This is a genomic window from Novosphingobium sp. B 225 (assembly GCF_002198665.1).
Taxonomy (GTDB): domain Bacteria; phylum Pseudomonadota; class Alphaproteobacteria; order Sphingomonadales; family Sphingomonadaceae; genus Novosphingobium.
On sequence record NZ_MWLM01000034.1, the window covers coordinates 3,188 to 55,951 of the forward strand.

At 64.1% G+C, this 52,764-nt stretch carries 59 protein-coding genes, 1 tRNA gene and 2 pseudogenes (1 of these 62 running past the window's edge); 30 read left to right on the forward strand and 32 right to left on the reverse strand.

The genetic code is table 11. From position 1 onward, the window contains the following. Positions 1 to 121 precede the first annotated feature (121 nt). The 7 genes from MNBBLIKP_RS18395 to MNBBLIKP_RS04935 all read right to left on the reverse strand — a co-directional run bounded on the left by MNBBLIKP_RS18395 (position 122) and on the right by MNBBLIKP_RS04935 (position 4,761). Entirely contained in the window at positions 122 to 766 is a 645-nt protein-coding gene (locus MNBBLIKP_RS18395) for a DUF1971 domain-containing protein (RefSeq protein WP_088308298.1), read from the reverse strand. A 1-nt stretch (position 767) separates the two neighbouring features. After that, entirely contained in the window at positions 768 to 1,400 is a 633-nt protein-coding gene (yihA, locus tag MNBBLIKP_RS04910) for a ribosome biogenesis GTP-binding protein YihA/YsxC (RefSeq protein ID WP_088308069.1), read from the reverse strand. A gap of 1 nt (position 1,401) precedes the next feature. Next, positions 1,402 to 3,186, reverse strand: a complete 1,785-nt coding sequence (gene yidC, locus MNBBLIKP_RS04915) for a membrane protein insertase YidC (protein ID WP_254912915.1) — start codon at positions 3,184 to 3,186, stop codon at positions 1,402 to 1,404. 74 nt (positions 3,187 to 3,260) lie between these two features. Then, positions 3,261 to 3,470, reverse strand: a complete 210-nt coding sequence (yidD, locus tag MNBBLIKP_RS04920) for a membrane protein insertion efficiency factor YidD (RefSeq protein ID WP_088308073.1) — start codon at positions 3,468 to 3,470, stop codon at positions 3,261 to 3,263. Then, a complete protein-coding gene (gene rnpA / locus MNBBLIKP_RS04925; protein WP_088308075.1) occupies positions 3,467 to 3,820 on the reverse strand; it encodes a ribonuclease P protein component in 354 nt (117 codons plus the stop codon). The genes yidD and rnpA overlap by 4 nt, the downstream gene beginning before the upstream one ends. A 14-nt stretch (positions 3,821 to 3,834) precedes the next feature. Next, on the reverse strand, positions 3,835 to 3,969 hold the full coding sequence (gene rpmH, locus MNBBLIKP_RS04930) for a 50S ribosomal protein L34 (RefSeq protein ID WP_088308077.1): 135 nt from the start codon (positions 3,967 to 3,969) through the stop codon (positions 3,835 to 3,837). 117 nt (positions 3,970 to 4,086) lie between these two features. Beyond that, the gene (locus MNBBLIKP_RS04935) at positions 4,087 to 4,761 is read right to left on the reverse strand and encodes an alpha/beta hydrolase (protein WP_088308079.1); all 675 of its coding nucleotides are present in this window, start codon (positions 4,759 to 4,761) and stop codon (positions 4,087 to 4,089) included. A gap of 207 nt (positions 4,762 to 4,968) precedes the next feature. Between MNBBLIKP_RS04935 and MNBBLIKP_RS04940 the strand changes: the two are divergent. Both MNBBLIKP_RS04940 and MNBBLIKP_RS04945 read left to right on the forward strand, forming a co-directional pair. Next, positions 4,969 to 5,700, forward strand: a pseudogene (locus MNBBLIKP_RS04940) (magnesium chelatase domain-containing protein); the annotation flags it as partial. Between the two features lie 61 nt (positions 5,701 to 5,761). Beyond that, positions 5,762 to 6,196 carry a hypothetical protein gene (locus tag MNBBLIKP_RS04945; protein WP_088308081.1) on the forward strand — a complete coding sequence of 145 codons (435 nt, stop codon included), beginning with the start codon at positions 5,762 to 5,764 and terminating at the stop codon, positions 6,194 to 6,196. 44 nt (positions 6,197 to 6,240) lie between these two features. Here the strand turns inward: MNBBLIKP_RS04945 and MNBBLIKP_RS17720 are convergent, their stop codons facing one another. Both MNBBLIKP_RS17720 and MNBBLIKP_RS04955 read right to left on the reverse strand, forming a co-directional pair. Beyond that, positions 6,241 to 6,534, reverse strand: coding sequence for a hypothetical protein (locus MNBBLIKP_RS17720; RefSeq protein WP_140420526.1), 294 nt, complete (start codon positions 6,532 to 6,534; stop codon positions 6,241 to 6,243). A 504-nt stretch (positions 6,535 to 7,038) separates the two neighbouring features. Continuing rightward, positions 7,039 to 7,995, reverse strand: coding sequence for an IS1595 family transposase (locus MNBBLIKP_RS04955; RefSeq protein ID WP_088308085.1), 957 nt, complete (start codon positions 7,993 to 7,995; stop codon positions 7,039 to 7,041). A 104-nt stretch (positions 7,996 to 8,099) separates the two neighbouring features. Here MNBBLIKP_RS04955 and MNBBLIKP_RS04960 point away from each other — a divergent pair, with 104 nt between their 5' ends. The 4 genes and pseudogenes from MNBBLIKP_RS04960 to MNBBLIKP_RS04975 all read left to right on the forward strand — a co-directional run. Further along, a complete protein-coding gene (locus MNBBLIKP_RS04960) occupies positions 8,100 to 8,327 on the forward strand; it encodes a DUF6471 domain-containing protein (protein ID WP_088308087.1) in 228 nt (75 codons plus the stop codon). Positions 8,328 to 8,415: 88 nt separating this feature from the next. Beyond that, positions 8,416 to 8,934 carry a hypothetical protein gene (locus tag MNBBLIKP_RS04965; RefSeq protein ID WP_088308089.1) on the forward strand — a complete coding sequence of 173 codons (519 nt, stop codon included), beginning with the start codon at positions 8,416 to 8,418 and terminating at the stop codon, positions 8,932 to 8,934. 32 nt (positions 8,935 to 8,966) lie between these two features. Continuing rightward, a complete protein-coding gene (locus MNBBLIKP_RS17725) occupies positions 8,967 to 9,587 on the forward strand; it encodes a hypothetical protein (RefSeq protein ID WP_140420527.1) in 621 nt (206 codons plus the stop codon). A gap of 75 nt (positions 9,588 to 9,662) precedes the next feature. Further along, positions 9,663 to 10,457: pseudogene (locus tag MNBBLIKP_RS04975) on the forward strand (ATP-binding protein); the annotation flags it as partial. Positions 10,458 to 10,460: 3 nt separating this feature from the next. Here the strand turns inward: MNBBLIKP_RS04975 and MNBBLIKP_RS17970 are convergent. The 3 genes from MNBBLIKP_RS17970 to MNBBLIKP_RS04985 all read right to left on the reverse strand — a co-directional run bounded on the left by MNBBLIKP_RS17970 (position 10,461) and on the right by MNBBLIKP_RS04985 (position 11,637). Continuing rightward, a tRNA-OTHER gene (locus MNBBLIKP_RS17970) sits at positions 10,461 to 10,538 on the reverse strand. 207 nt (positions 10,539 to 10,745) lie between these two features. After that, complete coding sequence (locus MNBBLIKP_RS04980) at positions 10,746 to 11,060, reverse strand: hypothetical protein (RefSeq protein WP_088308093.1); 315 nt, start codon at positions 11,058 to 11,060, stop codon at positions 10,746 to 10,748. Between the two features lie 64 nt (positions 11,061 to 11,124). Next, entirely contained in the window at positions 11,125 to 11,637 is a 513-nt protein-coding gene (locus MNBBLIKP_RS04985; RefSeq protein ID WP_088308300.1) for a winged helix-turn-helix transcriptional regulator, read from the reverse strand. A gap of 195 nt (positions 11,638 to 11,832) precedes the next feature. On the opposite strand from MNBBLIKP_RS04985, the gene MNBBLIKP_RS04990 reads away from it, so the two are divergent. Next, on the forward strand, positions 11,833 to 12,177 hold the full coding sequence (locus MNBBLIKP_RS04990; protein WP_217896651.1) for a CC_3452 family protein: 345 nt from the start codon (positions 11,833 to 11,835) through the stop codon (positions 12,175 to 12,177). 138 nt (positions 12,178 to 12,315) lie between these two features. On the opposite strand, the gene MNBBLIKP_RS04995 is transcribed toward MNBBLIKP_RS04990, so the two are convergent. From MNBBLIKP_RS04995 to MNBBLIKP_RS05005, 3 genes are all read right to left on the reverse strand, one after another. Next, on the reverse strand, positions 12,316 to 12,918 hold the full coding sequence (locus tag MNBBLIKP_RS04995) for an HAD family hydrolase (protein WP_088308305.1): 603 nt from the start codon (positions 12,916 to 12,918) through the stop codon (positions 12,316 to 12,318). A 101-nt stretch (positions 12,919 to 13,019) separates the two neighbouring features. Further along, positions 13,020 to 13,145, reverse strand: coding sequence for a type B 50S ribosomal protein L36 (gene ykgO / locus MNBBLIKP_RS05000; RefSeq protein WP_004210176.1), 126 nt, complete (start codon positions 13,143 to 13,145; stop codon positions 13,020 to 13,022). Positions 13,146 to 13,321: 176 nt separating this feature from the next. After that, positions 13,322 to 14,830, reverse strand: a complete 1,509-nt coding sequence (locus MNBBLIKP_RS05005; RefSeq protein ID WP_088308095.1) for a replicative DNA helicase — start codon at positions 14,828 to 14,830, stop codon at positions 13,322 to 13,324. A 127-nt stretch (positions 14,831 to 14,957) separates the two neighbouring features. Between MNBBLIKP_RS05005 and MNBBLIKP_RS05010 the strand changes: the two genes are divergently transcribed. From MNBBLIKP_RS05010 to MNBBLIKP_RS05025, 4 genes are all read left to right on the forward strand, one after another. After that, entirely contained in the window at positions 14,958 to 15,440 is a 483-nt protein-coding gene (locus MNBBLIKP_RS05010) for a UPF0262 family protein (protein ID WP_088308097.1), read from the forward strand. 25 nt (positions 15,441 to 15,465) lie between these two features. Beyond that, on the forward strand, positions 15,466 to 16,164 hold the full coding sequence (locus tag MNBBLIKP_RS05015) for a glycoside hydrolase family 25 protein (RefSeq protein ID WP_088308099.1): 699 nt from the start codon (positions 15,466 to 15,468) through the stop codon (positions 16,162 to 16,164). A gap of 94 nt (positions 16,165 to 16,258) precedes the next feature. Further along, positions 16,259 to 16,681 (forward strand): cytidine deaminase, encoded by a 423-nt coding sequence (locus MNBBLIKP_RS05020; RefSeq protein WP_088308101.1) that lies wholly within the window; start codon positions 16,259 to 16,261, stop codon positions 16,679 to 16,681. Between the two features lie 607 nt (positions 16,682 to 17,288). Continuing rightward, positions 17,289 to 17,642, forward strand: a complete 354-nt coding sequence (locus tag MNBBLIKP_RS05025; RefSeq protein ID WP_088308103.1) for a hypothetical protein — start codon at positions 17,289 to 17,291, stop codon at positions 17,640 to 17,642. A gap of 108 nt (positions 17,643 to 17,750) precedes the next feature. Here the strand turns inward: MNBBLIKP_RS05025 and MNBBLIKP_RS05030 are convergent, their stop codons facing one another. The 3 genes from MNBBLIKP_RS05030 to MNBBLIKP_RS05040 all read right to left on the reverse strand — a co-directional run bounded on the left by MNBBLIKP_RS05030 (position 17,751) and on the right by MNBBLIKP_RS05040 (position 20,261). Continuing rightward, positions 17,751 to 18,881, reverse strand: a complete 1,131-nt coding sequence (locus tag MNBBLIKP_RS05030; protein ID WP_088308105.1) for a M14 family metallopeptidase — start codon at positions 18,879 to 18,881, stop codon at positions 17,751 to 17,753. Continuing rightward, positions 18,878 to 19,468 carry a DUF4136 domain-containing protein gene (locus tag MNBBLIKP_RS05035; RefSeq protein ID WP_088308107.1) on the reverse strand — a complete coding sequence of 197 codons (591 nt, stop codon included), beginning with the start codon at positions 19,466 to 19,468 and terminating at the stop codon, positions 18,878 to 18,880. Before MNBBLIKP_RS05035 ends, MNBBLIKP_RS05030 begins: the two co-directional genes overlap by 4 nt. 79 nt (positions 19,469 to 19,547) lie before the next feature. Next, entirely contained in the window at positions 19,548 to 20,261 is a 714-nt protein-coding gene (locus MNBBLIKP_RS05040) for a hypothetical protein (RefSeq protein WP_088308109.1), read from the reverse strand. Positions 20,262 to 20,410: 149 nt separating this feature from the next. Between MNBBLIKP_RS05040 and galE the strand changes: the two genes are divergently transcribed. Together galE and rpoZ are read left to right on the forward strand one after the other, a co-directional pair. Beyond that, a complete protein-coding gene (gene galE / locus MNBBLIKP_RS05045; protein ID WP_088308111.1) occupies positions 20,411 to 21,421 on the forward strand; it encodes a UDP-glucose 4-epimerase GalE in 1,011 nt (336 codons plus the stop codon). A 113-nt stretch (positions 21,422 to 21,534) separates the two neighbouring features. Beyond that, positions 21,535 to 21,879 carry a DNA-directed RNA polymerase subunit omega gene (rpoZ, locus tag MNBBLIKP_RS05050; protein ID WP_088308113.1) on the forward strand — a complete coding sequence of 115 codons (345 nt, stop codon included), beginning with the start codon at positions 21,535 to 21,537 and terminating at the stop codon, positions 21,877 to 21,879. A gap of 63 nt (positions 21,880 to 21,942) precedes the next feature. Here the strand turns inward: rpoZ and MNBBLIKP_RS05055 are convergent, their stop codons facing one another. Continuing rightward, a complete protein-coding gene (locus MNBBLIKP_RS05055; protein ID WP_088308115.1) occupies positions 21,943 to 22,314 on the reverse strand; it encodes a hypothetical protein in 372 nt (123 codons plus the stop codon). An 88-nt stretch (positions 22,315 to 22,402) separates the two neighbouring features. Here MNBBLIKP_RS05055 and MNBBLIKP_RS05060 point away from each other — a divergent pair, with 88 nt between their 5' ends. Continuing rightward, positions 22,403 to 23,455, forward strand: coding sequence for a DUF3667 domain-containing protein (locus MNBBLIKP_RS05060; protein WP_088308117.1), 1,053 nt, complete (start codon positions 22,403 to 22,405; stop codon positions 23,453 to 23,455). 19 nt (positions 23,456 to 23,474) lie between these two features. On the opposite strand, the gene ftsH is transcribed toward MNBBLIKP_RS05060, so the two are convergent. Beyond that, a complete protein-coding gene (gene ftsH / locus MNBBLIKP_RS05065) occupies positions 23,475 to 25,412 on the reverse strand; it encodes an ATP-dependent zinc metalloprotease FtsH (protein ID WP_088308119.1) in 1,938 nt (645 codons plus the stop codon). Positions 25,413 to 25,542: 130 nt separating this feature from the next. On the opposite strand from ftsH, the gene MNBBLIKP_RS05070 reads away from it, so the two are divergent. Next, entirely contained in the window at positions 25,543 to 26,658 is a 1,116-nt protein-coding gene (locus tag MNBBLIKP_RS05070; RefSeq protein WP_088308121.1) for a hypothetical protein, read from the forward strand. Between the two features lie 15 nt (positions 26,659 to 26,673). Here the strand turns inward: MNBBLIKP_RS05070 and MNBBLIKP_RS05075 are convergent, their stop codons facing one another. Next, positions 26,674 to 27,072: a DUF4345 family protein gene (locus MNBBLIKP_RS05075; protein WP_088308123.1), complete on the reverse strand. Its 399-nt coding sequence runs from the start codon at positions 27,070 to 27,072 to the stop codon at positions 26,674 to 26,676. A 107-nt stretch (positions 27,073 to 27,179) separates the two neighbouring features. Between MNBBLIKP_RS05075 and MNBBLIKP_RS05080 the strand changes: the two genes are divergently transcribed. Next, positions 27,180 to 28,781, forward strand: coding sequence for a bifunctional phosphopantothenoylcysteine decarboxylase/phosphopantothenate synthase (locus MNBBLIKP_RS05080; RefSeq protein WP_088308307.1), 1,602 nt, complete (start codon positions 27,180 to 27,182; stop codon positions 28,779 to 28,781). Next, positions 28,744 to 29,211: a dUTP diphosphatase gene (gene dut, locus MNBBLIKP_RS05085; protein ID WP_088308125.1), complete on the forward strand. Its 468-nt coding sequence runs from the start codon at positions 28,744 to 28,746 to the stop codon at positions 29,209 to 29,211. Before MNBBLIKP_RS05080 ends, dut begins: the two co-directional genes overlap by 38 nt. Before the next feature lie 273 nt (positions 29,212 to 29,484). Here dut and MNBBLIKP_RS05090 read toward each other — a convergent pair whose 3' ends face one another. From MNBBLIKP_RS05090 to secB, 4 genes are all read right to left on the reverse strand, one after another. After that, complete coding sequence (locus MNBBLIKP_RS05090) at positions 29,485 to 30,186, reverse strand: DUF4136 domain-containing protein (RefSeq protein WP_088308309.1); 702 nt, start codon at positions 30,184 to 30,186, stop codon at positions 29,485 to 29,487. 122 nt (positions 30,187 to 30,308) lie between these two features. Next, the gene (gene trpS / locus MNBBLIKP_RS05095; RefSeq protein ID WP_088308127.1) at positions 30,309 to 31,328 is read right to left on the reverse strand and encodes a tryptophan--tRNA ligase; all 1,020 of its coding nucleotides are present in this window, start codon (positions 31,326 to 31,328) and stop codon (positions 30,309 to 30,311) included. Between the two features lie 7 nt (positions 31,329 to 31,335). Continuing rightward, the gene (murJ, locus tag MNBBLIKP_RS05100) at positions 31,336 to 32,955 is read right to left on the reverse strand and encodes a murein biosynthesis integral membrane protein MurJ (RefSeq protein WP_088308129.1); all 1,620 of its coding nucleotides are present in this window, start codon (positions 32,953 to 32,955) and stop codon (positions 31,336 to 31,338) included. Positions 32,956 to 33,007: 52 nt separating this feature from the next. Next, on the reverse strand, positions 33,008 to 33,529 hold the full coding sequence (gene secB, locus MNBBLIKP_RS05105; protein ID WP_088308131.1) for a protein-export chaperone SecB: 522 nt from the start codon (positions 33,527 to 33,529) through the stop codon (positions 33,008 to 33,010). Between the two features lie 270 nt (positions 33,530 to 33,799). Between secB and MNBBLIKP_RS05110 the strand changes: the two genes are divergently transcribed. From MNBBLIKP_RS05110 to MNBBLIKP_RS05120, 3 genes are read left to right on the forward strand one after another with little or no spacing between them, the layout of a single operon-like run. Further along, a complete protein-coding gene (locus MNBBLIKP_RS05110; RefSeq protein ID WP_254912916.1) occupies positions 33,800 to 34,456 on the forward strand; it encodes a Tim44/TimA family putative adaptor protein in 657 nt (218 codons plus the stop codon). A 36-nt stretch (positions 34,457 to 34,492) separates the two neighbouring features. Further along, positions 34,493 to 35,659 (forward strand): murein transglycosylase A, encoded by a 1,167-nt coding sequence (mltA, locus tag MNBBLIKP_RS05115; protein ID WP_088308133.1) that lies wholly within the window; start codon positions 34,493 to 34,495, stop codon positions 35,657 to 35,659. Continuing rightward, positions 35,659 to 36,249: a Smr/MutS family protein gene (locus MNBBLIKP_RS05120; protein ID WP_088308135.1), complete on the forward strand. Its 591-nt coding sequence runs from the start codon at positions 35,659 to 35,661 to the stop codon at positions 36,247 to 36,249. The genes mltA and MNBBLIKP_RS05120 overlap by 1 nt, the downstream gene beginning before the upstream one ends. A 58-nt stretch (positions 36,250 to 36,307) precedes the next feature. On the opposite strand, the gene MNBBLIKP_RS05125 is transcribed toward MNBBLIKP_RS05120, so the two are convergent. Next, positions 36,308 to 38,635 carry a TonB-dependent receptor gene (locus MNBBLIKP_RS05125; protein WP_088308137.1) on the reverse strand — a complete coding sequence of 776 codons (2,328 nt, stop codon included), beginning with the start codon at positions 38,633 to 38,635 and terminating at the stop codon, positions 36,308 to 36,310. A 195-nt stretch (positions 38,636 to 38,830) separates the two neighbouring features. On the opposite strand from MNBBLIKP_RS05125, the gene MNBBLIKP_RS05130 reads away from it, so the two are divergent. From MNBBLIKP_RS05130 to MNBBLIKP_RS05160, 7 genes are all read left to right on the forward strand, one after another. Continuing rightward, a complete protein-coding gene (locus tag MNBBLIKP_RS05130) occupies positions 38,831 to 39,439 on the forward strand; it encodes a TetR/AcrR family transcriptional regulator (RefSeq protein ID WP_088308139.1) in 609 nt (202 codons plus the stop codon). Positions 39,440 to 39,954: 515 nt separating this feature from the next. Beyond that, entirely contained in the window at positions 39,955 to 41,475 is a 1,521-nt protein-coding gene (locus tag MNBBLIKP_RS05135) for a peptide chain release factor 3 (RefSeq protein ID WP_088308141.1), read from the forward strand. A 2-nt stretch (positions 41,476 to 41,477) separates the two neighbouring features. Beyond that, on the forward strand, positions 41,478 to 42,035 hold the full coding sequence (locus MNBBLIKP_RS05140; RefSeq protein WP_088308143.1) for a pyridoxamine 5'-phosphate oxidase family protein: 558 nt from the start codon (positions 41,478 to 41,480) through the stop codon (positions 42,033 to 42,035). Continuing rightward, positions 42,035 to 42,751: an endonuclease/exonuclease/phosphatase family protein gene (locus MNBBLIKP_RS05145; protein WP_088308145.1), complete on the forward strand. Its 717-nt coding sequence runs from the start codon at positions 42,035 to 42,037 to the stop codon at positions 42,749 to 42,751. The genes MNBBLIKP_RS05140 and MNBBLIKP_RS05145 overlap by 1 nt, the downstream gene beginning before the upstream one ends. 151 nt (positions 42,752 to 42,902) lie before the next feature. Continuing rightward, a complete protein-coding gene (locus tag MNBBLIKP_RS05150; protein ID WP_088308147.1) occupies positions 42,903 to 43,241 on the forward strand; it encodes a P-II family nitrogen regulator in 339 nt (112 codons plus the stop codon). Positions 43,242 to 43,267: 26 nt separating this feature from the next. Next, positions 43,268 to 44,692 carry an ammonium transporter gene (locus MNBBLIKP_RS05155; protein WP_088308149.1) on the forward strand — a complete coding sequence of 475 codons (1,425 nt, stop codon included), beginning with the start codon at positions 43,268 to 43,270 and terminating at the stop codon, positions 44,690 to 44,692. Positions 44,693 to 44,885: 193 nt separating this feature from the next. Further along, entirely contained in the window at positions 44,886 to 45,335 is a 450-nt protein-coding gene (locus MNBBLIKP_RS05160) for a GNAT family N-acetyltransferase (protein WP_217896652.1), read from the forward strand. 19 nt (positions 45,336 to 45,354) lie between these two features. Here MNBBLIKP_RS05160 and MNBBLIKP_RS05165 read toward each other — a convergent pair whose 3' ends face one another. Continuing rightward, positions 45,355 to 46,335: an NAD(P)H-dependent flavin oxidoreductase gene (locus tag MNBBLIKP_RS05165; RefSeq protein ID WP_254912926.1), complete on the reverse strand. Its 981-nt coding sequence runs from the start codon at positions 46,333 to 46,335 to the stop codon at positions 45,355 to 45,357. Positions 46,336 to 46,540: 205 nt separating this feature from the next. Between MNBBLIKP_RS05165 and MNBBLIKP_RS05170 the strand changes: the two genes are divergently transcribed. Next, complete coding sequence (locus MNBBLIKP_RS05170; protein ID WP_254912918.1) at positions 46,541 to 47,305, forward strand: hypothetical protein; 765 nt, start codon at positions 46,541 to 46,543, stop codon at positions 47,303 to 47,305. Positions 47,306 to 47,326: 21 nt separating this feature from the next. Here the strand turns inward: MNBBLIKP_RS05170 and MNBBLIKP_RS05175 are convergent, their stop codons facing one another. Beyond that, on the reverse strand, positions 47,327 to 48,115 hold the full coding sequence (locus tag MNBBLIKP_RS05175) for a LytTR family DNA-binding domain-containing protein (RefSeq protein WP_088308157.1): 789 nt from the start codon (positions 48,113 to 48,115) through the stop codon (positions 47,327 to 47,329). A 147-nt stretch (positions 48,116 to 48,262) separates the two neighbouring features. On the opposite strand from MNBBLIKP_RS05175, the gene MNBBLIKP_RS05180 reads away from it, so the two are divergent. Then, positions 48,263 to 48,805, forward strand: a complete 543-nt coding sequence (locus tag MNBBLIKP_RS05180) for a DUF2306 domain-containing protein (RefSeq protein ID WP_088308159.1) — start codon at positions 48,263 to 48,265, stop codon at positions 48,803 to 48,805. On the opposite strand, the gene MNBBLIKP_RS05185 is transcribed toward MNBBLIKP_RS05180, so the two are convergent. Continuing rightward, the gene (locus MNBBLIKP_RS05185; protein WP_088308161.1) at positions 48,802 to 50,061 is read right to left on the reverse strand and encodes an aspartate kinase; all 1,260 of its coding nucleotides are present in this window, start codon (positions 50,059 to 50,061) and stop codon (positions 48,802 to 48,804) included. The genes MNBBLIKP_RS05180 and MNBBLIKP_RS05185 overlap by 4 nt on opposite strands. 77 nt (positions 50,062 to 50,138) lie before the next feature. Here MNBBLIKP_RS05185 and ubiG point away from each other — a divergent pair, with 77 nt between their 5' ends. Beyond that, positions 50,139 to 50,873: a bifunctional 2-polyprenyl-6-hydroxyphenol methylase/3-demethylubiquinol 3-O-methyltransferase UbiG gene (ubiG, locus tag MNBBLIKP_RS05190; RefSeq protein ID WP_088308163.1), complete on the forward strand. Its 735-nt coding sequence runs from the start codon at positions 50,139 to 50,141 to the stop codon at positions 50,871 to 50,873. Here the strand turns inward: ubiG and MNBBLIKP_RS05195 are convergent. From MNBBLIKP_RS05195 to pnuC, 3 genes are all read right to left on the reverse strand, one after another. Continuing rightward, a complete protein-coding gene (locus tag MNBBLIKP_RS05195; RefSeq protein ID WP_088308165.1) occupies positions 50,846 to 51,736 on the reverse strand; it encodes an MlaA family lipoprotein in 891 nt (296 codons plus the stop codon). The genes ubiG and MNBBLIKP_RS05195 overlap by 28 nt on opposite strands. A gap of 242 nt (positions 51,737 to 51,978) precedes the next feature. Beyond that, positions 51,979 to 52,515, reverse strand: a complete 537-nt coding sequence (locus MNBBLIKP_RS05200; protein WP_088308167.1) for an AAA family ATPase — start codon at positions 52,513 to 52,515, stop codon at positions 51,979 to 51,981. Next, positions 52,512 to 52,764, reverse strand: the final stretch of a protein-coding gene (gene pnuC, locus MNBBLIKP_RS05205; protein WP_088308169.1) for a nicotinamide riboside transporter PnuC. Its footprint extends 338 nt past the window's final position; 253 of the gene's 591 nt are visible here — the last part of the coding sequence; its start codon lies beyond the right edge, outside the window; its stop codon occupies positions 52,512 to 52,514. Before pnuC ends, MNBBLIKP_RS05200 begins: the two co-directional genes overlap by 4 nt.

Below are 52,764 nucleotides of genomic sequence, written 5' to 3' on the forward strand. Positions count from 1 at the left end.
GTCCGGGGTGACGAGTTGATTTGGGTCCGCAATCTCGTCGTATCCGGACAGGCAGCTTTTCAGTCAGACTGACCTGATGGCTGGCGGCAGGCACGATGGAATTTGACCACGCGCTGCAGGGTCACCCCTGCGGCTGGTCGCGGTAGAATTCCACCAGCATCCGCATCGGCCCGGTCACTTCGACGTGATGCCATGCCTGCGGGGGGATTTCGGCGGGGCTGTCCGGTGTCACGTGTACCCGGCGCGGCGGGTCTTCGAACATCAGGTTGACGCTGCCCGCCAGCACGCGCAGCAGGCCCCAGGTGCCCGGCTTGGTGTTATGGCGGCTGCGGATGGCTTGCGGCAGGCTCACCTCGTCCCATTCGGCCGTGATTTTGTAGGGCTGGGGCGAGGCCTTGGGATCAAGCCGAAAGAACAGCCCCAGTTGCAGGCTGTCAGCGATCAATGCCGCCTTGGCCTGCATCGCCGCAGCGCCCTGTTCGTTCAGCATGGCACTGGTCACTTCGCTCCACAGTGCCAGCCAGCGGGTGAACATCTCGGGCGTAATAGTGTTGCGGTGCCGGGCATGGGCGGCCATCGGACTGCCCTTGTACCGCCCGGTCGAACGCATCACGGATGACCAGAACGCGACCAGTTTCTGCAGGTGATGCGGCCAGTCTGCGATCGCCTGATTGAACACCGGGCCAATCAGGGCATCTTCGCGAACCCGCGCGTAGAACGCGGGGATCACCCGTTCGAGGTCAGCCTCGGTGAGGTGCGGGTGCATTTCAAATTCCCGCATCTTCCAGCACGGCAGTGCGCAGTTCGGCGATACCCATGCCTTTTTCCGCGCTGGTCACCGAAACCACCGGGAACGCCGCCGGGTGTTTGCGCGCCTCGGCCTCGGTCGCGGCGAGCACTGCGGCCAGTTCGCTGGCCTTGATCTTGTCGGCCTTGGTCAGCACCAGCCGGTAGCCGACTGCCGCTTCATCCAGCATCTTGAGCATGTCGAGATCGACCGGCTTGATCCCGTGGCGGCTGTCGATCAGCACCAGCGCGCGTTTCAGCACGACCCGCCCGCGCAGGAAATCGCGCACCAGCCGCTTCCATTGTTCGACCACTTTCAGCGGGGCCTTGGCATAGCCATAGCCCGGCATGTCGACCAGCCGCATGACCGGCGGTTCGCCCACGTCAAAGAAGTTCAGCTCCTGCGTCCGCCCCGGCGTGACCGAGGCGCGGGCAAGCGCCTTGCGGCCGGTCAGCGCGTTGAGCAGCGAGCTTTTCCCGACGTTGGAACGCCCGGCAAAGGCAATCTCCGGCGCATCCGGATCGGGCAGGAATTGCAGCGCGGGCGCGCTTTTCAGGAACTGGATCGGCCCCGCGAACAGGCGGCGCGCCCGTTCGGCGGTATCGCTATCCATCTTACTTGCCCCGTTCCTGCTTGCGCTTGAAATCGGCCGCGTCCTTGTCAGCCTGGGCCTTGAGCGCGGGGTTCTTGTGATAGAGATAGGCTTGCTGCGCGATCGCCAGCACGTTCGAGGTGATCCAGTAGATCAGCAGCCCGGCTGCAAACGGCGCCATGATGAACATCATCATCCACGGCATGATCGCGAACATCTGTTGCTGCACCGGATCCATCTGCGCGGGGTTCAGCTTGAACTGCAGCCACATGGTGATCCCCAGCAGGATCGCCAGAATGCCGATCGCGAGGAAAGCCGGGGGGGTGAACGGCAGCAGCCCGAACAGGTTCAGCACGTGCAGCGGATCGGGCGCGGACAGGTCCTTGATCCACAGCACGAACGGCTGGTGGCGCATTTCGATCGCCAGGGTCAGCACCTTGTACAGCGCGAAGAACACCGGGATCTGCAGGAAGATCGGCAGACACCCGGCCAGCGGGTTGACGCCCTCTTTCTTGTAGAGCGCCATGATTTCTTCTTGCTGCTTGGGCTTGTCGTCCTTGTAGCGGTCCTGGATCGCCTTCATCTTGGGCTGGATCGCCTTCATCGCGGCCATGCTGGCGAACTGGCGCTGGGCAATCGGGAACATCACCCCGCGCACGATCACCGTCAGCAGCATGATCGCCACGCCAAAGTTGTCAACGGCGGAAAACAGCGATTTCAGCAGCAGCAGGATCGGCTTTTCGAACCAGCGGAACCAGCCCCAGTCAATCGCCAGGCTGAAATTGGTGATCCCGCTGGCCTCATAGGCATCCAGCACCTTGCTTTCCTTGGCCCCGGCGAACAGCCGCGTGGTGCGCGCCCACTGCTTGCCCGGAGCAATCGCGGCGACCGGATAAAGCATGTCGGCGCGGAAAGTCTGGTTGCCCATCGATCGGAACGTGGCGGCCGCATCCTGCCTGTCCGGGATCAGCGTGCTCATCCAGTAGATGTCGGTAAAGCCAACCCAGTCGGTCTTGCCGGTGGCGGCGATCTGGCCCGTTTCGGCCAGATCGCTGTAATTGGGTTCGAACTGGACCTTGCCGTCAAACGCGCCGAACGGGCCGGAATGGAGGTTCCAGATATCGGTGCTCATCGTCCGGTCGGTGCGGTTGATCAGCGCGAAGGGCTGGACTGCCACCGGCGCGCCGCCGACATTGCTGACCGTCTGGGTGACAGTGATCATGTAATCGGCGTCAATGTGATAGGTCAGCGCAAAGTTCAGCCCCGCGCCGTTGGTCCAGCTTAGCGTGACCGGGGTCTGCGGGGTCAACCGCGCGCCCGCCGGTGCGGTCCACAGCGTACCCATGTTGGGCAGGGCCACGTTCTGGCCAACCCAGCCAAATTGCGCGAACTGCTGCGCCGGAGTGCCCGCCGGGGAATAGACCCGCTGCGGCCCGCTGTCTTTCTCTACCGTGGCGGTGTGGCGGTTGGTGACGAGGTCATCGACCACCGCGCCGGCCAGATTGATCGAACCCGACAGGCCCGGGGCCTGGATCGGCACGCGCGCGCCCGATGCCAGCGCGGTCTTCAGATCCTTGGTTTCCAGCGCCTGATCGGCCGGGCTGGTCAACCCGCCATCGCGGCTGTGCGTGGGCGCGGCGCTGGCCCCGGCCCCGGCAGCGGGACTGGCAGAGGCGCTGGCGGCGGCCGCGGGCTGGGCCTTGTGCGCGTTGGGATAGAGATAGCGCATCCCCGCATCCCAGCCGAACAGGATCAGCGCGGTCAGCACTATGGCCAGGATCATGTTACGCTGGTTCTGGCTGTCCACGATGCTCTTCCTGTCTTCCTGCCTGATCGTCTGTAGATGGGGGTGTGTGTTACAAGGTCAAGACACTGGCGCGCTTATGGCACCGGATCATAACCGTGTCCCCCCCAAGGGTGGCAGCGCAATAGCCGCTTGAGCGCCAGCCAACCACCCTTAATCGCGCCATGCTTTTCCAGCGCCTCAATCGCATATTGCGAGCACGACGGGGCATAGCGGCATGACGGCGGGAGAATGCGCGACGGCCCCAGTTGCCACCCGCGCGCGATCAGGATCAGCAGGCGTTTCACTTGCGCGGCCTGCGCGGCGGATCGCCTTTGCCCGCCGCCGCGCGGGCGAGCGCGGCGGTGAGTTCCTGGCGGAGCAGGGCAAAATCACGCTCGACCCCGCCTTCGCGGCCGATCAGCACGTGATCGTGGCCGGGCAGGCCCTCGGTCGGCAAAGCCGCGCGCAGCAGTTCGCGGAACCGGCGCTTCATCCGGTTGCGGACCACCGCATTGCCGATCTTCTTGGTGACTGTGATGCCAAAGCGCATCGATTCGCCGCCATTGGGCCGCGCAAGCAAAACAAAACCGGGACGTGCGACACGCAAGCCCCGGTTTGCAGCCAGAAAATCGGCCCTTCTGGTAAGGACCGACATCTTGGTAGTCTCGCTCAGGCCGAGAGCTTCTTGCGACCGCGAGCGCGGCGGGCGCGCAGGATATTGCGGCCGCCAACCGTTGCCGAACGCGTGCGGAAGCCGTGACGGCGGGCGCGAACAAGGTTGCTGGGCTGGAAAGTGCGCTTCATTGCAGTTGCCTTCAAATCGATACGAACGGGCTGCCGACGTGGCGACAGCTGGAATAGAGAGGCGGGCCGTTAACGGAGCGCCGGGGCCGAGTCAAGGGATTCGGGTGCGCCCAGCCCTCAGTCAAGCCGGACCCATTTGGCCATGTCCGGCGCGCCCAGCCACAGGGCGCTTTCGAACGGGACCGAATTGGTCATGGCATAGAACCCCTTCGCCTCTGCCGGGGTCATGCCCATTTCGGCATAATAGTCCAGATAGGCGCGGTTTTCCGGGGCATTTTCAGGATAGTCGCGGGCCTCGCGGCCATCCTCATCCGCCCAGGAATGGACCGCGAATTCGCTGCCCGGATCGGCAATCCGCCGCGCACCGGCCAGGAACAGTTCAACTCCGCCCGAACGGACCGAACCCCCGGCGGGGACATGGGTGGCAATGCCGCGCGCATGAATCAGCCGCCCCAGGGCCAGATTGGCGCGGTCATCCTCGGTGCCGGGGCAATCGATCATCTCGATCAGCGAAACGCCGGGGAAGGCCTTGAGCAAGGCGGCGAACTGCGCCGGGCTGCGCGCATCGGTCACATCGACCAGCGCGACGCGGCTGGCATCGAGCACCCGGAACGGCCCGAATCGCGCAATCCCTTGCGGGATCGCCGCTGGCGCGCTGGCGACAAAGCGTTCGGAGCCGCCATTGCTGACAAACACCGTTTCCTCGGTCACATCGCTGATGACCTGCTGTGCCGCAGCCGGATGGGCCGCAAGGGCCAGCAGGGACAGGAACAGGGCGATCAGCTTGCGCATGGGCAGCTTATCGCAGCCGGGCACTTGCGCGAATCCCAAGGTAAAAGGTTAAGATGGAGTTCGCGCAAAGGTCGCAACGCGGCCCGCTTTGCAACCTTTGTGCCTTTGCGCGAACCCATAAATCCGGACCATTCCGGTGCTATGGCTCGACACCGCCCTGGCACTGCGCCATGACTTGCACTTACGTAGTAACGCAGGGGGCTTTACTTGGTCGCGCTGGTTCAGACGGTGGCTTATCTTGGGCTGGAGGCGCGCTCGGTTGAGGTGCAGTGCCAGATCGCGCCAGGCCTGCCCAAGTTCAATCTGGTCGGCCTGCCGGACAAGGCGGTGAATGAAAGCCGCGAACGGGTGCATTCGGCGCTGGCCGCGATGGGGCTCTCGCTCCCGCCCAAGCGGATCACGATCAACCTCTCTCCCGCCGATCTGCCCAAGGAGGGCTCGCATTACGATCTGCCGATCGCGCTGGCCCTGCTCGCCGCGATGGGGGTGACCGATGCGGAGCAGCTGACCGATTTCGTCGCGGTGGGGGAACTGGCGCTGGATGGGCGGATCGTGCCCACGCCGGGCGTGCTGCTCGCCGCGATCCATGCCAGCGGGCTCGACAAAGGGCTGATCTGCCCCGCCGCGCAAGGGAGCGAGGCTAGCTGGGCGAGCGGAGTGCCGGTGCTGGCCGCGCCGGATATCATCAGCCTGCTCAACCACCTCAAAGGCGTGCAGCAACTGCTCCCGCCCCCGCCCGGCGTGGCAGACGCGCCCGCGCATGGGCCTGACCTGAAGCAGGTCAAAGGGCAGGAGACCGCCAAACGCGCTCTGGAAATCGCCGCTGCCGGAGGGCACAACCTGCTGATGATCGGGCCGCCGGGCGCGGGCAAAAGCCTGCTGGCCAGCTGTCTGCCCGGGATCCTGCCCGATCTGACCGCGGCTGAGGCGCTCGGCATTATGTAGCAAACGCACCAAGACAATGCTAGATGTAATCGCCTGCGGTGCGTAATGTCTGCATATGACGGACTACATGGTAGAGGGCCTAATCAAGCGCCGCGCGGCCTTGGCTGGCGATATGAAGCGGGCACAGGCCGAACTGGCACAGATGGCCCGCGATCTGGAAACACTGGACGGGGCACTGCGCATTGTCGCGCCAGAACTGGACCTGCCTGCCATCGCCCCAAAGATGGTCAAGCCGCCAGAGGATTGGTCCAAGCGCGGAGAAATGTCCCGACAGGTGCTGACTATGCTCCGCCTGTCCAAGAAGCCCCTCACAAGCCGCGAGATCGCCGCACAGATGATTGTGGACCGGGGACTAGCTGCCACCCCCAAGCTGGTGAACTTGATGACGCGGCGCGTTGCAGGGTGCCTGCGCGATCAGCGGGATAAGGGGCGGGTGGAGAACGCGCCACAGAGGGGCGGAATGTGGTTGGAGTGGAGGACGGCCAGATGAATGACCGTCCTCCCTGTAACGGACCGCTAAGCGCAGCCCCGCAGTTAAGCGGCTGCCTGACTTGGTGTCACGTTGTTCGACAGCCAAGCCTTTGCTGTGGCAGTCGCCCCTTGAGTGACTGCCCAGTCCGATCCCTTCTTCAATTCAACGACCGTGACAAGATCATCGCGCTGCATCTTGCTCAGAACGATGTCACGAACAGTTCCAGCTGGCCCGGCTAGATTCGCCAGCCACACCGATTCAGAGAGCCGGACGGCATTCCATGAAGACATAAGGTGGTAGAGTGCCGCATAGTTACGCGGCGGCTTATTGTCGTATGTGATGAGGTATTGAGCCATGATCTTAGATCCCCAAATCAGTGCAGACCCAGCGGAAGCTGCGGTTCGGAGCCTGTTGCGGCTTGAACTGGATGAAGCGGTTTCCGCGAGTAGCCTCGGAGAGGCCCTTCGCGAGCGACTTGTGCATGAGATGCACTGCATACTCGCGAACGGAGTCCATGACCTTATCGAAGCGGTCGTAACGACCACACCGGGGACAGGTCACCTTATCGTTGGATTTAGGGTTGGGCACGGTTTCCACCGCGCACTTGCAGCTGCCACAAAGGACAGTCGTTTCACTCTTACTCATTAGTTTCACGTCCTTGTATTGGGCGTGAAACGGCGGGTTGACCTTGGGTTGCGAGGGGTGTAACACCTGATCGCTAGCAAAATTCGACCCGCCGCCACGCGGGTTTCTCAAACAAAAGCCCTCAGACGCTCCAACGTCTGAGGGCTTTACGTTTACTGGATATTAACCTTCTTGTCGAGTCGGCTGTTCCCGAAACGTCTCCGGAACAGTTTGTATCAGTCAGCCCTCTGCCAGTACCCAGCCCACCGGCGCGATACCCGGCTAGCCATCGCAGCCATCCCGACAATCGCAGTCTGATTGCCGTTGCACACGCGGCGGTTATCCTCGCGCCATGAAGCCTCTGCGGCGTAGCTGGCGAGATACGGCCCTGCGATATGGTGGTGCGTACCGATTTCCATCCGGCGAAGGCGCGAGAAGAACGATTCCGCCTGATTGGTGCAGGCGATGCCATCCGAATACGAGTGCTGGTGGTTGATCCGGAAGGTTTCGAACTTCGCGTGGAGTTCATCCCAGTGCGAGGCTTCATCGGCGTGGACGGTGGACATGTGGTGAATGCGTGATGCAACTATCTCGCCGCCCTTGGCTTCGCTCTTGGCAACCACGGTGAGGCTTTCGCCGCCACGTTCGCGACCGACAACTACGACCTGGCGCTTGCCGGTTTGATAGATCGCAAGGCGGCGGTCGCGGCGTTCGGTCTTGCGGTTGGCAGGGCGAATGTGCCCGCCGAAATATGCGCCGTCCACTTCGACTTCGCCGGTCAAAATCTGCCCAGCATCCTCAAGCGCCATCGCTTCGCGCAGCTTGTGCGAGAGAACGAACGCGGTCTTGTACTGCACGTCCAGATCGCGGCTGACTTGCAGGGCTGACACGCCCTTAGCGCCGTTCACAAAGATCACGATAGCGGCCAGCAGATCGGTGTAGGACAGCTTGCGCGAGGCGAAGATGGTCCCGCTGGTGACGCTGAACTGGTGATAGCAGCCGACGCACTTGAACTTGCGGCGCGAGGTGATGTTGTAAGTTTCGGTGCAGCCGCAACGCGGGCACACGGCCTCGCCTTCCGTTTCGGGCCAGCGCATCTGGCAGAAGGTCTGATAGGCCACATCCTCGCCCATGCGGAAAACCTTCTTGAGGCTCAGCGAGCGGGCGGCGGAGGAGAGGAGAAAGTGTTGCATGCCATCATTTCCGATACGTTGGTATCGTATATGATGGCATAATGTAGCGTTGTCAATGGCAATAGTATCGCGTATGATGACAAAATGCATCATAGGAGCGACGAATGCCGGTAAGGGAAAAGGAATGGGAGGATCGCGTGAAGGGAATGCTCAAGGGCGAACTAAAGCGCCGGGGCGTCACCTACGCCGATCTTGTCGGGAAACTGGCCGATATAGGAGTTCATGACAGCGAGCCAAACATTCGCAACAAGATCAGTCGGGGCAAATTCACTGCGGTATTCCTGATACAATGTTTGCAGGCGATCGGCTGTAGAAATCTAAACGTCGAATAACCATTGACCTGCTCGGCATTCTAGGGAATTGGGATGCGAACGGTTGAAAACGTGATCCGTCCACCACATTTTTGATCGGTAACTGGCTATGGAAATCAAAGCATACCGAGAACATATCAAGCGACTCGCTAGCGAGCGAACCGGCGAAACCGTTTTCAACGGCTCAGCCGATCATGCCGCTGTGATCGTCGAAAATTTGTTCGCGTCCGCTCAATCTTGCGTCCGAATTCTGACTGGCGACTTGAACGCTCGGGTTTATGGTGCGACCCCGCTGGTGCATCGCGCCCGCCAGTTCCTGGGGCACTCAGACCACAAATTGCAGGTGGTCGTTGAAGAACTCAATGTAAGCGGCTCGCATCCTCTGATCGAGGAGTTGGCTGATGAGCCGGGTTTCGAAATGTATCTGCTGGATTCCGATTTTTCCAAGCAGGTAGCGTTTCATTTTGCGACTGCTGACGCGGACTGCTTTAGGTTTGAGCGTGAAAAGAACAGCCATGCCGCAGTGGCGGCGTTCGGCGATGCAGAGACGACTCAGCACCTAAATGATCTGTTTACGGTGATCTTGTCTCATTCTCAGAAGGTTGACACGAGCGAACTTTTGAATTGATAGCATTGGCTTCCCGCAGGGAGCCAATGCCTTTGACTGATCCCGTTTCCTTTCTTCCATTGCTCGAGCCTATGGCTGGCGCTGGTCTTGCGGTTTCATTGGCATACCTTGCTTTAGACCGTTTTCGCTACCGCGATGCCGTTGAAACTCACGCGAACGAGAAGAATCGACAGTTTTCAAGTGCAAACGATGAAGACACTGTTGAGGTTGTCAAAGATTTGCAGTGGTTATGCCGAAGCCCCTGTAACGGACACACACCTAGAGGATTCGGCGCGAACTTCTATCACTACGTCTATAGGAATAAAGCTGACGAATTTGTAATGGCGGCTCTTGCTGCGATCTCAGGATTCACCTTAATCGCAGGCGTTGGATTGACTACGAATTTGTGGGTTTGGGTCGCAAATATCGATACCAAGAACGTCGCTACATTCCTTTTCTACTGCTCAAGTTTCGCTATAATTTTTCCCGCTCTGGCTGTTCTTTGCGGTAGGCGCTGCGTTAAGTGGGGGATGGGCTTCGCCAACCACTGCGAACGAGAGATAACCAAGATCCACCAAGCGGCTGCGCGTGCTGCCGCAGTCCCCAAAGACCCTGCCACCATGAATGAACTGATCAGGCGGCGCAGAGCAATGATGAACCCGAAAGCAGATTAACACACCGCAAACGATGACAGCCGCAATCGCAGCCAGTGACCAACGCCTAAGCATTGGTGCGTTTGCTACATAATGCCGGAGGCGCTGGAAGTGTCGATGGTCGCCTCGGTTGCGGGCATATTGGAGGAAGGCCGGATCAGCCGCACCCGTCCGTTCCGTTCCCCCCACCACTCGGCCTCAATGGCGGCGCTGACCGGGGGTGGGCTCAGGGTCAAGCCGGGCGAGGTCAGCCTGGCGCACCTTGGCGTGCTGTTCCTGGATGAGCTGCCCGAATTCCAGCGCCCGGTGCTCGATTCGCTGCGCCAGCCGCTCGAAACCGGGGTTGTCGATGTCGCGCGGGCCAATGCCCACGTCACCTTCCCGGCGCGGGTCCAGCTGGTCGCGGCGATGAACCCGTGCCGCTGCGGGCATCTCGGCGATCCGGCGCTGGGCTGCAGCCGTGCCCCGCGCTGCGCCGCCGATTACCAGAGCAAGGTCTCGGGCCCCTTGCTCGACCGGATCGACCTGCATGTCGAAGTGGACCCGGTCAGCGCCGCCGACCTGGCCCTGCCGCCCCCGGCCGAAGGCAGCGCCCAGGTTGCCCAGCGCGTCGCGGCGGCGCGCGCGGTGCAGACCGCCCGCATGGCCGGCACCGGCAAACGCTCCAACGCGGAACTCGACGGCGATCTGCTTGAAGCGCACGCCACCCCGGACGAGCCGGGCCGCAAGCTCCTCATGCAAGCCGCCGAAGCCATGCGCCTCTCCGCGCGCGGCTACACCCGCATGCTGCGCGTCGCGCGGACGATTGCCGACTTGTCAGGCAGCGACGGCGTGGGGCGGATTCATGTGGCCGAGGCGCTGAGTTACCGGCGGGTGGCACCGCGGAGTTAGGGGTGCCACTGACAGGTTTCGAAGCCTGCACCGGCCAGGCCGGATCGTTGTTACGATGCGTCTACCATTCCGCCACAGTGGTGCCGCCGGACTATGCGAATTATCCCACTTCGTCACCCTGAACTTGTTTCAGGGTCTATCTTGCCGCGACCACGGTGATCGAAGTGCAAAGGTAACGGCTTGGTTTGCGATTTTCGGCAGCTGCCGCATCGGCTGCGCGATGGATCCTGAAACAAGTTCAGGATGACGGCTGTTTTGAGGGTTGCGTTGTTGCCGAACGCCGATCCCTCAAACCGCAAACACCAGCGTATCGCTCTCACGCGGCACAGTCAGATCCACGCCTTCCAGCGGTTCGAAGGCATCGTCCGTCAGGGCAAGGTTGTGCAGGCCCGCCAGCTTGAAATAGCCCAGCGCCGGTTCTGCATCGCTGCGCCGGGCCTTGGCCGGGTTGAACGCGCCGAGATAAAGGTCGCCGTGACGATCGAACAGCAGGTGCGGGGCAAGTTTCAGTTCGGCACCGTTGTAATCGGCGCGGATCAGTTTGCGCGTGGCGATCGCTTCCAGACAGGTGCGTTCGGGGGAATCGGGGAGGGTGGCTGGCATGCCCGCGCTATGCGGGGCCTTTCCGGTCAGGGCAAGGGCTGAAAAGTGCCGGCCTGTCCTGAAATCAGCGCAGCACGTTCAGCTGTGGGCGCACCACCGGGTCGGCATATTCCGCGCGGCTCTTGCCGACATCTTCGGCGTCGCGCCATTCCAGCTCCTTGGGGCCGAGCAGGCGGCCATCGTGGGCATTGATGCTGATCGGGGCGATCGGCAGGCCGTCCCGCTCGTCGCACAGCACCGGATTGCTGGGGACGCCGCAGCCGTATTTCTCACCCCACTGGCGCAGTGCCAGCATGGCGGGGAGCAGGTCGAGCCCCTTTTCGGTCAGGCGGTATTCGATCTTGCGGCGGTCCTCGGGCAGCGCTTCACGCTTCATGATCCCGTGTTCGACCAGCCGGGCGAGCCGGTTGGACAGGATGTTGCGGGCAATGCCCAGCACGCCCAGGAATTCTTCAAAATGATGCAGGCCATTGAAGGCCGCGCGCAGGATCATGAAGCTCCAGCGTTCGCCCATCACCTCAAGCGCGGCGGGAAGCCCGCAGTTCTGGTTGTCGAGTGGTTCGTGCAGCTTACCCATCATTCCAATCCCCAAACCCGAATCGAGCCTAACGCAAAGCAGCTTGAAGTGTGACAAAAAAATCTTTGCTGCGATGCACAGTTTCGGGTTGCAACTTAAAACCTATTACATTAGGTAGTGATTCGCAACGCAAATCAGCATTCTCCCTCCCAGGAACCGCTAGATCCCTGCGTGCCAGCCATAAGGGGAGTTCCCATGTACAAGACCGCTCAGCATCCGTTTGCCCGCAACCTGTTCGTCGCCGCGCTTGCCGTCGTCGGCACCGTTGCCAGTTTCTCGCTCACCGCCGCTCCGGCCCACGCCCAGACCAGCGGCTATACCGCCAAGCTGGTGAAAGCGCTTGATGCGCCGTCCAAAAAGGTGGTCAACGGCGCGCTGTGGAACTGCGCGGGTGACAGCTGCACTGGCCGCAGCGATGGTTCGGCACCGGTCAATACCTGCGTCCGCGTCGTCAAGGAATTCGGACAAGTTACCAGCTTCGCCACCCCGAAAGGCGAATTGAGCGCCGACAAGCTCGCGCGCTGCAACGCGGCCGCCTGACGCAATACCCAGGCACTTCTACAGCCCCCCACCTCAGAAAGGCCCCCGTCCGCGTGACGGGGGCTATTTTTGTTGGGAGTGGGCCGATGTTGCAAGCCAACTGCGGATGCAGTTGGCGCACCAACCAAAGAATCCCGACTACAGCAACCCGCGCGAGCGCAGCTCGGTTTCCAGCCCTGCCGCATCGGCAAAGTGATGGGCGTGCCAGCCGCATTCGCGTGCGCTGATGACGTTGGGCAGGCTATCGTCGATGAACAGCATCGCCTGCGGATCATGGCCGAACCTGGCCTGGGCCAGCGCGTAGATCGCCGGGTCAGGCTTGGCCAGTTGCTCTACCCCGGATACCACGATGTCGCGGAAACGGTCGGCCAGCGGGAAAGTCGGGCGAAAGCCTGCCCAGGTGTCGGCCCCGAAATTGGTGATCGCGTAAAGCGGCACCCCGCGCGCGTGGAGCGCTTCGACCAGTTCGGGGCTGCCGGGCACCGGGCCGGGGATCGACAGGTTGAACTTCGCGAACCAGTCATGGATCAGATCGGCATAGTGCGGGAACAGCGCGCTGCGTTCCGCTACCAGTTCCGCTGCAGGGCGGCCGGCATCGTGTTCGGCATGCCACGATAGCGGGATCACCTGTTCCATGAAGTGGTCAAGCTCGGCCGGGTCAGCGAATCGGTCCAGATAGGGCAGCCGCCGGTCCCAGCGCACCAGCACATTGCCGACATCGAACACCACGGCTTCGATCATCGCGAAATTCCCTGCCGCCAAAACGGTTTCGGCCCGCATCCCCGTGCTGGGAGGCGGGCCGCTCTATATCACCGGCCCGCCGCAGCGGACCGCACCGGGGCTTAGCCCTGGCGCGCCTTGAAGCGACGGTTGGTCTTGTTGATCACATAGGTCCGGCCCCGGCGACGAATCACGCGGTTGTCGCGGTGGCGGCCCTTGAGAGACTTGAGGCTGTTGCGAATCTTCATGGTGTTCCTCGGGCGCGGCGCTGTGCCGCTGAATTTGAAGTGGGGCCGTTACGGGGGAGTCGGATTGAAGTCAATACTTGCTGGGTGCGCTGATCGCCTTCGCGATCAGCTTGACCTGGCCAGCCCGCTCAGGGAATGCCGGACGCATTCCTGCACCGCCGTAAGGGGGAACGGGCCTACTCATAACTCTCATGCCGCATGCCCTCATCCGCCAGATCGCTGAACCGGGTGATGCGCGATTCGAAGCGCATGCGGACCTTGCCGGTCGAACCGTGGCGCTGCTTGGCCACGATCAGTTCGGCGGTGCCATAGACCCGTTCCATTTCGGCCTGCCAGGCGGCGTGGGCTTCGTGGGTCTTGGCATCGTCGCTGCCTTCGGGAACCTTGGGTTCGCGCGCGGCGACGTAATAGTCTTCGCGGAACACGAACCAGACCATGTCGGCGTCCTGTTCGATCGAGCCCGATTCGCGCAGGTCCGACAGCATCGGGCGCTTGTCCTCGCGCTGTTCGACCGCGCGGCTGAGCTGCGACAGTGCAATCACCGGCACGCCCAGTTCCTTGGCCAGGGTTTTGAGGCCGCGGCTGATTTCGGAAATTTCGTTCACGCGGTTGTCGGTCGCGCGGCCCGATCCTTGCAGCAGCTGGAGGTAATCGACCACCACCAGCCCGATGTCGTGCCGCCGCTTCAGCCGCCGCGCGCGGGTGCGCAGCGCGGCGATCGACAGGCCGGGGGTATCATCGATGTACAGCGGCAGTTCGGCCAGACGCTGGCTGGCATAGGACAGCTGCTGGAAATCCTCGCGGCTGATCTTGCCCATGCGCAAGGCTTCGCTGCTGATCCCGGACTGTTCGGCCAGAATACGCGTGGCGAGCTGATCGGCGCTCATTTCCAGGCTGAAGAACGCGGTTGCCGCGCCGACCGACTTGGCCGGTTCGATCCCGTCAGCCAGATCGCGCCGCAACCGGTCCGCCGCGTTGAAGGCGATATTGGTGGCGAGCGAGGTTTTGCCCATGCCCGGACGGCCCGCCAGGATGATCAGGTCCGAATCGTGCAGCCCGCCGACTTTCTCGTTGACCGAAGTAAGGCCGGTGGTGGTGCCCGAAACGTGCCCGCCCGAAAGCAGCGCCTTTTCGATCATGCCCAGCGCGGTGCGGGTGGCCGTGGCAAAGCCCTGAGCCTCGTTCGCGCTCGATGCGCCTTCAGCCACCTTGTAAAGTGCCGCCTCGGCCTCGGCGATCTGTTCCATCGGCTCGACCCGCTCGCTGGTGTCGAGCGCCGAGTTGACCAATGTGCGCCCGACGCTGACCAGTTCGCGCAGCAAAGCCAGATCATAGATCTGATCGGCCAGTTCACGCGGGGCGAGCAGGCCCTGTCCATCCGCTGTCAGCCGCGCCAGATAGGACGCACCGCCCAGCTCTTTCAGCGCTTCGTCCGCTTCGAAATAGGGGCGCAGGGTAACCGGGGTGACCACCGCCTTGCGATCCAGCAGTTGCAGGATCCGGCCATAGATCCGTTCATGCACCGGTTCAAAGAAGTGTTCGGGCCGCAGCGCAGTGACCAGTTCCTCGATCACCCGGTTGTCGATCAGCACCGCGCCCAGAAACGCGGCTTCGGCCTCCACATTGGAAGGCAGCGCGCGGGCGGCGGTTTCATCGGGGCGGAGGATCAGGTCGGTTTCGGCCATAGGTCGCTCTCAATGCGCGGGGGGCAGCTTTGCCGCAAGCCGGGGCGGCGATGAAATTAGTCCACAGCCTGTGGATGTTCGCAAGGCCCCTTGCCTGCCCATATTGCATCTGCGAAAAGCGGCGCCAATGGCGCAGGGACGGATCATCCACATCGAGCTCGATGAAGCGACGATTCTGTGGCGCAATGCCGATATCGAGCAGGAACGCCGAATCGCGATTTTCGATCTGATCGAAGACAACACGTTCAAGCCGCTGCGTGCGTGGGAGGCCGGGCATCAGGGCCCCTTCCGGCTGAAACTGGCGGTCGATGACGGACGGCTGATCCTGAACATCGCGGACGAGGGGGAGCAGCTGCTCGAAACGCTGATCCTTGGTCTGGGCCGGTTTCGCCGCCCGATCCGCGAATATTTCGCGATTTGCGACAGCTATTACCAGGCGATCCGCAAGGCCACCGCGGCCGAGATCGAGACGATCGACATGGCCCGCCGCGGCGTTCACAACGAAGCGGCTGAACTGCTGCTTGAACGGCTGGATGGAAAAGTGGAAACCGACTTCGCCACAGCCCGGCGGCTCTTTACCCTGATCTGCGTGCTGCATATCAGGGGGTAAGAACAACAGGGTCCGCAACTTCACCATGGCACGCAAGAATCCCCGCCGCCTGCGCACGCGCCTGTTTGGAGCGGTGCTGCTGCTTGCGCTGGCCGGGGGCGGTTACCTGTGGTGGGATCTGCACCACTGGCAGCCGCCGCGCGCGGCCTATCCGATGCAGGGGCTCGAAGTGAGCGCCGAGGATGGCGAGATTGACTGGACCGCAGCCAAGGCAACCGGCGCGGATTTCGCCTATCTGGATGCTTCCGCCAGCGCCTTTGCCCGCGATCCGGCTTTCGTGAAAAACGCCGAAGAGGCGCGCGCCGCCAAATTGCAGATCGGCGCGGTCCATCGTTACGACCCGTGCCAGCCGGCCGACAAGCAGGCCGCCAACTTCGTTACCGTAGTGGCGCGTGACAAGGCTTCGCTGCCCCCGGCGGTGGAGCTGGACATCCTGGCCGATGATTGCCCGATCAAGGTGTCCGACGCGATGGTGCTGAGCGAGCTGACCACGTTCCTCAACCAGATCGAGACCCACACCGGCAAGCCCGCGATGCTCAAGCTCTCGCGCACATTCGAAGGGCGCTACCACGTCGCCAAGGGGATCGATCGCAACCTGTGGCTGCTGGGTGACCGGTTCCAGCCGGACTATGCCGGACGCCCCTGGACCATGTGGACGGCCAACAGCGCGCTTAACCATGCGGCGGCGGCCGGGCCAGTACAGTGGGTGGTGGTGCAGCCTTAAGGGCCATTACCCTACATCCGTTCGTGTCGAGCGAAGTCGAGACACGCGCACAGGTGTCTCGACTTCGCTCGACACGAACGGGTAAAGGGTGGGGATGATGCTGAATCGCGATGCCCTGATCGCCGCCGCGCGCACCGCGCAGGGCGCGGCCTATGCCCCCTATTCGAACTTCCACGTTGGCGCGGCGCTGCTGTTTGCCGATGGCAGCGTGGTGACCGGGGCCAATGTCGAAAACGCCAGCTACGGCCTCGCGCTTTGTGCCGAGACCAGCGCGGTCGCCCAGGCGATGAACCGGGGCCTGCGCGGCGGGCTGGTCGCCGTGGCAGTGATCGGCAGCATGGCGGGCGCGGACGGACCGGTAGTGACCCCGTGCGGACGCTGCCGTCAGGTGCTCAACGAACTGGCCCAACTGGGCGGGACCGATCCGGTAATCTGGTGCGTGGGGGCGGAGGAAGTGCTGGAACTGAAGCTATCGGCCCTGCTGCCGCATGCGTTTGGGCCGGCGAATTTGGGTTAGGCTGGGCGGACGGCGGGTTATGTGTGCGGTGGTCCGAAAGTTGCCTGTCCGGACACGATGAGGTTGCGGACACTACTCTCGCCCCTTCAAGGGAGAGGGCTTTGCCAGCTTCCCCCAACTTTCCGGCCGAATTCGCCCTTCGAGGTGCAACGCCGTTTCAGCCAAAGCACACCTCGTCACCCCGGGCTTGACCCGGGGTCCAGCTGTTCTTCTGCGAGGGTCCGGAACAACGCGAAGGCCGCAAAGGAAGCTGGGCCCCGGGTCAAGGCTCCGCGAGCCACGTGTCTCGCTACGCGGGTGACGGTAGAAGGGCTGGATGAAAAGGGCGATGCGTCTTTCAGGTGGCAACTTTCCGCAACTTTGGCACCGAACCGGCCCTTCCGGATACGACAACATTGCGGACATTCGCTCCCGACCGCATCATGTTTTGATGAATGATTCGTCTAACCCCTGCTGTTGCCCATCTCTGCCTGACTTGACCGGAGTTCCAATGGGCGGAGATGGTCTCGATGAGAGGGTGTTTGCGACCGTCGAGAATGTTGTCGATCATGGCGGAGACGCTTGGTGGCTACACCTTTCGCAGTGTCGCGCTTGCGGTCAGCATTGGATGATTGCTCAGGAAGAACGCATTTTTGATGAGCACTTCCTGCGACGATTGACCGTCGATGAGGCCAACCGCATCTTCATGAGTGCAGAATGGCCGGTCGAGTTTCTCAGCTACGAGCGCGTGCTAAAAACAGGACACGCCCTGCGCATTCGACCTTGCGTCTTCTTAGATCGACACTCTCCGTCGCTGGTTTGGACTGTGGAAGACCTGCGGAAGGAACGGCCCGACATCTCAGTGGATGAGATTGCGCTTCTGCTCGGCGTCACCGCGACGCAAACGAAGCGACTCTTGGCAGCAGCCTCGTCGGGGAAGGGTTCATGGTGGCAGCGGATGCGGCATCGTCTGGGTTTGTAGCGTTGAATCGGCGAAGCAGGAATGTCCGCATCCCCCAACCGGGCAGACCTTCCATGTAGCCAAATCCTGCATCGAAACTGGCCTGCTTCTGACCGCCCCCTAGCCCGCCTAACCCTGCAACCACTCCAGCAACGCCCCCATGCAATCCCGCCCCAGGATCGCGCTGCGCTCCGCGCTCCACCCTTGCGCGGGGCAGGGCAGGTCGTCGTTGTCCTTGAACGGCATTTCCAGCGTCATCGCCGTCGCGCCGAAGCGTTCGGCGAGCTGGTTGGTCGACATGGTCAGGTTGGCGCGGCCCTTGCCCGCCACCGGATAGCCCAGCCGGGTCTGGAAATCGGGCGTGCGGCGTTCGAGGATGGCGGCGAAGCGGTCATAGCCGGCCTGCAGGCCCTCGCTCCACGAAGGAATGCCCTGAAAACCGGCCAGGAACACCGCCGGGATCGCCTCGTCGCCGTGGACGTCCATCGCAAAGTGGACCCCGCTCTGGTCCATCGCATCCCGGATGCACAGCACTTCGGGGCTGCGTTCTGCGCTGGGATCGGCCCATTCGCGGTTGAGGTTGACCCCCGCAGCATTGGTGCGCAAATGGCCGCGCACCGATCCGTCGGGGTTGGCGTTGGGGACCACGTGGAACCGGCACAGCTGGCGCAGCTTGCGGCCCACCGGGTCGGCGGGATCGGTCAGGCAGTCCAGCGCGCCTTCCATCCACCATTCGGCCATCGATTCGCCCGGATGCTGGCGCGCGAACAGCCAGACCTGCCTCTCGCCCTCGCCGAATTCCAAGCAGTCGATCGTCCGCCCGTCGAGGCTATGGCCCAGCACGCGGTGCTCCACCCCTTCGGCCAGCGCGGTTTGCGCGATCAGATCCTGATGGCGTTCCCAGCTGTAAGGCGCGAAATAGGCGAACCAGCACAGGCCCGCGACCGGGGTATAGCGGATCGTCAGAGTGCCGCTGTGCTCCAGCGGGTCATAGGAACTGTCGGCGCGGCCCCAGAACTCGCGGTCCTCGCTCACCGCCGCGCGGTAATTCGGCCAGCCGCCAGGATAGGCGCTCGCCTCAAGCCCGGTAATCTTCAGCGTCAGTTCCCGCCCGGCCGCGCCTGAAACGCGAAAGTGGAACCACTGGAAGAAGTCGCTCTGGTGGTCCTTGCGGATCGCCAGTCTGGCCGTGGTGCCATCGATTTCAAGGACTTCGATGTTGCCGGAATCAAATGCGGTATCGATCTGGATGTGGGTCATTTGACCAGGATAGTCTCACCCGACTGTCCGGGGAAGTCCTTGAACAGCGCTTCGGCCATCTTTGGCGCGGCGAGCGCCGTATCCGCCATCGGGCTGGTGGCGCGCACCGAGAACGCCGCGCGGCCTTCCCACAGGGCGGCCTTGGTGGCGCGGTCCCGGATCGTCACCGCCAGCAAGGTCTGAACCTGCTGCGCGGGCTTGGGGGAAAGGTTGATGCCGATCCCCAGGCCCAGGCCAGAGCCATAGCTGCCGGTCGAACCGCCGATCCCGACCGAGACCGGGCCGGAACTGCGCACCGGATCGATCGTGCTGCGTGAAAGCCGCAGTTCGGCCACTTGCGCGCTGCTCCCCGCCGCGCCCTCGGCATAGCCCAGGGCGGCCAACTGACGCTCGACCGCCGCCTGATAGGCGCGCCATTCGAGCGAATTGCCGTCCATCCCGGTGGCCGGTTCAACCGCAATCGGGCCTTTGGCCTGCGCCGCCACTTCGGGGGCGTGGAAACGGGTCACCTCGACCGGGCCAATCGGCGCGACGCAGCCGGTCAGCAACAGTCCCACGGACAGCATGGCGGATGTCAGGCACTTCATCGCGGGCGACCTTTCATGGCGAGTGATAGGGTCAGGACCCTGGGCCACTGTGCTGCCAGATGCAGTGCGATGCAAGGTTTCAGCGCCGCGCAATCTGCTGCGTGGCGGGGAAGCGTTCAAACAGCGCTGCGGCCAGTTTTGCGGCGATCTGGCCGTCGCCCCAGCGCTCGTCGCTTTCGCGGGTCAGGATCCGGGCATGGCCTTCCCACAGCACCGCGCCGCTGGTGCGATCCTTGATCCGTGCTTCCAGCCGGGTTGCGATCAAGGCCTTGCGGGGTTTGGACAGATCGACATTCAGTGCCATGCCCATCATCGATCCATGGTTGGACACGCCCATCATCATTTCGCCGCTGACCGGCTTGTGCGGGGCTTCTTCGGGCACGGCCTGGGTCCGCAGCACGCGCACTTCGGCCACCTGGCCGCCGGCCGGATCGGGGGTTGCGGTGTCATACCCGGAACCTGCCAGCGCATCGATCACGGCGGCTTCATAGGTCGCCAGTTCGCGCGGATTGGTCACCCCGCCCCCGGCGGGTGCCTCGGTCACCGTGATCTTGCCCTGGCCTAGCACGGCGGCTTCCGTCCCTTCGGCCACGAAAGTCGAAACCTGGACCTTGCCTTCGGGCGAGGCGGCGCGGCGCGCGCCCGGTCGCTCTGACCATCCGGGGCCGTCCCAGCCGGGACCATCCCAGCCCGGACCGCCCCAACCGGGTCCGCCCGGCTGGGCAATCAGCGCGGTTCCGGTCAGGCTCAGCACAGCGGCAAGCGGGAACAGCGAAGGACGGATTGTGATCATGGCAGGCCTCTTGATGAACTGGCGTTGCAGCCCCCGCGCCCGCCATCCGCCGCGCGGCCTTGCCCCATGATGAACAGGCGAATTTTGTCGCGCATAGCCGGGCCGCGTTAACCACTTTGCCGCGCAGCCGTGCTAGCGCGCCTGGCACCATGACAGACAAAGTCCCTGTGCTCGTTACCGGCGGTGCCGGTTATATCGGCAGCCATGCCGTGCTCGCCCTCAAGGATGCCGGTTGGCCGGTGGCGGTAATCGACAATCTGGTTACCGGGTTTCGCTGGGCCGTGCCGGATGATGTGCCGTTCTATCAGGGCGATATCGAGGATGGTGCGCTGCTCGCGCGGATATTTGCAGAGCAGGGCATCGGCGCGGTGATGCATTTCGCCGGATCGGTGGTGGTGCCGGAATCGGTGTCCGATCCGCTCAAATACTATCACAACAACACCGCCAAGACCCGTAGCCTGATCGCCAGCGCCGTGGCGGCGGGGGTGCCGCACTTCATCTTCAGCTCGACCGCGGCGACCTATGGCACCCCGGCGGTGGAGACGGTGCGCGAAGATACGCCGCAAGTGCCGATCAACCCCTATGGCATGTCCAAGCTGATGAGCGAGTACATGCTGCGCGATACGGCCGCCGCGCATCCGCTGAACTTCTGCGCCTTGCGCTATTTCAACGTCGCGGGCGCCGATCCGCGCGGGCGCACCGGGCAATCGACTGCCGGGGCGACTCACCTGATCAAGGTTGCGGTCGAAGCCGCGCTGGGGCGGCGCGAACAGGTGGCGGTATTTGGCACCGATTTCGACACGCCGGATGGCACCGGGGTGCGCGACTATATCCACGTCAGCGATTTGGCCGCCGCGCATGTCATGGCGCTGGAAGCGCTGATCGCCGATCCGGCGCGGTCGCTGACGATGAATTGCGGCTATGGCCGGGGCTATTCCGTGCTCGAAGTGCTGGACGCGGTGGACCGGGCGACCAACCTTGCCATCAAGCGTGAATTCGGCCCGCGCCGACCGGGCGATCCGGCCTCGCTGATTTCCGACAATGCGCTGATCCGGGCAACCTTGCCGTGGGTGCCGCGCTATGCCGATCTCGATCTGATCGTCACCCACGCGCTGCAATGGGAACGCAAGCTGGGCGAGATTCGCGGCGAATCGGGATGATTGGGAAATAATCGTTATAATACAATCATTTATGCGGTTTTTTCTTGACTTGCGAATCACCCGGCGTGTAGCTGGCGCCATTCCACCGATTTTTCCTGAACTGGAGTGCCCGAATGGCGCGCGTTACCGTTGAAGATTGTGTCGACAAGATCCCCAACCGCTTCGATCTCGTCCTGCTTGCCGCCCAGCGCGCGCGGGAGATTTCGGGTGGTGCCGAACTGACGATCGACCGCGATCGCGACAAGAACCCCGTGGTCGCCCTGCGTGAAATCGCCGAACAGACCGTGCGTCCGGACAGCCTCAAGGAATCGGTGGTCACCGGCCTGCAGCGTGTGCTGCCCGAAGATGACGATGAAGTGGATGATGTCGGCTCGCTCAGCCAGTCGGCCGAAGCGCTGCGGATCACTGCCGCGGCCCCGGTGCGCAACACCTCGATCGGCGGCGACTACGAAGGCTGAGCTTTCGTCGCCGTGCTGAAGAAAAGCCCGCTTCCCGCAGGGGAGGCGGGCTTTTCTTATCTGTTATCTGCAAGGCCAGGTTTTCTTGAACAGATCGCCGATCGCGGCGCGCATCGGCACGCGCGGGCGGACATCGGTGGGGTAGGTGCGCAAGTGGTTGAGCACCTGGTCAGAGCTGACCTTGACTCCCTTGGGCGGGCAGCTGCTGGGGCGGCCTGCGGCGCGTTCGGCCTCAAGCTGCGCCTTATAGGCCATGCCGGCGGCCTGGCCTTCCTGCTGCAACACCTTGATATCGGGCGAAAACAGCGCCATCGCCCCTTTGGCTTTCAGCGCATCGGCCTTGGCCAGAAAGGCGGCGACGCTCATGTCTCCGGCGGCCCAGGCCGGACTGGCGGCCATCAGGCCAATGATCAGGGGTAGTGCGACACGCTTCATTCAATTTCTCCCGCGCTTTGGTGCAGGATGGCTTGACCCAGGCAAGCTGACAAGACCATGAACGCCTTATCCAGAACGGGGTTTCGGCATGAGCGGCGGCGAAGTGATTGGCGATCTGGCGCAAAGCGCGCTGACTGCACGGGCGGTTGAACCGGCGCACGGCGAGGGCGAGGACGGGCATAGCCACGAACAGGCCTGCCTCAACTGCGGCACCGCCCTGATCGGCAGCCACTGCCACGCGTGCGGGCAGGCGGCGCATGTCCACAAGACGCTGGGGGCGTTCTTTCACGATCTGCTGCACGGTGTGTTCCATTTCGAAGGCAAGATCTGGCGGACCCTGCCCAAGCTGACGTTCAAGCCGGGGCAGCTGACCCGCGAATATGTCGATGGCCGCCGCGCCAGCTATGTCAGCCCGATCGCGCTGTTCCTGTTCGGCGTATTCCTGATGTTCGCGGTGGTGAAGCAGGTGGCCGGGGTTTACGGTGAGCATGCCAATGTCAACGTCAACGGCGTGGCCATCAAAGGGCTCGCCGCCAACGAACAGGCACTGGTGGAGCTCAAGGCAAAGCGTGCGGCACTGATCAAGGAAGGCCAGCCGACTGATGAGGTTGATGGCCAGATCGATGGACGCGAAGCGGCGGTCGAAGCGATCAAGGATGTACGCGGCGAGTTCAGCCAAGGCGATCTTGCCAAGGCCAAGGACGCCAAATTTACCAGCAGTCTCCCGGCAATCCAGGTCGCGCTTGACGAATTCAAGCAGAACCCCGCGCTGGTGATCTACAAGCTGCAGAACAACGCCTACAAGTTCAGCTGGGCGCTGATCCCGATTTCGGTCCCGTTCGTGTGGCTGCTGTTCCTGTTCCGGCGGCGCTTCCACCTTTATGACCACACGGTATTCGTCACCTACTCGCTAAGCTTCATGACCCTGCTGGCGGTGGTGGTGATGACGGGCAATGCGCTGGGGGCAGACTATGTCGGCTTTCTGATCCTGCTGGCGCCGCTGCACATGTACAAGCAGCTGCGCGGCACTTACGCGCTGACCCGGTTCGAAGCCCTGTGGCGGACCGGCGCACTGCTCGCCATCGCGCTGACCGCGCTGATCCTGTTCACGATACTGATCCTGGTCGAAACGGGGGCGTAAGCCCCCGCTCCGGCTGAACTTACGCTCCCGCCGGGCTCGGGCTGTTCTCGCTGAACCGGCGGCCTGCCTTGGGCACGGCCGAGCCGCGCACCGGGGGTGGGGGCGGCATGCCGCCTGGGTGTTCGGGCCGGTCGAGCTTGCCCTTGGCGAGCAGTTCGGTGATCTCGTCTCCGGTCAGCGTTTCGTATTCCAGCAAGGCTTCGGCCAGCAGGTGCAGCTGCTTGAGATGCTTCTTCAGCAGCATGGTGGCGCGCTTGTGCCCGCCATCGACCAGGGCCTTGATCTCGCTGTCGATCAGCTTGTTGGTTTCGTCTGAACCCATGGTCCGCGCCGAACCGCCATAGCCCAGATAGCCTTCCTGGGTCTGTTCGTACTGCAGCGGGCCCAGCTTGTCCGACATGCCCCAGCGGGTCACCATGTTGCGGGCCAGCGAAGTCGCCTGCTGGATGTCGCTGCTCGCGCCCGAAGAGACCTTGCCGCGCCCGAAGATCAGTTCCTCGGCCACGCGTCCGCCCATTGCCACGGCCAGCTGCGCGTGCATCTGATCGCGGTGATAGGAATAGCGGTCCCGTTCGGGCAAGCGCACCACCATGCCCAGCGCGCCGCCGCGCGGGATGATCGTGGCCTTGTGGATCGGATCGCTGGCCGGTTCGTTGACCGAGACCAGGGCATGTCCCGCCTCGTGATAGGCGGTCATCTTCTTCTCGTCGTCGGTCATCACCATCGAGCGGCGCTCGGCCCCCATCATGACCTTGTCCTTGGCGTCTTCGAATTCCTGCATTGCCACCAGCCGCTTGTTGCGGCGCGCGGCCAGCAGCGCGGCTTCGTTGACCAGATTGGCCAGGTCCGCGCCCGAAAAGCCCGGCGTCCCGCGCGCGATCGTGCGGGCATCGACATCCGGGGCCAGCGGGACCTTCTTCATGTGGACCGACAGGATCTTTTCGCGCCCTTCGATATCGGGGATCGGCACCACCACCTGGCGGTCGAACCGGCCCGGGCGCAGCAGCGCGGGGTCCAGCACGTCGGGGCGGTTGGTCGCGGCGATGATGATGATGCCTTCGTTGGCTTCAAACCCGTCCATTTCGACCAGCAGCTGGTTGAGCGTCTGTTCGCGCTCGTCATTGCTGTTGCCAAGCCCGTGGCCGCGATGGCGGCCAACCGCGTCGATTTCATCGATGAACACGATGCACGGCGCGTTTTTCTTGGCCTGTTCGAACATGTCGCGCACCCGGCTGGCACCCACGCCAACGAACATTTCGACAAAGTCCGAACCCGAAATGGTGAAGAACGGCACGCCCGCTTCACCCGCGATCGCGCGGGCCAGCAGGGTCTTGCCGGTACCGGGCGAACCGACCAGCAGCGCGCCTTTGGGGATCTGGCCGCCCAGCTTGGAAAAGCGGGTCGGGTCCTTCAGGAAATCGACGATTTCCTCCAGCTCCTCACGCGCTTCATCGATCCCGGCCACGTCGGAAAAAGTCACCCGGCCCTGGCGCTCGGTCAGCATCTTGGCCTTGCTTTTGCCAAAGCCCATCGCGCCGCTGCCGCCGCCCTTCTGCATCTGCCGCAAGGCGAAGAAGGCGACCGCGAGGATCAGGATGAACGGCAGCGAATTGACCAGCACATAGACCAGCAGGCTGCTCTCTTCAGGGGCCTTGCCCTGATACTGGACGCCGCTTTTCTGCAGGGTTTCTGCCAGGGTCGGGTCATTGGGGATCGGCACCGTGGTAAAGCCGTTGCCGTCCTTGTACTTGCCGGTGATCCGGGTCTCGCTGACCTGCACCGAGGCGACCTGCCCGGCTTCCACGCGGGTGCGGAAATCGGAATAGGAAATCTGCGTTCCTGCCGGGTCATTGCGCGAATTCATCACGGATACGACCAGCAGCAAAGCCATCAGCCCGCCGATCCAGATCATCGCATTGCGCAGCCACGGATTGGGGTTCGGCTGTTCCTCGTTCATTCGGCAGGTCCTTTCACGTCCAGCCTATGTAGGACGGCAGGGCTGAATCGCAAGCTAACAGGCGTGTCGGTGCCGCGACTTGCGCCGAAGGGCGGGTGAAGGCACAAGCCGCAGGGCACATGGGGGACGCATGACCGGCACGACGATCCAGACCGACGACCGCTTTGCCAGCTGGGGCAAATGGCCCGCGCGGCTGTTGCTGGCGGCGCTGGCAGCGCTGCTGCTGGCCGCTGCGCTCGTCCCGATCGAGGCGGCGGTGCAGAACTATGCCAAGGCCGGGCTGGTCGAACAGATCACCGGAGCCAAAGTGGAAGGGGCGGAACGCCCGCGCGACTATGATCTGCAGCTGTATGATTTCGTGGTCGAACGAATCGGGCAGGGCGAAAACTATTACAAGGCCGCCGCCGAAGGCCACCGGCATTTCCTGTTTCCCCTGCGTCCCGGCTTTGCCGTGCGATTGCCGACGCTGGCCTATCTGCAGATGATCCTGGGCGAAGTGGGCCAGATGGCGGCGGCCGTCGGGCTGATGCTGGCGGTCCTGTGGGCGTGGTGGCGGAGGCTGGGCGATGAAGGATGCAGCCCGCGGCTGCGGCGGCTGGGCACCACGCTGATCTTCTTTGGCGCGGCCCTGGGGCTCAACCGCTATTACTTCGCCTTGCATGAGCTGTGGGCCGGGCAATTGCTGGCTTTGTCACTGGCACTGCACCGGCCGGGGCAGCGCTGGCTGGGCGCTTTCATCGCTGCCGGGCTGGCGCTGGCCATTCGCGAACATGCGCTGCCCTATGTGCTGCTGATGGGGGCCTTTGCGTTGTGGCGCGGAGACCGCAAGGAAGCCCTGGCCTGGGCCGCGCTGGTGGCGGCGTTTGGCGGCGCGCTGGCCTGGCACCTGCACATGGTGGCGCAGCAGGTGCTGCCCAGCGATGGGCTGGGCCCGCCCTGGCTGGTGCTGCGCGGGCTTTCGGGCTGGCTGTCCAACGTGGTGCTGTCCAGCAACATGCGGTTCCTGCCGCACTGGCTGGCGGGGCCGCTGGTGATGCTGGCAATCCTGGGCTGGGCCGGGTGGAAGCGCGAACTGGGCGCTTTCGCGACCTTGCTGTTCCTGGGCTATGGCCTGGTGTTCATGATCGTGGGGCGGCCCGACAACTTTTACTGGGGCGCGATGATTGCCCCGGCGCTGTTCGCAGGCCTGATCTTTACCCCGCGCGCCTTGGGTTCACTGTGGCACGCGGGGTTTAACAGGTCCTGACCCTAGGTCCTGACCCTAGGACGTCAGCTCTTCGATCTTGTGGTGCGGCAAAACCTTCCATGCCGCGACCAGCAGGGCAACGTGCAACACTTCCACCAGCATCGGCACTTGCCAGCCGGGATAGCTGCCATCGACGAACAGGCTGAAACAGCGCACCAGCACCGCGGTGCCCATCAGCGCGGCGGGGACCAGCAACAGATCGCCATTGCGGCGCCAGGCCCCCAGCATCATGCACAGCGCAACCACGCCAAAGAACGACATGAAATCCGCCCGCAGGCTGGAAAGGCCCTGAGTGCCGGTCGGGGCAAGGCCGAACCCGGCGGCGGTGGCGACGGGGTTGAACAGGAAATTCAGGCCCATGAACAGATCGAACAGGCCGAACAGGAATATCAGTGCAGTAATGATCCAGCGCATGGTCGGTAACTCCCCCCGTTTACTCGGTGTTAGCCACTGTGCCCCATGGCAATCCGAAAGCAAAGCCTGTTGCACGGAAGGATGGGGCGTTGCACAAGCTGGTCACCATGAACGGACCGCGCATTCTGCTGATCGTCGGCGGCGGCATTGCCGCCTACAAGTCGTGCGAGCTTGTCCGCCTGATCCGCAAGGCAGGCGGCGAGGTGACTTGCGTGCTGACCGATGGCGGCGCGAAATTCATCACCGCGATGACATTGGCGGCGCTGTCCGAACGCCCGGTCCACACCACGCTGTGGGATCTGCGCAACGAAGTGGAAATGGGGCATATCCAGCTCAGCCGTGAGGCGGATCTGGTCGTGGTCTGCCCCGCCACCGCCGATCTGCTGGCCAAGATGGCAGGCGGCATTGCCGATGATCTGGCGACCACGCTGCTGCTTGCCACGGACAAGCCGGTCATGGCCGTGCCTGCCATGAATGTGCGGATGTGGCAGCATGCCGCGACCCGGCGCAATGTGGCAGACCTGCGCGAAGCCGGGGTCATGGTGCTCGATCCCGAAGAAGGCATGATGGCCTGCGGCGAATATGGCCCGGGCCGTTTGCCCGAACCCTCCGCTGTGTGGCAGGCGATCTGCCAGGCGCTGGCGCTGGATCATGACGAATTTGCCCTGCTCCCCGCCCCCGGAATCCTGCTGAACCAGGCAGAGGATGAATTGGTCCCCGGCGCCGCCGATATCGGCGGGCTTTCCGCCGGCCTGATCCAGCGTTCCGCCCCGCCCCGCGATCCGATCGATCTGCCGGCCGATTTCGGCGACGAGGAACTGCCCCAACTGCCCGATCCGGTGCCGGACATTCCGCTCAACCTCGATACGCCGATCCTGTCGAAAAAGGGCAAGGCCAAGGCCGCGCCGCCGACCGATGCCGAGGCGATCAATCATCTGGTGATGGACCAGTCTCCGCCCGAGCCGCTGACCGAGGCGCTGGCGGCAGACCCGCTGTTCGGCCAGCCCGATTTCGCCGCCGATGAGCCGGACTTGCCGGCCGATGGCCCGTTGAAGGGTCGGCGCGTGCTGATCACCGCGGGGCCGACGCACGAACCGATCGATCCGGTGCGCTACATCGCCAACCGCAGCTCGGGCAAGCAGGGCTATGCCATCGCCGCCGCCGCCGCGCAGCTCGGGGCCGAAGTGGTGCTGGTCAGCGGCCCGGTCCATCTGCCGACACCGCGCGGCGTAACCCGGTTCGATGTCGAAACCGCGCGCGAAATGGCCGAAGCGGTCAAGCGCCAGTTGCCGGTCGATGTCGCGATCATGGTCGCCGCCGTGGCCGATTGGCGATCACTGGAAGTGTCTGGCGAAAAGATGAAAAAGCGCGGATCGGCCCCGCCGGCCCTGCGGCTGACTGAAAATCCCGATATTCTCGCCATGGTCTCGGTCCATGAACGCCGCCCGAAACTGGTGGTCGGCTTTGCTGCGGAAACCGAAAAAGTGGTCCAGCACGCCACCGAAAAGCGCAAGCGCAAGGGCGCGGACTGGATCGTCGCCAATGACGTGTCGGGCGATGTGATGGGCGGCGCTGCCAACAAGGTGCATATCATCACCGGGCAGGGTGTCGAACATCTGCCGGAAATGCCAAAGGAGCAAGTCGCCATGGCATTGATGGAAAGGATTGCCGATGCATTCACCCCCGCCGCCGGTCCCGATTCCGCTTAAGCGCCTGCCGCATGGCGAGGGGCTGGCCCTGCCCGCCTATGCCACCAGCGGCGCAGCGGGCATGGATGTGGTTTCCGCCGAAGATGTAACGCTTGCCCCCGGCGCGCGCCATGCAGTCGCCACGGGCCTGTCGATGGCCATCCCGCACGGGTATGAGATCCAGGTCCGCCCGCGTTCGGGCCTCGCGCTCAAGCACGGCATTTCGGTGCCCAACACCCCCGGCACGATCGACAGTGACTATCGCGGCGAACTGAAAGTAATCCTGATCAACCACGGCGCCGACCCGTTCGCAATCCGCCGGGGTGACCGCGTGGCGCAGCTGGTGCTGGCCCCGGTGGTGCAGGGCGCATGGGTGGAAGTCAGCGAACTCGACGAAACCGCGCGCGGTGAGGGTGGGTTTGGCAGCACCGGCGGGGTGGTGGCGCTGTAGGAAGAAAGAGGGTTCGCGCAGAGCCGCAGAGAAGAAGGGGGAGCCGCAGAGATTTTGTGCCGAGCCGAAGGCTCAATCAGTTCCTTTATTATCGCGGTAGCCGAACCGTTGAAGTTAAGGGCGGCTTCGCCGCAAGCACTCCTCCTCTGCGTCTCTTTTTCTTCTCCGCGTCTCTGCGTGAACCCCTGAAACCCCTCTGCACCACACCCCGTCGCCGCGCACAAAAAGGGCGAGCCCGTTTCCGGACCCGCCCTCTCTCTCGGTGGTGTCATCTCAGTTGCGGCGGTTCTTTTCCGGCGCGACCGAGATGCGCACGGTTTCCCCGGAATTACCCGGGAAATCGGTGAACATCGCCTCAACCAGGTTGGGCACCAGGTAGGGCAGACGGTTGGAAGTGGACGCGGCCTCGGCCTTGCCTTCGAACAGACGCTGGCCATCGGCCTTGCGGTCAATCTTCAATTTGATGCCGCTGGTGAAGACGGTGTAGCTTTCATAGCCCTGATCGAACCACGGATCGTACCAGCCATATCCCCACATGTTCCCGCGATAGGGCGAGTAAAAGCCGCGGCGGCCATAGCCGCCATAGCCAAAGCCGTATCCGGCAAAGCGCGGATAGCCGTACCACGACCCCCAATAGGGATCGGCCATGGCGGTCGAGCGAACCTTTTCACGGCCAGAATCGACCCCGTAATCGAACCGCACAAGCAGGTTGGCCTGTTCCGGGCTGGCCGGTGCATAGCCCAGCTTGGCCATCTGCGCTTCGACCAGCCGCGCATATTGCGAGAATTCGAGACCACCCGCGAGCGCCGGATCATCGGCCACTACGGCAAAGGTCTGTCCCTGCGGCGCGGGCAGCTGGCTGGCAAAGCGCGAGACATTGGCATTGAACGGCGTGGCGCAAGCCGCCAGACCCAGCAGCGCGATCGGAACCAGCGCGGCGCGGAACTTGCCCAGCAAAGAGCGGTTGAACGACATCGACCCAGTATCCCCATTATCCGCCGCCCGAATCGAGCAGACGGTCACAAGCTTAGCATTGCTGGCAATGTCTGCCACAGCGGCTGAATGCGGGTTGAATGGCATGGCTGTCCCACAAGGGGTCAGCCCCGCACCAGCCCCAGCGCGGCATAGGTTGCGGCCAGCGTCGGCGCACCCAGTTCGCGGGCGCGCGCGGCTCCATCAGCCAGCACCGCCTTGAGCGCAGCGCGGTCCTGGCGCAACTGGATGAAGCGGGCGTTGATCGGAGCCAGACTTTCGACCAGCAGCTCGCCCAGCGCGGGCTTGAACGCGCCAAAGCCCTTGCCCTGAAACTCGCCCAGCACCGCCGCTACGCTGGTGCCCGCCATCGCCGCGTAGATGCCGACGAGGTTGGCAGCTTCGGGGCGGCCATCAAGGCCCGCCTTTTCGCTGGGCAGCACTTCGGGGTCGGTCTTGGCCTTTTTCACTTTGGCCATGATCGTATCGGCATCGTCGGTCAGGTTGATCCGGCTCATGTCGCTGGGATCGCTTTTGCTCATCTTGGCGCTGCCGTCGCGCAGGCTCATGATCCGGGCGGCTTCGGGCGGGATGATCGGTTCGGGCAGCGTGAAGACCGGCGCGTCCTCACTTGCAAAATCGTTGTTGAACTTTTGCGCGATGTCGCGTGCCAGTTCCAGATGCTGTTTCTGGTCCTCGCCCACCGGCACGTGGGTGGCCTGATACAGCAACACATCGGCGGCCTGCAGCACGGGGTACGTGAACAGCGCGACCGACTGGCCCTCGCGGTTCTTGCCGGCCTTGTCCTTCCACTGGGTCATGCGGTTCAGCCAGCCCATCCGCGCGGTGCCGCTCAGCAGCCATTGCAGCTCGGCATGGGCGGGAACCTGGGTCTGGTTGAACAGCACCGAACGCTGCGGATCGATCCCGCAGGCGAGCAGTGCGGCGGTCATCTCAAAAGTGTTGTCGGCCAGTTCCGCCGGAACATGCGGCATCGAAATCGCGTGCAGATCGGCCAGGAAATACAGGCTTTGCCCACCGCCGGCGGCGACATCGTCCTGCATCTTCACCCAATTGCGGATCGCCCCCAGGTAGTTGCCAAGGTGGAGATTGCCGGTGGGCTGAATGCCGGAAACGATACGCATGGGGATCTTACTCTACTTCGAGGATTTCATCGTCGGCCTTGGTCCGGGCCGGGCGGCGGCGGCGCAGCTGCGCCAGTACCGACTTGTCAATCGCGCCGACTGCAAAGGCAACCGCGAAAAAAACAGTGCCGCCCGCCGCCACCAGCAGTGCCAGCGACCAGGCGCGGGCAAACCACGATCCGGTATAGTGCGCGGCCAGCTGCGGCGTCAGCCAATAGAGCAGCGCAGCCATGGCAGCGGTTGCGACCAGTTGGCGCGCGATCCGGCTGGCCAGCCGTGTCGTGAAATGGAACCAGCCGCGCCGATGCAGGATCACATAGAGCAGCAGGCAGTTGAGGCTGGCCGAACAAGCGGTTGCCGCCGCCAGCCCGACGATACCCCACTGCCGCACTACCCAGACGTTGAGCACAATGTTGAACACCAGCGAGATCAGCGCAGTCCACACCGGGGTGCGGGTATCCTCACGCGCGAAGAACCCGGGGTTGAGGATCTTGACGATCACATAGGCCGGCAGGCCTGCCACCAGCGCGACCACGATCTGGGCCATGATCGCTCCGTCTGCCGGAGTAAATTTCCCGCCAACGAAAAACGCGGTGCAGAACGCAGGCGCGCAGACCGCCAGCGCGGCGGCGGCGGGCAGGGTCAGCAAGGTGCCGATTTCAAAGGCACTGGCCTGCAGCCGCTGGGCCTCGGCCCCATCGCCAGTGTGGATGTGGCGTGACAGCATCGGCAGGATCGCCGTGCCCAGCGCGATCCCGACAATCCCCAGCGGCATCTGGTTGAGCCGGTCCGCCAGCTTGAGCAAAGTCAGCGAGCCCTGCGGCAGCGCAGTGGCAAAGAACGTGTCGACGAACTGGCTGATCTGGTAGATTCCCGCCCCGAACGTCGCGGGCAGGATCAGCGCGCCCAGCCGCTTGACCTCGGGAGTAAAGCGCGGCGCGGTGACTTTCAGCTTCACGCCAGCGCGGCGGGTTTCCCACCACAGGTACAGGAACTGGCCGATCCCGGACAACGCCACCGCGACGGCCAGCGCCATGGCCACGATCCGGTCATCGCCGTGGGGCCCGCGCAAATGATTGCCGATCAAAAGCCCGGTGATCAGAAAAATGTTGAGCAGGATCGGCGCGAGTGCTGCCGGGCCGAACCGCGAGCGCGCATTGAGCACACCTGCCAGCATCGCCATCAGGCTGATGAAGGTCAGATAGGGAAAGGTCACCCGGCTGAGCAGCACCGCCAGTTCGAACTTGCCCGGAACCTTGGCATATTCGCTCGCCAACGCCCAGACGATCCCGGACATGCCCAGCATGGCGAGGCCGCTGAACGCCAGCAGCACCCAGACGAACACCGACAGGACATCGCCCGCAAATTTGTCCGCCGCTTCCTCGCCGCCGCCTTCTGCAGCGGGGCGGTGCAGTTCGCGGCTGTACATCGGCACGAAAGCGACGCTGAACGCGCCTTCGGCAAACAGGCGGCGGAAAGTATTGGGCAGGGTAAAGGCCAGCTGGAATGCGTCGGCCGCAAGACCAGCGCCCAGCATCCGCGCCAGCAGCATGTCGCGGGCAAAGCCGAACACGCGGCTGATCGCGGTCAGCCCGCCGATCGTGCCGACATTCCGGATCAGGCTCATGCGCGCAGTCCCCCCGTGCTTCGCGCCAGGCCCGGCTGGCTCAGGCCCTGGTTCAGGCTTCCCCGGCCGGAGCCTGGGCGGCCATTTCCGCCTGCTGTGCGGCCAGCTGTTGCAGATAGAGCCCGTTGAAATCGATCGGTTCCAGCAGCAGCGGCGGGAAGCCCGCATCGCGCACCGCATCCGCAATCACGCGGCGGGCAAAGGGGAACAGGATGCGCGGTGCTTCGGCATAGATGAAGGCATGCTGCTGCGCATCGTCCAGATTGCGCATCCCGATCAGCCCGGCATAGGACAGATCGACCAGGAACGCGGTACCCTGTTCACCCTGCGACTTGATCATGACCTTCAGCTCAATCTCGTGCACGTCTTCGCCCACGGGGGTTGCGCCGATGTTGAACTGCACGTCGATCTGGGGAACGTCCTGCCACTGGAAGCTGTGCGGGGCGTTCGGGTTTTCGACCGACAGGTCCTTGACATATTGCGAGATGATCCCGGCCGAAGGCAGGGTGTCTTCCCCGTTGGGAACGGGCGCTCCAAGGCCCAGGTCGGTGATGATGCTGCCTTCGTCGGACATGGTTGCTCTGGCTTTCACAGCTAATGAATGGATCGGCGGCGCGCCTAGCATTGCCGGGGCGGGGCGGCAATCTTTGTTTGGCGGGGCAGGGGTGAGCAGGAAGGGCGTGAACCATTCCGCCGCCCGAACCACACCCAATGGTTCGGATCAAAAAACCACACCCGTCCCAAAAAAAGCACCTGCGGCGTTGTCCACGCGTTGTTCATTTGTGTTTGCTACCTAAATAGCCTTACAAGTGCCGCGTCGCGCGGCGCATGGGACTGACATTACGTGGACAAGACCGTCGAGATCGTCATCATGGCCATGATCGCAGCCTTTCTGGGCCTGCGGCTCTATTCCGTGCTGGGCCGCCGTGCCGAGCATGAGGAAAAGCCGATTCAGGGCCGGATTGAGCCTGAGGCATTGCCGCTCAAACCCGCGCGTCCGGCGCCCGAAGCTGGCAATGCGCCGCGCCAGATGGTGCCCGGCGTGACCCCCGCGATTGAGCGTGGGCTCAAGGAAATCACAGCTGCGGACCGGCAATTTGATCTGCTCGCATTTGTTGAAGGGGCCAAGGGCGCCTACCGCATGGTGCTCGAAGCTTTCTGGGCGGGCGACAAGGACGCGCTGAAAAACCTGTGTGAGCGTGAGGTCTATGACGCCTTCGTTCAGGCGATCGATGAACGCACCGTGCGGGGCGAACGCCTGGAAAACCGGCTGGTGCGGATTGATGACGCAACGGTGGTGGCCGCCAGCTATCAGGCGCCGCTGGCCCGGATCGCAGTGCGCTTTACCGCCGATGTTGCCGCGATCACCCGCAGCGCCGATGGCGTGGTGGTGGCCGGTTCGCTGACCGACGCGGTCGAAGCGCGCGACTTGTGGACGTTCAGCCGCGATACCAACAGCACCGCGCCGGACTGGCTGGTCGACGAGACTGACGAGGCCTGATCCGTGTCGCCGCGTGCGTGCCTTCGCTCGTGCGCGGTGCTGCTGCTTGCCGCCGCACTATCCGCTTGCGGGGTAAAACTGATCCCCGCGCCAAGGCCTCCGGTTGCGCCGGTAGCTGCCACTAGCGCCGCGACCGCCTTGCTGGCCGGGGTAGCCGCCGGGCCGGAACTCGGCAAACTGGGGCTGGACCAGACCGACGCGGCCGGCGCGCTCGCCTCGTTTCGGGAAAGCTGCCCCAAGCTGACCACCCGCACCGACGCCAGCGGGCTGACCCGCGCGGCGGATTGGGCCCCGGCCTGCGCCGCCGCTGCCAAATGGCCGGACGAGGACGCAGCCAGCTTTTTCCCGACCTACCTCGAAAGCGTCCGGGTTGGCACCGGCACTGCCTTTGTTACCGGATATTATGAGCCCGAGATTCCCGGCACCCGCACCCGCCAACCAGGGTTTGATGTGCCGGTCTATCGCCTCCCCGCCGATCTGGTTCGCGCCAAAGTGGGCGATGCCCCGGCCAATCCCAATGGTACCCAGCCGCTGGGGCGTTACGACGCGGATGGCAAATTCGTTCCCTATTTCACCCGTGGCGAGATCGACGACGGGGCCTTGGCGGGCAAAGGGCTGGAAATTGGCTGGGCCTCCGATCCGGTCGAGATGTTCTTCCTCCAGATCCAGGGCTCGGGCCGTTTGCGCGCGCCGGACGGAACAGTGCTGCGGATCGGCTATGCCGGGCAGAACGGCCACCCCTATACCGGGATCGGCGGCGTGATGCGGGCGCGCGGTTTGCTGGGGACCGGGCCGGGGCTCTATTCCGGATCGATGCAGGGGATCATGCAATACGTGCGCGAGCATCCCGAAGACGGCAAGGCGCTGATGCGCGAGAACAAGAGCTTCGTGTTCTTTCGCGAACTGACCGGGGACGGCCCGCTGGGCGCGCTGGGCGTGCCGGTGCGCGGCAAGAGCAGCGTGGCGGTGGACCCCAGCTTCGTGCCCATGGGTGCGCCGGTCTGGCTTGACCTGGACCGCAAGGAAGCAAGCGGCTTGTGGGTGGCCCAGGATACCGGCGGCGCGATCAAGGGTGCCAACCGGTTCGACAGTTTCTGGGGCGCGGGTGACGAAGCGCGCAGCGTGGCCGGCGGGATGACCGGCCGGGGCAGTGCCGTGCTGTTGCTGCCCAAGGGCACGCTCGCCCGCCTCAACCGCCAGTAATGCGCCGCCCGCGCCGCCTTTCGCCGCAGGAAGCACAGCTGTGGGCGCGCGTGGCGGGAACGGTGAAGGCATTGCATCCGGAACGCAAAGATCCTGCCCCGATGGGGGAAGTGGCAGCCCGCAGGGCTGACGGTGGGGGTGTGGAGCCGCCGCCGCGTGCCCCCTCCACCACCCGCTTCGCGGGCGGTCCCCCTCCCCGAAAGGGGGAGGATCGGCTCCGCACTCCCATCCGTCCGCTCGATCGCCACGGGCTTGACGGCGGCTGGGAGAAGAAGCTGGCCAAGGCAGCGGTAACGCCCGATTTCACGCTCGACCTGCACGGCCACGGGCTCGACGCCGCGCATAGCCGGCTCGACCACGGGCTGGCGCAGGCGCTGGCCATGGGCGCGCGGGTGGTGCTGCTGATCACCGGCCGCCCGCGCCCGGTTGAAGCTGCCGACCGCGGCGGGCAACGCGGCGCGATCCGCGCCAAAGTGCTCGACTGGCTCGCCGCCGGCCCCCACGCCAGCAAGATCGCCGCCGTCCGCCCGGCGCACCGCAAGCACGGCGGGGCGGGGGCGCTCTACGTGGTGCTGCGGCGGGGACGGTAACGCAAACAGGGCCCCCCTTGCGGGAGACCCTGTCCGTATCCGATCCGGGAGGGGTGGATCAGAAGTTGACCGAAGCGGTCACATAGACCTGGCGTGGGTTGCCGTAGAAGGCGGTCAGGACGCCTTCCTTGCCCAGCGCCGGGACCAGCGCGCCGCTGGGCAGCGTGGTCAGCGCACCCGTGGTCGCATTGGCGGCCATGAAGGTGTAGCCCGAGGTCTTGTACTTCGTGTTGGCCAGGTTCTTGCCGAACACGCCCAGCGACCAGCGCCCGCCTTCGGCCTTGTAGACCAGGCTGGCGTCGAACAGCTGGTAGGACGGCTGATCGAGATAGGGGTTGGGCACTTCGAACTGATAGGTCTTGCTCTTGAACGACATGCCGCCCGAGGCGGTCAGCGATCCGCCCATCAGGTCCATGGTGTAATCCAGGCTGGCCGCGCCCGACCAGGCCGGAGTGTTCTGCACCTTGCGGAAGGCGGCAACGTCGGTCGGGACCGAAGCGATGTTGGCGATGTACTTGGTGTACTTGGCGTCGATGTAACCCAGCGAACCGGTCAGCGTCAGCGTGCCCGCATCCGACTGGACCAGCTTGGCACGCATTTCCGCTTCGAAGCCCTTCATCCGCGCCTTGCCGGCATTGGACACCACGCCGCAGAAGGTTGCCACGCCGCCCGCATTGCAGGCGACCGAGCCGGGGATCTGGACATCGGTATAGTCCATGTAGAAGCCCGCCAGCGCCAGATAGACGCGCCGGTCAAACAGATCGGCCTTGTAACCCAGTTCGTAGCTGTTGACCTTTTCGGGGCGGAAGCTGAGGAACTTGGCGATCTCGTCCTGGCTCTTCGTGCCATCGTTGTTGAGATCGACTGCATTGATCCCCACGCCGCGCGGATCGAACCCGCCGCCCTTGAACCCTTGCGAGAACGAGGCATAGACCTGCTGTCCCGGGGAAGGCTTGAAGCTGATGCTGGCCTTGGGGGTGAACTTCTTGAATGTGCTCGACCCGCGGAAATTGGTCTGCGCCGCGCCAAAGGCAACGCCCGGGCTGGCGAACACGGGTGAACCGCCGCCCAGATAGTTCTGGCGCAGGATGTACCCGTCACGCTTGTCCCAGGTGTAGCGGCCGCCCAGCGACAGGCTGAGCTGATCGGTCAGGTCATAGGAAAAGTCCGCGAACCCGGCCAGCGTATCGGTGCCGATGTCGGCATTGGTAAAGGCCGCGAATCCGGCGATCGTGGTGTAAAGGCGGCTTTCGAACTGGGTCAGCGCCGTCGCGTTGAGGTAATAGGCCCCGATCAGCCCGTTAAGCTTGCCGGCATTGATCAGGAACTGGACTTCCTGGCTGAACTGGCGGTTCTTGTAGTAACCCGGCACGTCCAGATCGACCGTGGGCAGCGCGTCAAAGTCGATCGGGGTGGCCGAATCGTCCTTGCGGTACGACGAGATCGAGCGGACCGTCAGCCAGTCGCTCGGCTTGCCTTCCAGGAACAGGCTGGCACCCCAGGCCTTGACGTCCTGCTGTGGGAAATTGGCCGCACCGCGCGTGTCATAGACGTTGGACAGCACCGGGGCAGTGGTGAACTGCGCCGGGATCAGGCGGTGCCCGCCGCGCGGCAGTGACTTGTCGCGGGTGTAATCGGCGGACAGGCGGCCGAAGAAATCATCGGCATGCACTTCGATCGTGCCGCGCCCGGCCCAGACGTCCTTGTTATAGTTTTCCAGCCCCGTGGTCAGGTTCTTGCCGAACCCGCCGCGCGACAGGCGGGCGAGCGAGCCGCCGAACCGCAGCGTGCCATCGCCCACCGGAGTGCTGGCGGTCAGCACGCCATCGGCCTGGTCATAGCTGCCATAGGTGGCGCGCGCGCTGACATGCGCGACATCGTCGATCCGCTTGGTCACGTACTTGATCGCGCCGCCCACGGTGTTGCGGCCATAAAGCGTGCCCTGCGGCCCGCGCAGCACTTCGATCCGCTGCACGTCATAGATGTCGAGCACGGCGGCCTGCGGGCGGTTGAGGTACACGTCATCCAGATAGATGCCGACGCCCTGTTCAAACCCCGAAACGGGATCCTGCTGGCCGACGCCGCGGATAAAGGCGGACAGGGTGCTGTTGGTCGCGCGGCTGGCTTCCAGCGTGACGTTGGGGACGGTTTCGGCCAGCGCGGTGATGTCGCCCGCGCCCTTGGCGGCCAGCTGATCGCCCGACAGCGCGGTGATCGCGATCGGCACGTCGACCAGGCTTTCCTCGCGCCGCCGCGCGGTAACCACGATCGCGCCGTCATCTTCGGACACGGCATCGGCGGCCTGCGCATAAGCGGGCAGGGCATAGCAGGAAGCCAGCGCGCTGGCGGCAAGCGAAGTGCGGGCAAGCAAGGTTGCGATACGCATAAGGGTAACTCTCCCATCAAAACACGGTGGCCCCGGGGCGCATTGCGCGCGAATCCGATCAGGCACTGCGCGGCCTTATATAAAAGTTGAACCAACTTTCAACTTCTCTATGCTTGCATGCGGATGCCGAAAGGGTGATTGGTGGCAAAACGTGACAAGTCGGCAACAGTGGGGGTCGGCTCAGGGGACCGGACAATGGATGCTGTGGCAGCACCAAAAGTGATGCGCGAACCCCGCACCGAACGCGGCCGCCGCACCCAGCGCGCGATCCTTGATGCGGCGGCGGCGGAATTTGGCGAAAAGGGCTTTCACGAAAGCTCGATCGTTTCGATCACGATCCGCGCGGGCGTGGCACTGGGCAGTTTCTACACCTATTTCGAATCGAAAGAGGCGCTGTTCAAGGCCTTGGTGCAGGACATGTCTTGCCGGGTGCGCGATCATGTCGCCCCGGTGCTTGCGCGGCACGGCGGCGGAGCGATCGGCGCCGAAGGCATTGCACTCGCCGCGTTCCTCGACTTTGCGCGCCAGCACAAGGAAATCTACCGGATCATCGACGAAGCCGAATTCGTCGCCCCGGAAGACTGGCGCGCGCACTATCTGAACACGGCCGCGCGCATTCTGGAGCGCCTGCAAGCGGCGCACGCGAAGGGCGAGCTGGGGGTTGAACCCAGCGAGGTCCACGCCTGGGCGATCATGGGGATGAACGTGTTCCTGGGGCTGCGGTTTGGCGTGATGGACGGCATTGCCGACCTTGCCGAAGTGGCGGCGGCTGCCAATGCGTTGTTGAAGGATGGGTTGGGGTAGGGGGGCGAGCTCTTTACCCCTCCGTCATTCGCTATGCGAATGCCACCTCCCCATTTGCACTTCGTGAAAATGGGAAGGACCTTAAGGTGGCGCATCAGATCCTTCCCATTTTTGGCGACTGCCACAAATGGGGAGGTGGCATTTGCGCAGCAAATGACGGAGGGGTTTTCCGCCCTCGCGTCCTTCTCCCATGGCTGGAATCGAACGCGATCCGAACCAGTCACACACCACTTTCCTACATCGTCAAAATATGGCTTAACCTGCCAGATGACCCAGTCGCCTCCCCAAGCCGATCCGGCCCGCCAAGCCCTGATCCGGAAAGTCACAGATGCGGCGCATAAAAGCGCGCGGCACAGCTTTGGTAAAATTCAGCAAAAACAAATGAATAGCATCCGGTTTCGCCTCCAAAACCCCGCCAAAAGTCACACATTTTCACCCCCCGTTCGGTGTCCACCACCGGCGCGGCGCACAATCGCCGATGACTTTGTCTGCCCGCCCCGCTAAGCGCTCCGCCCATGTCCAATCGCCGCACCTTTGCCATCATCTCGCACCCCGACGCGGGCAAGACCACGCTGACCGAGAAGCTCCTGCTGCAAGGCGGGGCGATCCATCTGGCGGGTGAGGTCAAGGCGCGCGGGGCGGCGCGGCGGGCGCGGTCGGACTGGATGAAGATCGAGCAGCAGCGCGGGATCTCGGTCACCTCCAGCGTGATGACGTTCGAACGGCAGGGCATCACCTTCAACCTGCTCGACACCCCGGGGCACGAGGACTTTTCCGAAGACACCTATCGCACCCTGACTGCGGTCGATTCGGCGATCATGGTGATCGACGCCGCCAAAGGGATCGAGCCGCAGACCCGCAAGCTGTTCGAGGTCTGCCGCCTGCGCTCGGTGCCGATCATCACGTTCGTCAACAAGGTTGACCGCGAAGGGCGGTCGGTGTTCGAAACGCTGGACGAGGTGGCCGATGCGCTCGCGCTTGATGTGGTCCCGATGTCGTGGCCGATCGGGCTGGGCGGCGAGTTCAAGGGTGTGCTCGATTTCGCCACCGGCAAGATCGCCCGCCCCGAAGGCGACAGCCGCGAATTTCTGGGCAAGGTCACCTCGGCTGAAGACATCCCGGCCGAGATCGCGGACGAGATCGAACTGGCGCAGGGCGGCTATCCCACGTTCGATCTGGAAGCCTATCGCCACGGGGATATGACCCCGGTGTACTTCGGATCAGCGCTCAAGAACTTCGGCGTGGCCGAACTGATCGATGCGATCGCCAAATTCGCGCCCCCGCCGCGCCCGCAGCCGAGCGAGCAAGGGACGGTTCAGCCGGACAACAAGGAAGTGACCGGCTTCATCTTCAAGGTTCAGGCCAATATGGACCCCCAGCACCGTGACCGGATCGCCTTCATGCGGCTGGTTTCGGGCACCTTCAAGCGCGGCATGAAGCTGATCCCTTCGGCCTTGGGCAAGCCGGTGGCGATCCATTCGCCGATCCTGTTCTTTGCGCAGGACCGCGAACTGGCCGACACTGCCGAGCCGGGCGACATCATCGGCATTCCCAACCACGGCACGCTGCGGGTGGGCGATACGCTGAGCGAGACCAACAAGGTCCGCTTTACCGGCCTGCCGAACTTCGCGCCCGAAATCCTGCGCCGGGTCGCGCTGAAGGACCCGACCAAGACCAAGCAGCTGCGCAAGGCGCTGGATGACCTGTCCGAAGAAGGCGTGATCCAGGTGTTCTATCCAGAGCTGGGCGGGCAGTGGATCGTCGGCGTGGTCGGCCAGCTGCAGCTCGACGTGCTGATCAGTCGGCTGGAAGCCGAGTACAAGGTTGCGGCCATGCTCGAGGCGAGCCCGTTTGATACCGCCCGCTGGATCAAGGGCAGTGATGCGGCGCTGCGCCAGTTCGCGGACATCAACAAGTCGAACCTGGCGAGGGACCGCGATGGCGATCCGGTGTTCATGGCCCGCAGCGCCTGGGACGTGGGCTATCAGCAGGAACGCAATCCGGAGCTGACTTTCAGCGCGACCAAGGAGCGGTAGGCATGGACTTCACCGATCACATCACCCCCGAACACGAGGCAATGATTGCGCGGCAGGCGATCTTTTTCGTCGCCACCGCCGCCGCCGACGCGCGGATCAACCTCAGCCCCAAGGGGCTCGACGGGACTTTCAAGGTGCTGGGGCCGAACCGGGTCGCCTATCTCGACCTCGGCGGATCGGGCAATGAAACCCACGCGCATCTTGCCGCTGACGGACGCATCACCGTGATGATGTGCAATTTCGAACAGCCTGCGCTGATCCTGCGGCTTTACGGCCGGGGCAAGCCGGTGCTGCCGCAGGACGCGGAGTGGGACGCGCTGGCGGCGCAGTTCACCCTGCTGCCCGGCACCCGCCAGATCTTCGACATTGCGGTGGAGAGCGTCCAGACCAGCTGCGGTTGGGGGGTGCCGGTGATGCACCTCGACAAGCACCGCGAGACCCTGCCCAAATATCACGCCCAGCAGGACCCGGAGGTGTGGGAAAAGAAGGTCGCGGGCCGGACCCGCAGCATCGACGGGCTGCCGACCCGCGCCTCTGATCGCTACATCGCCGGGAGCTGATGCAGCTCACTTTCGCCAGCTACAACATCCACAAGGCTGTCGGGCTTGACCGGCGGCGCGATCCGGAACGGATCGTGGCGGTGCTGCGCGAGATCGACGCCGATGTGATCGCCCTGCAAGAGGCGGACCGGCGGATCGGGAACCGCGAAAGCGTGCTCCCGCGCCAGTTGCTGGAGGACTATAGCCCCTGGCGCGCCGTGCCGTTGGGGCACCGGCCCGACAGTCTCGGCTGGCACGGCAACGCCTTGCTGGTGCGGCGCGGGATCGCGGTGGCCGAAGCGGGGATCGTGCCACTGCCCACGCTTGAGCCGCGCGGCGCGGTGCGCGCGGATCTGGTGGTGGCTGGGCAGCGGATCAGGGTGGTGGGGATGCACCTTGACCTGTCGGGCCTGCGCCGCCGCCAGCAGGTCCGCGCGGTGCTCGCCCACCTGGCGCGCTGCGCGGTGCCATGCCCGGTCGTGGTGATGGGCGATTGCAACGAATGGGGCGTGCGCCACGCCAGCGGCGGCGGGGCGCTGGGAGAGTTTCATGCGCCGTGGCGGCTGCTCGATTGCGGCCGCTCCTTCCCCTCGCGCCGCCCGGTCGCGCGGCTTGACCGGATCGTGGTGTCGCCGGGCTGGCAGGTGGTGGAAGCCGGGGTACACCACAGCGCCCTGGCCGCGCGCGGATCGGATCATCTGCCAGTCTTTGCCCGGCTGGAGCTGCCTGAAATTTAGGCACATGCCCGTGAATCGGGCAGATTCCCGTGCCTGCTGACGGGAAGCCCGGCTTTGTTTGCGTTGAAAACGCGGGCTAATCCGGTTCTGGCACAGCCCTTGCGACAACCCCTGCGCCGGGATGGTCCCGGCCTAGAGTCAGGGGATCGGCATGAAATTCATCATCGCGATCATCAAGCCGTTCAAGCTTGACGAGGTGCGTGACGCCCTCGGCGCCCTCGGCGTCGCGGGGATGACCGTGACCGAGGTCAAGGGCTTCGGACGGCAAAAGGGTCAGACCGAGATTTACCGCGGGGCGGAATATTCCACCAACATGCTGCCCAAGGTGAAAATCGAAGTCGCTACTTCGGACGACCTTGCCAGTCAGGTTGTCGAATCCATCCAGCAAGCCGCCAGCACCGACGCGATCGGGGACGGCAAGATCTTCGTGCTCGATCTCGCATCGGCCACCCGCATCCGCACCGGCGAAACCGGGGACACTGCGCTGTGAGCGCGGGCAACAGGAGGGATACACAGATGTTTCGCAAGCTACTTTGCGGCGCCGGGGCAGCGGGAGCAGCGCTCCTCGCCTCAACCGCCGCCTTCGCTGCCGATGGGCCAATCAAGGCGCCGACGGTTGAACAGATGGCCACCATGGTCAACAAGGGCGACACCGCCTGGATGCTCGTTTCCTCGGTCCTGGTGCTGATGATGAGCATTCCTGCACTGGCCCTGTTCTATGGCGGCCTGGTGCGCACCAAGAACATGCTGAGCGTGCTGATGCAGGTCTTCATGATCGTCAGCATTGCCGCATTGGTCTGGGTTGGCTGGGGCTATACGATGTCCTTCACCAGCACCAATTCGTTCGCCCCCAGCTTTGTTGGCGGGTTCGACAAGGCGTTTCTCAAGGGCGTGACGGCCAGCACTTATGCCGCGACCTTCTCGAACAACGTCTACCTGCCCGAATTCGTCTTCGTCATTTTCCAGATGACTTTCGCCTGCATCACACCGGCGCTGATCGTCGGGGCCTTTGCCGAACGCGTGAAGTTCTGGCCGCTGATGCTGTTCATGGTGCTGTGGCTCACGATCGTCTATTTCCCGATGGCGCACATGGTGTGGTACTGGGCCGGGCCTGACTTCCTGGCTGATGCGCCGACCGATGCCGGTTATCTGTGGGGCAAGGGCGCGCTGGACTTTGCTGGCGGCACTGTGGTCCACATCAATGCCGGGATCGCTGGCTTGGTGGGCTGCCTGATGATCGGCAAGCGCGTGGGCTTTGGCCGCGAAGCCACCCCGCCGCACTCGCTGACCATGACCATGATCGGTGCCTCGCTGCTGTGGGTGGGCTGGTTCGGCTTCAACGCCGGGTCCAACCTGGAGGCCAATGGCGTAACCGCAGTGGCCTTCATCAACACCTTCGTTGCCACGGCTGCCGCTGCGGTCAGCTGGTCGCTGGTTGAACAGGTCCACCACGGCAAGCCTTCGATGCTGGGCGCTGCAACGGGTGCGGTGGCCGGGCTGGTGGCGATCACTCCCGCCTCGGGCTTTGCTGCTCCGATGACCTCGATCCTGCTGGGTCTGATCGTGTCGCCGATCTGCTATCTCTTCGTCAGCACGGTGAAGAACAAGCTGAAGTACGACGATACGCTTGACGTGTTCGGCGTGCACTGCATCGGCGGGATCGTCGGGGCGCTGGCCACTGCGGTGGTCGCCGATCCGGCGCTCGGCGGGCAGGGCTTCTTCGATTACACCCAGTTCCCGATGGTGGCCGGCACTTATGACATGGCGGCCCAGTTCAAGACCCAGGTCATCGCAGTGGTGCTGACCCTGCTCTACTCGGGCGGTGTCTCGGCAATCCTCTACTTCATCGTCGACAAGCTGTTCGGCCTGCGTCCCACCGAGGATGCCGAGCGCGAAGGCCTCGACCTCAACGAACACGGGGAACGCGCCTACAACTACTAAGGCGTTCCTCTACCAAGCTTGGCGGGATCGGGGATCTCCTCCTCTCCTCCCTCTCCGGTCTCGCCAACCCATGTTCCTCCTGCGAACAACACCTATCAAGGGCCGGAGCCAGCCGCTCCGGCCCCTTTTTTGTGTTAAACCAGCGATGACCGGGCTAACGAGGCCGGCAATCTGGGACGAGGAGGGCGCGAGCGTGGGCAAGCTTTCTATTCGGCGTGCCGAACGTGCAGACGTTGCTGCAATCGCCGCACTTTTGCGCGACGATCCGCTTGGATCCACCCGCGAAACCGACAGCATCAGCGTCTACGAACAAGCATTCGACGAACTGGATTGTGACTCGAACCAGTTGTTGTGTGTGGTTGCGGATCAGTCCCAGGTGATCGGGACGATGCAAGTCACAATCATTTCCGGGCTTGCCCGCGCTGGTGCCCGTCGTGGTCTGATCGAAGCGGTTCGTATCGCCAGCCATCGACGCAGCGAAGGGATTGGCGAAGCCATGTTCCAGTGGGCAATCAACTATTGCCGCGAACGAGGCTGTGCGTTGGTGCAGCTCACTACCGACAAATCACGGCCAGATGCGCATCGCTTTTATGACCGCATTGGGTTCAGCCCGACTCACATTGGCTACAAGCTGGAACTGTAGGGAGCACCCAACGTTCCGGTCACGAGCGCCCCAGCGCGGCTTCGCTCTCAGCCATCAGCTCTGCCACGATTTCCGCCGCGGGCTGTTCCCTGGTGACCATGCCGACCGACTGTCCGGCCATGACCGAGCCATTCTCCACATCGCCGTCGATCACGGCGCGGCGCAGGGCACCGGCCCAGAATTGTTCGATTTCCAGCTGCGCGGCGGCCATGTCGACCTTGCCCGCATCGAGCATGGCGGCGACTTCGCGCTGCTTGGCGGTAAATTCCTCGGTGCCCTTGTTCTTAAGCGCGCGGACCGGGATCACCGGCAGGCGCGGGTCAACCTGGACGCTGGCTTCGGCATCGCGGGCATTGGCGCGGAAGAAGGCCTGCTTGAATGCCGGGTGGGCGATGCTTTCGTTCGCGCAGGCAAAGCGGGTGCCCAGCTGCACGCCAGAGGCGCCCATTTCCAGATAGGCCGCGATCATATCACCCCGGCCGATCCCGCCAGCCACGAAGACCACGTGGTCGGCGGCCAATTCGGGCAGGAATTCCTGCGCCAGCACGCTGGTGGCGACCGGGCCGATATGCCCGCCCGCTTCGCTGCCTTCGATCACCAGTGCGTCCGCGCCGGTGCGGAGAAGCCGCTTGGCGAGTGCCAGCGTGGGGGCGAAGACCAGCACTTTGGCCCCGAATTCCTTCAGCGCCTCGACGCTGCCCTTGGGCGGGATCCCGCCTGCCAGCACTACATGGCTGACCCGGTGCCGCGCACAGACCGCGATCAGATCGAACAGCAAGGGGTGCATGGTGATCAGGTTTACGCCAAACGGCTTGCCGGTCAGCGCCTTGGTCGCGGCGATTTCAGCGTCGAGCAGTTCGGGGGTCATCGCCCCGCAGGCGATCACGCCGAACCCGCCGGCATTGCTGATCGCAGCGACCAGATGGCGCTCTGAAACCCAGCTCATCGCTCCGCACAGGATCGCGTGTTCGCTGCCAAGAAAATCGATGCCGCGCTGCATCAGCGCCCGGGTCTTGTCGTACACGCGGGGATCCCTTTTAACCGTCCGTCGCGCGCCTATAGGCAAGGCGGCGCGGTGATGCCACCCCCGATCAAGCCCTTGGCGCTTGCCGAACCGGCCCGCACAGGCCATTGAGCGGCAAGGGCAGCCGCCGGACCCGGTCCGGCGCGATCGCATCCCGTGTTTCCGCCGAGGCTTGCCCCGCTTGATTTTCCCATCCCGTCTTGCTGATCCAGACCGCCGGACCTTTGGCTCTGACCGGCCGCTCGCCTTTATCCTGGCGCTGCTGGCCGAAGCTGGGCTGATCCTGATCGCGCTGTCGATGGGCTGGGTCGCCAGCGCTCCGGACAAGCCGCAGCCGCGGGTTCTGGCCATTGCGATCAAGGCAGAACCCACCGCTGAGGCAGCCAAGCCGGCCAAGGCCGCCCGCGCCGAAGCACCTGCTGCCAGCAAGGCGGCGGTCCAGCCCCCGCAGGCGCAAAACCCGGCTCCTGCACCGCCCACCCCGGTCGCCACGCCGCCGCCGATTATCCAGATGACGCGCAGCCAGATGGCCGTGCTCGACATATCCCGCCTGCCGCGTCAGTCCGCGCCCGCCGCCCCGGCCAAGGGCTTGATGGGCCCGGCTGACATGGGCGTGCCGGGGGACAGCAAGCGGGTGGGCAGCGCCCCCAATGGCCAGCCGATGTATGCAGCAGCCTGGTATCGTGAGCCTTATCCAGAGGAATTGCGCGGTTACCTGTCGCTGGCCGATGGCCCCGGCTGGGCCCTGATCGCCTGCAAGACCGCGCCCGATTTCCGCGTCGAGAACTGCGTCGGGCTCGATGAATATCCCACTGGCTCAAACATCCAGCGCGCCGTGCTGGCCGCCGCCTGGCAATTCAAGGTCCGCCCACCGCGCGTCGGCGGGATCAGCCGGGTCGGAGACTGGGTGCGGATCCGGATCGATTACGAAGACCGGCGGCGCTGAGCCGCGGGTCTGGCGCCGCGCTCAGATCCAGCCCGCAGCCTTTAACCGGCCCGCCGCGTCGCGCGCCACCGGCACGTCCAGCCCGCCTGTCAGCCTGAGCCTGAGATTGCGACCCTCACGCGCGGTGCCGGTCACGGCCTGGTGCGCAACCCACCAGCTGCGGTGCACCTGCAGCCCGGCGATCCCGTCCAGTTCTGCCACGGCATCGCGCATCCGCAGCAAGATCAGGTGCGAACCGTGGCGGGTGTGGACCCGCAAGTAATGGTCCTCCATCTCGAGCGCGAACAGGTCATCCGCCTGGCACGGCGGAATGCGCGCCAGAAACCGCGCCCCGGGTGATGCTGCGTCGGCCGAATCGCTGCTGGCCGAACTTTCAGGCATGGTGCCCGCCCGCTCGCCCAGCACGTAGAACAGCGTGGTGACCGCTGCTCCCACCGCCAGCACATAACCGTACATCGCCAGCGCTCCGCCCAGCGAAGGCCAATGCAGCGCGCCAGGCAGTTGATTGACCAGCAGCACAACGGCGGTCATCGGCAGGCTTGCGATCAGGCAGGCAGCGACCCATGGCAGCGGTACCGGCAGGTCGAGCCGCGCGCCGATCCGGTTCGCAAGTCCAGTGATCGGACGAAAGCAGCAATAGCCGGTCCAGCCCAGCCCAAGCCAATAAACCAGCCGCACGGGAAACGGCGCAGTGAATGTCCCGAACGGGCCAAGGAAGGCCAGCACAAGTCCGATCACGCTCATGACTGTCAGGTCAATCACCACCTGCCTGAGCGAAGCCGCCCTGCTTTCAATGCCTTGCCCAGTCATGTCCCAGTGGTTCTAGCGCCCGTTCGCGCTTCGTAAAGTGGCAGCACGGCTCAGTTCGCGAAGTACCGGCGCAGTTCGCGCAGCCGCGCTTGTCTGCCGCGACGGGCGTGGCACCTGGCGGTCATTCACTGACAAAGGGGATCACCGATGACCACTGCTTCCACCCGCCTGGCAATCAACCCGCGTACCGGCTGGGCCGAACTGGAGCCCGGCCCGGCCTTGCGCGGCATGATCATGCTGGTCGGGGTCGGCTTTACCTCGCTGTGCCTGATCGCGCTGACCCGCGCCGTCGCAGGTGCGGTGCCGCAGCATGACAGTGCGCGATCGCTCGCGGTCATGCTCCACCTCGCCGCAGTGGTGCCCTGCGTTCCGCTGGGGGCATGGCTGCTGCTGAAGCGCAAGGGCACGCCTCGGCACAAGGCGCTGGGTAAGGTGTGGCTGGTGCTGATGGTGCTGACCGCACTGTCAGCGGTGTTCATCCGTGAACTCAACCAGGGCTCGTTCAGCCCGATCCATCTGTTCGTGCCGCTGACCATCTGGGGCGCGTGGCAAGCGATTGCCACGGCCCGCGCCGGGAACATTGCCAAGCACCGCCAGGGCTTGATCCGGCTTTACCTTGCTGCACTGACCATCCCGGGATTGTTCTCGTTCATCCCCGGGCGGCTGATGTGGGCGTGGTTGGTCGGTTAATCCTCGGCGTCCATGCCGTAGGCGGTGTGGAGCACGCGGACGGCCAGTTCGGTTTCGTCCTCGTCGATCAGCACCGATACCTTGATCTCGCTGGTGGAGATCGCCTGGATATTGATGCCCCGATCAGCCAGCGCGCGGAACATGGTGCTGGCCACCCCGGCATGGCTCTTCATGCCGACGCCGACGACGCTGATCTTGGCAACCTTGCCGTCGGTGATGATCCGGTTGAACCCGATCGCTTCCTTCTGTGCTTCGAGCAGGGTCTGCGCGCGCAGCAGATCGGCCGATGGCACGGTGAAGGTCACGTCGGTTTCACCTTTGTCGCGGCCGACGTTCTGGATGATCATATCGACGTTGATGTTGGCAGCGGCCAGCGGGCCAAAGATCGTCGCCACCGCACCGGGCCGGTCGGGCACGCGGGTCAGGATGATCTTGGCTTCGTTCTTGTCGGCGGCGATGCCGGTGATCAGCTGGCGTTCCATGTCCAGTCCTTCAAGTTCTTCGTCGGAAACGATCATCGTTCCGGGAATTTCGTCAGCGGGGGTCGCGTCGTCGTCGATAAAGCTGGAGAGCACCTGCACCCGCACGCCCTCTTTCATGGCGAGCGAGACAGAGCGGGTTTGCAGCACCTTCGATCCGACGCTGGCCAGTTCCAGCATTTCTTCATAGGTGACATATTGCAGCTTGCGCGCCTTGGCGACGATCCGGGGGTCGGTGGTATAGACCCCGTCGACGTCGGTGTAGATGTCGCAGCGATCGGCCTTGACCGCCGCTGCCACTGCCACGGCCGACGTATCAGACCCGCCGCGCCCCAGCGTGGTCACGCGGTTGTCCTGGGTCAGCCCCTGAAAGCCGGGGATCACGGCGATTTCGCCCGCGGCCATGCTGGCCAGCATTTCGGGGCAGTCGATGCTTTCGATCCGCGCCTTGGCGTGGGCATCGTCAGTACGGACCGGCAATTGCCAGCCCAGCCATGACCGCGCCTGGCATCCCAGCGCCTGCAAGGTCATTGCCAGCAGCCCGGCGGTGACCTGTTCACCGCTGGCGACCACGACGTCATATTCCGCCGGATCATACAGCGGGTTCGCTTCACGGCAGAAGTTTACCAGCCGGTCGGTTTCCCCGGCCATGGCCGAAACCACCACCGCCACTTCGTGCCCGGCAGCCTGCTGGCGGCGCACGATATTGGCGACGCGGCGGATCCGTTCTGACCCGGCCATCGAGGTGCCGCCGAATTTCATCACGATGCGGGCCACGCGTGTCCCACCTTTCCGCAAGAATCTTGCCGTCAGAGCCCCTCGCCCTGCGGCGCGCGCCCTGTTAGGGAGGGTGCATGGGTAATGCAACCATCTCCGCAACGATCCGGCCCGAAGAAGCCGCGCATTTTGGCAAGCTGGCGGCCGATTGGTGGGACCCAAAGGGGTCTTCGGCCATGCTCCACCGGCTGAACCCGGTCCGGCTGGGCTTCATCCGTGCCGCGATCGACGCGCACTGGCCGGACGATTCGCGCGGCGTGCGCCCGCTGGCAGGCAAGCGCGTGCTTGATGTCGGCTGCGGTGCGGGCTTGCTGTGCGAGCCGTTGGCCCGGCTGGGCGGCATGGTTACCGGGGTTGATGCAGCGGCGGAAAACATCGCGGCGGCAGTGGCCCATGCTTTGGGCGGCGGGCTGGACATCGCTTACCGCCACGGCGATCTGGCCGCCTTGGGTCTGGGGCAGTTCGATCTGGTCTGTTCGATGGAAGTGATCGAGCATGTGGCGGACAAGCAAGCCTTCGTAGCCGCGCTCGCCGCGTGCCTCGCACCGGGCGGGCTGATGGTGCTCTCCACTCCCAACCGTACCGCCAAATCGCGGCTGCTGATGGTCGAGGGCGCGGAACGGCTTGGCCTGGTGCCGCGCGGGACGCACCACTGGGAGGACTTTGTCACTCCGGATGAATTGCGCGATCTGCTGGCCGGGGCGGGGCTGACGATGGGCACGCCCAAAGGCATCGCCTGGTCACCGCTGACCGGCCTGACCCTGTCCGATGATCTTGCGCTGAATTACATCTGCGGCGTGACCGCAGGCTGACCGTTCGGCGCTGCGGGCGCTTCGGGCCGCAGGCATTCCGGCAGCAGTGCCACCACATCGACATGCCGCCCGTGCAGATCTTCGATATCGGCCTTGCGCGTGGCAAGGTACCATTGGCGTTCGGAGGCATAGAAATCCGGGCACTCTTCGCGCAGTTTGCGCAATGTGTCGTCGAATTCGACCCGATCGTCGAGCGAGCGGACCGTGCCGGTGCCCAGCGAATAGTAGGGCGTGTTGAACGGCGAGCCGCCCAGCGTTGGCAGCAACGACAGGTCCAGCATCCGCCCGGTCAGATCGCGCACCGTGGTCGGGCCGATCAATGGCAGGTACAGGTAAGGGCCGTTGCCGATCCCGTAATAGCCAAAAGTGTTGGCGAAACCGTTGCGGCGGTAGGCCATGTGGAACGGTTTGCGCTTTGCCACATCCACCAGCCCGCCCACGCCGACCGTGCTGTTGATCGCGAACCGGCCAACCGTTTTCAGCGCCTTGCCGGGCTTCAGTTGCAGCACATAGTTCACGAAGTTGATCGGTTCGGACAGGTTGTTGAGCGCATTGCGCAGCCCCTGCCGGACAGGCTTGGGCACGCCCTGTTCATAGCCGGTGGCGACCGGCCCGACCAAGGCCTTGTCGACGCCCTGCATTGCTTCGAAACTGACCGTGTTGATCCGTTCGGCCGGATCCCCGGGAGGAGGCCCCTGCCGCGCGGTGACGACGATGTCTCCTGGCGCGGCGGCCGAGACGGTTTGCGGCTGCGCAGGCGGAGCGGGAGCGGGTGCGGGTGCGGGTGCGTCCATGGGCGGCATCCCGGCATCGGGCACGGTCCCGGCCAGCGACAACGCGGCGATCAGCGCCAGGCCGCTCAAGCGCTGATCCCTTTCGCCAATGATCTGGTGATGCGACCCCGGTTCATCTCAATCCCCTGCGGCGCGGATTGGCCGGGAACAGTCCCGACCGCAGCGCCGCCGCGATCCTTGACCAGCCATGCTGAACCACGCCTTGCCGGTCAACCGCGCAACACCGATCCGCCGCTAACCGGCAAGGCGTGGTTCAGCATGGCTGGTCAAGGATCGCGGCGGCGCTGCGGTCNTGAACCACGCCTTGCCGGTCAACCGCGCAACACCGATCCGCCGCTAACCGGCAAGGCTTCGGCGATCACCGCGCGGACTTGCGCCTCGCGCTCTGCCCAGTCGCCCGAAATCCGCCGCCACGGCACGTCCGCGCGCAGCAGCATTTCCTCGGCCAGCGCTGCGAAGCGGGTGCGCAGCGGGCTCTTGCCGAAAAAGCGGGTGCCATCGTCGATCCACGGCACATCGGGTTCGAACAGCAGATAGAGGTCGGCCTTGGGATAGGCCATCAGCGCGGGCGGGACCTCGCCAAACAGCATTTCGGCCCAGGCGGCGGTCATCAGTTGATCGGTATCGAGCAGCAGCAGTGGCGGCGCAGCGGCCATGGCCAGATCGACCGCCGCCTGCTGCCCCTCGGCAATCGCCAGCAGGTCCTGCATGGCAAGGTCGGTGCCGCGTTCCTCGCAATAGGTGCGGCCGTATTCGGGCACCCACGGTACGCCAAGCTCGCGGCTGAGCTTGTCCGCCAGCACCGATTTTCCGGTGCTTTCCGCGCCGTGCAGGCAGATCCGGATCACGCCGCGCGGCTCCGCCGCTCCGCTTCGATCCACTCTTTCAGACCGACCAGGCTCATCACCAGCATCCCGCCGTAAAGCCCGGCGGTGGGGTAGAGCCCGCGGTTGATATAGAGCAGCACCGCCGCCACATCGACCGCGATCCACAGCACCCAGTTTTCGATCCGGCGGAACCCCAGCAACAATTGCGCCGCCACGCTGGCCCCGGCAATCGCCGAATCCGCAAACGGCATCGCGGCGTTGGTATAGCGG

What these genes read in the sequence shown, in the direction of transcription:
- MNBBLIKP_RS18395 (WP_088308298.1), bottom strand. Translation starts at nt 766, where the DNA reads ATGCACCCGCACCTCACCGAGGCTGACCTCGAACGGGTGATCCCCGCG.
- yihA (WP_088308069.1), bottom strand. Translation starts at nt 1,400, where the DNA reads ATGGATAGCGATACCGCCGAACGGGCGCGCCGCCTGTTCGCGGGGCCG.
- rnpA (WP_088308075.1), bottom strand. Translation starts at nt 3,820, where the DNA reads ATGTCGGTCCTTACCAGAAGGGCCGATTTTCTGGCTGCAAACCGGGGC.
- rpmH (WP_088308077.1), bottom strand. Translation starts at nt 3,969, where the DNA reads ATGAAGCGCACTTTCCAGCCCAGCAACCTTGTTCGCGCCCGCCGTCAC.
- MNBBLIKP_RS04935 (WP_088308079.1), bottom strand. Translation starts at nt 4,761, where the DNA reads ATGCGCAAGCTGATCGCCCTGTTCCTGTCCCTGCTGGCCCTTGCGGCC.
- MNBBLIKP_RS04945 (WP_088308081.1), top strand. Translation starts at nt 5,762, where the DNA reads ATGACGGACTACATGGTAGAGGGCCTAATCAAGCGCCGCGCGGCCTTG.
- MNBBLIKP_RS17720 (WP_140420526.1), bottom strand. Translation starts at nt 6,534, where the DNA reads ATGGCTCAATACCTCATCACATACGACAATAAGCCGCCGCGTAACTAT.
- MNBBLIKP_RS04955 (WP_088308085.1), bottom strand. Translation starts at nt 7,995, where the DNA reads ATGCAACACTTTCTCCTCTCCTCCGCCGCCCGCTCGCTGAGCCTCAAG.
- MNBBLIKP_RS04960 (WP_088308087.1), top strand. Translation starts at nt 8,100, where the DNA reads ATGCCGGTAAGGGAAAAGGAATGGGAGGATCGCGTGAAGGGAATGCTC.
- MNBBLIKP_RS04965 (WP_088308089.1), top strand. Translation starts at nt 8,416, where the DNA reads ATGGAAATCAAAGCATACCGAGAACATATCAAGCGACTCGCTAGCGAG.
- MNBBLIKP_RS04980 (WP_088308093.1), bottom strand. Translation starts at nt 11,060, where the DNA reads ATGCCAGCCACCCTCCCCGATTCCCCCGAACGCACCTGTCTGGAAGCG.
- MNBBLIKP_RS04985 (WP_088308300.1), bottom strand. Translation starts at nt 11,637, where the DNA reads ATGGGTAAGCTGCACGAACCACTCGACAACCAGAACTGCGGGCTTCCC.
- MNBBLIKP_RS04990 (WP_217896651.1), top strand. Translation starts at nt 11,833, where the DNA reads ATGTACAAGACCGCTCAGCATCCGTTTGCCCGCAACCTGTTCGTCGCC.
- MNBBLIKP_RS04995 (WP_088308305.1), bottom strand. Translation starts at nt 12,918, where the DNA reads ATGATCGAAGCCGTGGTGTTCGATGTCGGCAATGTGCTGGTGCGCTGG.
- ykgO (WP_004210176.1), bottom strand. Translation starts at nt 13,145, where the DNA reads ATGAAGATTCGCAACAGCCTCAAGTCTCTCAAGGGCCGCCACCGCGAC.
- MNBBLIKP_RS05005 (WP_088308095.1), bottom strand. Translation starts at nt 14,830, where the DNA reads ATGGCCGAAACCGACCTGATCCTCCGCCCCGATGAAACCGCCGCCCGC.
- MNBBLIKP_RS05010 (WP_088308097.1), top strand. Translation starts at nt 14,958, where the DNA reads ATGGCGCAGGGACGGATCATCCACATCGAGCTCGATGAAGCGACGATT.
- MNBBLIKP_RS05015 (WP_088308099.1), top strand. Translation starts at nt 15,466, where the DNA reads ATGGCACGCAAGAATCCCCGCCGCCTGCGCACGCGCCTGTTTGGAGCG.
- MNBBLIKP_RS05020 (WP_088308101.1), top strand. Translation starts at nt 16,259, where the DNA reads ATGATGCTGAATCGCGATGCCCTGATCGCCGCCGCGCGCACCGCGCAG.
- MNBBLIKP_RS05025 (WP_088308103.1), top strand. Translation starts at nt 17,289, where the DNA reads ATGATTGCTCAGGAAGAACGCATTTTTGATGAGCACTTCCTGCGACGA.
- MNBBLIKP_RS05030 (WP_088308105.1), bottom strand. Translation starts at nt 18,881, where the DNA reads ATGACCCACATCCAGATCGATACCGCATTTGATTCCGGCAACATCGAA.
- MNBBLIKP_RS05035 (WP_088308107.1), bottom strand. Translation starts at nt 19,468, where the DNA reads ATGAAGTGCCTGACATCCGCCATGCTGTCCGTGGGACTGTTGCTGACC.
- MNBBLIKP_RS05040 (WP_088308109.1), bottom strand. Translation starts at nt 20,261, where the DNA reads ATGATCACAATCCGTCCTTCGCTGTTCCCGCTTGCCGCTGTGCTGAGC.
- galE (WP_088308111.1), top strand. Translation starts at nt 20,411, where the DNA reads ATGACAGACAAAGTCCCTGTGCTCGTTACCGGCGGTGCCGGTTATATC.
- rpoZ (WP_088308113.1), top strand. Translation starts at nt 21,535, where the DNA reads ATGGCGCGCGTTACCGTTGAAGATTGTGTCGACAAGATCCCCAACCGC.
- MNBBLIKP_RS05055 (WP_088308115.1), bottom strand. Translation starts at nt 22,314, where the DNA reads ATGAAGCGTGTCGCACTACCCCTGATCATTGGCCTGATGGCCGCCAGT.
- MNBBLIKP_RS05060 (WP_088308117.1), top strand. Translation starts at nt 22,403, where the DNA reads ATGAGCGGCGGCGAAGTGATTGGCGATCTGGCGCAAAGCGCGCTGACT.
- ftsH (WP_088308119.1), bottom strand. Translation starts at nt 25,412, where the DNA reads ATGAACGAGGAACAGCCGAACCCCAATCCGTGGCTGCGCAATGCGATG.
- MNBBLIKP_RS05070 (WP_088308121.1), top strand. Translation starts at nt 25,543, where the DNA reads ATGACCGGCACGACGATCCAGACCGACGACCGCTTTGCCAGCTGGGGC.
- MNBBLIKP_RS05075 (WP_088308123.1), bottom strand. Translation starts at nt 27,072, where the DNA reads ATGCGCTGGATCATTACTGCACTGATATTCCTGTTCGGCCTGTTCGAT.
- MNBBLIKP_RS05080 (WP_088308307.1), top strand. Translation starts at nt 27,180, where the DNA reads ATGAACGGACCGCGCATTCTGCTGATCGTCGGCGGCGGCATTGCCGCC.
- dut (WP_088308125.1), top strand. Translation starts at nt 28,744, where the DNA reads ATGCATTCACCCCCGCCGCCGGTCCCGATTCCGCTTAAGCGCCTGCCG.
- MNBBLIKP_RS05090 (WP_088308309.1), bottom strand. Translation starts at nt 30,186, where the DNA reads ATGTCGTTCAACCGCTCTTTGCTGGGCAAGTTCCGCGCCGCGCTGGTT.
- trpS (WP_088308127.1), bottom strand. Translation starts at nt 31,328, where the DNA reads ATGCGTATCGTTTCCGGCATTCAGCCCACCGGCAATCTCCACCTTGGC.
- murJ (WP_088308129.1), bottom strand. Translation starts at nt 32,955, where the DNA reads ATGAGCCTGATCCGGAATGTCGGCACGATCGGCGGGCTGACCGCGATC.
- secB (WP_088308131.1), bottom strand. Translation starts at nt 33,529, where the DNA reads ATGTCCGACGAAGGCAGCATCATCACCGACCTGGGCCTTGGAGCGCCC.
- MNBBLIKP_RS05120 (WP_088308135.1), top strand. Translation starts at nt 35,659, where the DNA reads ATGCGCCGCCCGCGCCGCCTTTCGCCGCAGGAAGCACAGCTGTGGGCG.
- MNBBLIKP_RS05125 (WP_088308137.1), bottom strand. Translation starts at nt 38,635, where the DNA reads ATGCGTATCGCAACCTTGCTTGCCCGCACTTCGCTTGCCGCCAGCGCG.
- MNBBLIKP_RS05130 (WP_088308139.1), top strand. Translation starts at nt 38,831, where the DNA reads ATGGATGCTGTGGCAGCACCAAAAGTGATGCGCGAACCCCGCACCGAA.
- MNBBLIKP_RS05135 (WP_088308141.1), top strand. Translation starts at nt 39,955, where the DNA reads ATGTCCAATCGCCGCACCTTTGCCATCATCTCGCACCCCGACGCGGGC.
- MNBBLIKP_RS05140 (WP_088308143.1), top strand. Translation starts at nt 41,478, where the DNA reads ATGGACTTCACCGATCACATCACCCCCGAACACGAGGCAATGATTGCG.
- MNBBLIKP_RS05145 (WP_088308145.1), top strand. Translation starts at nt 42,035, where the DNA reads ATGCAGCTCACTTTCGCCAGCTACAACATCCACAAGGCTGTCGGGCTT.
- MNBBLIKP_RS05150 (WP_088308147.1), top strand. Translation starts at nt 42,903, where the DNA reads ATGAAATTCATCATCGCGATCATCAAGCCGTTCAAGCTTGACGAGGTG.
- MNBBLIKP_RS05155 (WP_088308149.1), top strand. Translation starts at nt 43,268, where the DNA reads ATGTTTCGCAAGCTACTTTGCGGCGCCGGGGCAGCGGGAGCAGCGCTC.
- MNBBLIKP_RS05165 (WP_254912926.1), bottom strand. Translation starts at nt 46,335, where the DNA reads ATGCAGCGCGGCATCGATTTTCTTGGCAGCGAACACGCGATCCTGTGC.
- MNBBLIKP_RS05175 (WP_088308157.1), bottom strand. Translation starts at nt 48,115, where the DNA reads ATGACTGGGCAAGGCATTGAAAGCAGGGCGGCTTCGCTCAGGCAGGTG.
- MNBBLIKP_RS05180 (WP_088308159.1), top strand. Translation starts at nt 48,263, where the DNA reads ATGACCACTGCTTCCACCCGCCTGGCAATCAACCCGCGTACCGGCTGG.
- ubiG (WP_088308163.1), top strand. Translation starts at nt 50,139, where the DNA reads ATGGGTAATGCAACCATCTCCGCAACGATCCGGCCCGAAGAAGCCGCG.